Here is a 57,671-nt window from a genome sequence, read left to right on the forward strand (position 1 = left end):
TTGTGGTAGGTCTCGTGGGCTCGGTTTTGTGTATACGAGACCGGGGGGTGGGCGGGGCGGTGAGCACCTGGGTGTTACATGTTGAGGTGGCTTTTGGGCAGGAACAGCAAAGGGCGCATGGTCGTTCGGATCATTCTTGAGGTCGTACTGCCAAGCCAGAAGCGGTGGGCTCGCGAATGACTAAAAGCGCCCATGACCAGCAGATCGATATTGTGCTCGGTCTGATAGGCCTGTAGGGCGAGATCCACTTTTCCGTCGCAGATAGCTGTCCGAACATCACGCCCGGCTGCCTTCAGAATGGCTCCCGCTGAATCGAGTTGCTCTAGGTTCTTAGGCGTTTTGGCCGCAACCATGACGAGATGTGCCGCCAGATTTGTGAGTACTGGACTGGTGGCCAGCATTTCCACTCCCATGTGCGTGACTTCGCTCGCGTCATACGCGAGCATCAGGCTTCGCGGAGCCTTGAAGGTGGTTGGGGTGACCAGAATAGGTTTGTGCAAAGCATGGATGATCTTTTCGAGCTGGTTGAGGAGCGGGTAAAGCGAGCTATGCTTTCCCATCACTAACCAGCGCATGTCATTTTCCATCTCTAGCAACCGGCACAAGAGCTCTCCGTTTTTTTGGTGCAGCTCCGGCTTCATCACGCCATCAGCAATCGCGCGTTCCTGTGCGTTTTGCAGCATCAGGTAGCCTTGTTTGAGTGCCCGCTCATGGCGCCGTTCGTCCAGCGTCATGCTGTCCAGCATGTGCGCTAGGCTACCGGGTTGAGTTTCCATACAAGGGGGGTGATTTACAACATTCAGGAGGGTCAGCGGAAGGCCGAAGTTGAGACTGGCCCACGCGGCGTAGTCGCAGACGGCCGGGGACGCGTTCGTGTTATCGATACAGGCTAATATGCGGGTCATTCATGGCCTCTTCTCAGCGAACTTGAAGAGCCTGTCAAGATCACGTGGGCTATAAACGAAAGTGCTTGTCTCGGAAGGGATCGCTTTCCACCCGGCTCGTCACGTTGGTATAGATAAACTTGATCAAGTGCCAGTATAGCAACGTCTGAAGAACTTCTTAGCAGGCCAGTCTAATCAAGAGGTGATGCCGGTCATGTGTGAGGTGTACTGATGCACCGCCAGGAACCCGCTGGCGTTGAGTGCCCCGCGACGAAGGCTAAGGCAAAACCACGATGCCCGGTTTGCGTCTGTTGTCCGTCGTCGGCCAGTGAGGCTTCTCGCATATTTGATAGGTATTCATTCACCAATGTATCAAGAGCGTGAAGCGCAATATGGCCAACCGATAAGGCTTGTCTGGCATCAAGCTCTCCTCGCGAGATTGATCTTGCTGCTCATTGATCCTTTGAGCTGTTCGCGAGTGCGTTGGCTGCAAACCTCGCAGGAGGTCACGCAGCCTCGGCTTTATTGTGTCAGTTCAAAGCGGGTAGTGCTTCGGATAGGGCAGTTGTGCAACGCCGGTGTCGACAGCGGCCTTGGCTACTGCACCGGCTATTGCTCCGAGTAGGCGAGCATCGAGGGCCTTGGGGAGGATGTAGTCGCGTCCGAACTCAAGTTTGTCGATATTGAACGCTTTCAACACTTCCACCGGGGCCGGCTCTTTGGCCAATTGGCGCAGCGCTTCAACCGCCGCGATCTTCATCGCTTCGTTGATCTGCTTCGCGCGAACATCCAGGGTTCCACGGAAAATGAATGGGAAGCCCAGGACATTGTTGACTTGGTTCGGATAGTCGGAGCGCCCGGTCGCCATGATCAAGTCGTCGCGTGTCGCCATGGCCAGCTCGTAATTGATTTCAGGATCCGGGTTCGAGCAGGCAAACACGACTGGATTGGGGGCCATCGCTATCAGTGCTTCCACCGGCAGAAGGTTGGCCCCGGACAGTCCTATAAATACATCGGCACCTTGGATGGCGTCCATCAGCGTACGAGGGCCACCGTCGTTCACAAATTGTTTTTTGTACTGATTGAGGTCTTCACGTGCAGAGTGGATAACACCGACGCGGTCAACCATGTACAGGTTGCTTTGTTGGGCGCCGAGGCTGAGTAGCAGGCGCATGCAAGCCGTGGCCGCAGCTCCGGCACCGAGGCAGACGATTCTCGCGTTCTCTAGGGTTTTGCCCTGAATCTCCAGTGCGTTCAGCATGCCGGCGGCAGTGACGATAGCGGTGCCATGCTGGTCGTCATGGAACACCGGGATGTTGCATTGTTCGATCAGCGCTTCTTCGATCTCGAAGCACTCAGGGGCTTTGATGTCTTCCAAGTTAATGCCGCCAAAGGTATCGGCGATGCGCACGACGGTGTCGATAAAGGCTTGGGAGCTCTCGGCATTGACTTCGATGTCGATCGAATCGACTCCGGCAAAACGCTTGAACAACAGAGCCTTGCCTTCCATAACTGGCTTACTGGCCAGAGGGCCAAGATTACCCAGGCCCAGAATGGCGGTGCCGTTGGTAATGACTGCCACCAGATTGCCTTTGCCGGTGAAGCGGTAGGCGTTCTCTGGGTTCTTCGCGATTTCGCGCACAGGCTCGGCTACGCCCGGACTGTAGGCCAGTGCAAGTTGGACGGCAGTGTCTGCTGGCTTGGTCAGTACTATGCCTATTTTTCCTGGGGTTGGGAATTCGTGGTAATCCAGTGCGGCCTGCTTGAAGTCGATAGTCATGCGAACCTCTAATTAGACGTTGATTACAATCACATGCTAACATTATTATAACGCTTGGCAACCAGGGGCCTGAACTCCAGGGCAGGTTCCAAATTGCCGGCTTGAACGCTTCTGACGAATAGGTTGGTCAGCGAGTGGATCGGTTCTATTGGTGCCAAGACTTCAGGGCGGGCCTGTATTTCTGGGTCAATAGAACGCTTTATATTCTTGAACCCATCTTAGGCCACCTTGTGTGGCCTTTTTTTTGCGTACTCGAACGTCATGAATTTGGTGGTGGGAGGGGTGATGAGCTACTGACAGTCCCAAGCGGATGCCGTGCAGTGGTTCAATATGCTGGCGTGCGGAAGGGGGGGTAAGAAGGGAGGAGGCGACCTCGGTGACTACGATTGATTAATCGGGGTCGATTGCTGGTTCAGCGATTACTTCAGGCAAGGCATGCGGCGCTTCGATTCTTTCTTTGAGTGTGGCTGCATAATCCCTAGCCCTCTGCTCATCGCGAAACTGAATGTTACGGCCACCGAAGCAAACCGACCAAAGCTCTTCGCGTTGGTTAGACAACTGCTCAACCTTGACTGACATGATCAAACTCCAGAAGTGGGGCGATTAGAAGTGAACTTCGGCAGATTTGATGCCAATGTCCCGAAGCTCATGAATCACGTCATCCAGGTGCCGAAACGACTCGATTTCTTCGTTGTCATTGACCAGGAAATAACTTCTTCCCGCCTCTTTTTTAAAAAGGATGATCCACTCGTTCGTGTTGGCCGGGTTGGCGATCACGTGCGTGTCGAAGAGCATGCCTTCACCGTGTTTGGTTTTGACGTCTTCGCGTTTCATGCGGATCTCCGAGTGTGGACACATTCTGTCCACGAGTGTGATTGGGGGGCTTTCTGCGCTGAATTTTCAGCGCGCTCAGGGGCTGTGCCAAGGGTAGTTCAATGGCTTTACTGTTATCACTACATGTGAATATTATGCACATGCCAACCGACAGAGGCTAGTCATGATTGCGATACGAGAAGCGTGGAAGGCTGGTCTGTTAGCGCCCGAGCACTGGCTTCGAAATATCGTCTCTGGGGTTATCGTCGGCGTCGTGGCGTTGCCCTTGGCCATGGCGTTTGCTATCGCTTCAGGTGTCAAGCCTGAGCAAGGGATTTACACGGCCATTATCGGTGGCCTCTTGGTTTCTCTCTTTGGAGGGAGTCGTGTTCAGATCACTGGCCCGACAGGGGCATTCATCGTCATTCTGGCTGGCGTGACTGCTAAGTACGGTGTTGACGGCTTGCAAATAGCAACGATGATGGCCGGGGTGATCCTGTTGTTGCTCGGTATCACCAAGCTTGGAGCCATCATCAAGTTCATCCCCGACCCGGTGATTGTCGGATTCACCGCCGGTATCGGTGTGATCATTTGGGTGGGGCAATGGAAAGACTTTTTCGGTTTGCCGAAAATCAGCGGTGAGCATTTCCATGAGCGACTCTGGCACCTGCTCCAGGCGCTTCCCCATCTTCATGTGCCCACAACACTGTTGGCGCTTTTGAGTTTGCTGCTGGTCATTACGGCTCCCAGGATACCTGGCATAAAGCGAGTGCCGGGGCCACTGATCGCCATGGTCATTGTGACGGTCATTCAGTCTTGCTTTCAGTTTTCCGGCGTTGCGACGATTGGTAGTGCGTTTGGGGGGATTCCTCAAGGGCTGCCAACAATTGGTCTGCCTGAAATAACCATACCGCAGGTGATCGAGTTGATCGGCCCGGCGTTCGCGATTGCGATGTTGGGGGCTATCGAGTCATTGCTGTCTGCTGTTGTTGCAGACGGGATGGCGGGCACCAAGCACGACTCCAATCAGGAGCTGATCGGCCAAGGTATCGCGAACCTAGCCACTCCTTTGTTCGGTGGTTTTGCGGCGACAGGCGCGATCGCTCGAACGGCCACCAACATCCGCAATGGCGGAAACAGCCCGATTGCCGGGTTTGTCCATGCTTTCACATTGATTTTACTGATTTCTTTGCTGGCGCCTCTGGCCTCGGATATTCCGCTGTGCACTCTGGCTGCGATCCTGTTTGTCGTTGCTTACAACATGAGTGAGATGAAGCACTTCAAACGCATGGTCGAGCGTGCCCCAAAAGCCGACGTCGCGATACTTCTCATAACCTTCAGTCTGACCGTTTTGAGTGATTTAACGATTGCCGTGAACATCGGTGTCATTCTCGCCATGCTGCAGTTCATGCGTCGGATGGCGTCTTCAGTCGAGGTGCAGCAAATGGTCGAAAAAGAGCTTGAGGTTGAGTTACGGAGCAATGGGCATGTTCATCTTCCGCCTGGTGTTCTGGTTTACACCATCGAGGGGCCGCTCTTCTTTGGCGCAGCAGAAACCTTTGAGCGCGCTCTGGCTCAAACGCACACGGATCCAGGGACATTGATTATTCGTCTAAAGCGAGTGCCGTTCATGGATATAACGGGCTTACAAACGCTACTCGAAGTCATTGAGCACTTACGTAAGCGCAGCATCGTCGTAAAACTGTGCGAAGCCAACGAAAAAGTCCTTGGCAAACTGGACAGAGCAGGGATACTCCAAGTGCTTGGTTCAGAGCATTATCATGCCGACTTCAATGGTGCACTGAACAGTCATGTCGCGAGTGAGAAGCCGCCAGGCTATAGCTGAACTGGAATGCCGCAGGTAGAGCGATGAGGCTGACCCCTTTTCACGTCAGCCTATCCGCGAAAGCATTATTTAGCCGCAACTTTATTGTTTTTGGTCGAGTAGGACACGCCATGCGTCTCCAGGTAGTCTCGAATAAGCTGACGGACGACTTGTGAGGGCGTCAGATCCTGAGCTGCACAGAGCTCCTCAAGGGCTTTTTTCTTGACGGGATCAATGAGCACAGTCAGTCGTGCAGTCTTGTTTTCCATGGAGTTGCCAGAACCCTGATTTGATCAATGATAATCAAATTATAATCCCGAGGGTTTTGTTTGTCACCGTCTAGGTGTGTCAGGGCCAACTGGATTGACTGTGAACAATACTATCCGATTCAGCGCAGCCATAGTGCCCGACCACGCCCTGATAGACATACCGCAGCACATTCTCGGCGACGTAGGCAGGGCGCGCGGCTCAATCCAATTTGAGAGCTCCATAATGGCGGCCTCAAGGGCTAGCTGGTTGCTCATGGCACCTCCTAATGGGCCTCATTTTAAGGCTTGGAGGTGTCTACGAAACTAGGGGCGATTCAGTGTGCTTCCCTGTCCTCTAATTTAGCCCGGGATCGTGACTTTAAATTTCATATTGGCTTCCTCACGTACAGCGCGGTTATAACCACCTCCTCGGCTATGTCAGCCAAGAAGAGACACGCAGCAACCATGCTGAAATCACTTCTAGTTATCGCTATTGGTGCATCGCTTGGCTCCTGGTTGCGCTGACTTTTGGGCATGAAGCTTAACGTGCTGCTCTCGACTATTCCCCCTGGTGCTGTGGTGGCGATCGTGGTCGGTGGCTACATCATTGGCCTGGCAATCGCGTTCTTGGCCGCATCTCCCTCCCTAAGCCCTGAGTGGCGTCTGCTCATCATCACGAGTTTCTGTGGGTGACTTACCACCTTTTCTACGGTTTCAGCCGAAACAATTGCCCTGATTCAGGAGGGCAGACAGTTGTGAATATTACTGCAATCGACGTCCTGCTCGGTTATTGGCTTTCAGGTGACGTACCGGAACTGCTGGCAAAGCTTCCGCGCCTTGATTGGAATCTCATTGGGTTTTTTCGCGAACTGTCGTTCACCCGGCGCGAGGCCGGTATTGCCATTCGCCTCAACAGGCCTACCGCAGACGCTGCCCTGCGGATGCCCAAGATCGGGACGCTGGGTTTCACCGTGTACTGCACCAGGAACTATGCCGGTGCCACGCGCAAAGAGGGGGCGGCACTCCCCTGGCTGTCATTTCCGGACGAGTTCGGCAGGTTGATGGCAACACCGGAGACCGTGGCGTCCGGCTGTAGGCATTCCTGGACATTCTGAGTCGTGAAGAGCTTGGGGTAACAGTTTCGATGGCGCATGGGGATCCTGACATTAAGGGTCATTGCGTCCGCTAAAAATACGCGGACACCATCACCCTTAAAGCCGAGGTTCGAAGGATGTATGTCCGGAACGCTTTCGGTGATACGACTATCTCAACCGGTCGTCGAGATCGGCCGTTGTCCGTTGTGGGAGGGGTTACCATTTTTCAGAATATTGTTATGATCTGGATCAATAAAATTGTAGATATGGCAGAGCGCCACCGTTCAATTTTTTACGAAGCATTACAAATTGGGAGACCCTCATACGACTAGGGGTGACCTGATTGTATTTGGAGGGAGGCTGGGTGCTATCCGGAAAAGTGGAGCGGATAAATGCTCTGTGACACAACAAATAAACCGTCCCAGATCCATAGGAACTCAGATCGTTCTCTTCTGGCAGAGTTTCACTGGCCGCGACCGGCCGCTATAGGGTCAAACTGTGCGAAAGCATATGCACCGCTGTGTAGTGTGCGCTGCAACGTAAGATATTTCGGTGTTTGGTTAGCAGACCTTGAATTTACGTAGGAATGCGATTTTTGTTCAGATTCTGGCTTTCAAGCGTTTTCTAAAACGTTTTCACACAGCCAAGCTCGCTATTTGCCGGTCATAGTTACAAGGCGTGCTGGTCAAGTCCGATGCAAATAGATGGTCGAAAGGTATACCCGGTGATCGGGTTGCCTAGGTAAATCGACATGGGGTTTGTTGCAGTACGTGGGCTACGTTGTTGAGTTTGACTAAAGTTGTGTGATCAATCAAAAGGAGTAGTTCTTGAATTGCTTGATTTGTGGTGAGCCTGCAGCGCACTTCGATACTGTTGAATACTACAAAGAAATAGCCTGCCCAAAGTGCAGTCGCTATCGAATCGCCTGTTCGGCGGTTCCGCAGTTGAAGAAGTTTGGCTGGCCCTTCGACGTTGAACACACTAGGAAGTGGATCGAGGGACATCAGGGTACCGGAGCGACTCCAACCATCCATTCGCAGTCGTCAGATCGTGTAGCCGACGTTTAAGCGGTAGCACAGTTTTTCGCTGCCAGGTTAGTCATTGGTTCGCTGAGGGTAGATGCACTTCATACGGCGCACTCCTGCTGGTAAGTGTTCTCTGCGTCTTGGTCTGTGCTGGCGATGTACCATTTCAGCTTGCTATCTCCTCTTGATCCCTAACCGATCCGTCGTACTGGTAGCCCGGGAAGGTGGACTTGGTAACTTGGGTGAATCGCGGTCAGCCAATGTCGAATACTGTAAAGGTTAAGTCTGGCCGATCCATCAGCGCTTGGGCTTGGACACTTTGTAGTGGTCAACTAATCCCGGACGCGGCGTTAAGTTTTTTCTCGGCCTGAGCCGGGGCCAGCCCATTATTGAAGTGGTGCGGTCGAATTCAGTTGTACCGTGCATCAGGTAATGACTGATGTCTCGGTGCGCTTCTTGAGCCGTCATATAGCTCACGGTCGGTATCCATTCAGTTTTTAAACTGCGAACACGTGCTCCATCGGCGCATTATCCCAACAGTTTCGCTAACGGCTCATGCTTTAGCGCATGCGGTAATGCCAGAGCCGTTAGCGAAACTGACGACTGCCGTATTGCGAGCTCTGATCCGAGTGAAACAGCAGTCCTTGAGGCCTGTCACGCTGCTCATAAGCCATGTCCAACACCTTGATCACCAAGTCCGTGTTCGGTTTGCTCGACAGTGCCCAGCCCACAACTCGACGCGCGTAGAGATCCAGCACGACAGCGAGGTAAAGCCATTTCCCTTGAGCCCAGGTGTAGGTGATATCGCCACACCAGACCTGGTTGGGTATCGGTACTTCAAACTCTCGATTCAAGATGTTCGGAATATCCGGCCGCTCGACCGTCGCTTGTTTGTAGGCATGTGATCCACGTTGTTTGCTGACTAACGCCAGTTCCCGCATCATGCCACGCAACTTGAACCGTCCGATTTGCTCGCCATCTCCTGCATCATCGACACGATGCTACGGCTGCCGGCGGCGCTTCGACTCTGTGTAAACAGCTCATTGACTCGACTGCGTAACCGAAGTCGTTCAATGTCCGGAGTTCGACGTCTGCGTCCATGCAGCGACGCAGCACGTCATTGAACAACTAGCGAAACAGATCGCTGTTCCGGAAGCGTCTATGTCGATTTTTGGAAAAAGTAGAGTGATTGGGCACTCCATCTTCAAGGCTCAACCGGTAGAACCAGCGATAGGCCTGGTTCAGATGAGCTTCTTCGCACAATCTCCGCTCGGAGCGAATGCCACAGCAATCGCCCGCGATCAGCATGCGGATCATCAGTTCAGGATCAATCGACGGATGCCCAATCAGGCTGTAGAAATCAGCGAGGTTATGGCGCAGGTCGCTGAGGTCGAGGCGCCGATCAATGCCGCGCAAAAGGTGATTGGCGGGGATGTGGTCTTCAAGGTTGAACGAGTAAAACTGCCGCTCCTGCCCACTCGATAACTGTCCCATCATGCTGCGTGCTTCCCTGCTGGCCAATGCAGAGATTTTGCCGCAGGCCAGCAGGGGAGCTACTTTTTCAACAGAATCGACCTCTATCAGTCTTTACGGTACAAGGTGACGACGCAGGCGCCACCAATGCCGATGTTGTGTTGCAGGGCAATGCGCGCGCCCTCCACCTGGCGCTGCTCGGCGCGGCCACGCAGTTGCTGAACCAACTCGGTGCACTGCGCCAGGCCCGTCGCGCCAATGGGATGACCCTTCGATAGCAGTCCACCGGACGGGTTGACCACGTAGCGGCCGCCATAGGTGTTGTCGCCATCGTCGACAAACTTTTGTGCCCCACCCTCCGGGCACAGCCCCAGGGATTCGTAGGTCAACAGTTCGTTTTGGGCGAAGCAATCGTGCAACTCCACCACGTTCACTTCCTCGGCACCGATACCGGCCATTTCATATACTTGACGAGCCGCCGCCCGGGACATTGAGAAACCGGCTACGTCTCGCATGTCGCCTGACTTGAAGGTTTCCGCGCCATCGGTGGTCAGCGCCTGACCGGCAATCGACACGCTGCGATCCAGGCCATGCTTTCTGGCATAGGCCTCGCTGCACAGCACCACTGCAGCGGCACCGCAGGTCGGCGGGCAGGCCATCAGGCGGGTCAAGACGCCAGGCCACATCACCTGATCGGCCATAACCTCTTCGGTGGTGACCACTTTGCGGAACACCGCCTTCGGATTGTTCGCCGCGTGGCGGCTGGATTTGGCGCGAATCTTCGCAAAAGTTTCCAGAGGTGTGCCGAAGCGTTTCATGTGTTCAACCCCGGCGCTGCCGAAGATGCGCAGGGCCGCCGGGATCTGTGCAGCACCGGGGATCGCTGCGTCGCATTGATCTAGGAACAACTCCAGCGGGTTCGGACGATCCGGGAAGGCGCTGCCGATGGCACCGGGAACCATTTGTTCGAAACCGAAGGCCAGGACAATGTCCACCATGCCACTGGCGATGGCCTGGTTGGCCAGGTACAACGCCGACGAGCCGCTGGCGCAGTTGTTGTTGACGTTGATCACCGGGATGCCCGTCATGCCTACGTTATAGAGCACGCGCTGGCCGCAGGTGGAGTCACCGAAGACAAAGCTGGCATAAGCCTGCTGCACTGATTCGTAGCCGACGCCGGCATCCGTCAGGGCCAGCCGCACCGCCTGCTCGCCCATGACCGCATAGGTCTCGCTCTGCCCAGGCTTGACGAAGGGGATCATACCTACCCCCGCGATGACGACTTTCTGTCTCATGTCTTACTCCTCAGCGTTGGAAATCCTGCCGGCTCTCGGGAATTCTCCGGCAGGAAGTGCCGGGCGGCAGGCATAGAATTTCAAGGATAGGAATTGCCAAAGGCTTGTTGCCCCTCCCCATTTGGGGGGTTATGGAGGGCCTATACCCTCACTGATGGTGCGCTACGCATGTTGGTGGTGCTGCACTTCCATGCGTTGGGCTACGGTATCGTCCAGTCATTGGCGCCGAACATCACCGGAAAGAAACGCGGCCACGTCCCTGATGGGCGGGCTGCCTTCATTTGGGCGGGGTTGCTGGCGGGTTTGCCAGCGGCAATAGCCCTCGGTCTCTCGGCTGGTTGGTCGCCACACGTTGTGCTGCTGAGTGGGTTGATGATGCCATCGCACGGTGCTGTGCTTCACGAGATGGTTCTGTTGAGATCAAAAACAATCATGCTGAGTCCTTGGCTTGGAGGAGGGGGACTCGCATTAGCAGGCAAACCCGTGACAGAGTCTTTCGAGTTCTGCTTTCACGAGTTCGTATCCCGTTTTAGTGTGAGCCGCTTGCAACCGTGAGCGTTCATTAGTCCCTACGATGGGCTGATTCAGCCAATGATCGGCTTTCTCTTTGTTGCCAAAGACTCGCTCGGCTTGGTGCTGAACCAGCTCAACGTAATTCATTTTCGGGCTCCCGGGAGGCTCACCGACGTTCGTTTGGTATCAGCTGGCGGTCGACGTCGATGCTGGAGCCTTGGCGCAATATTCACGAAACACTTTGGTGCCACGTTTGATGATCAATATTGGTTTAATCATGTAGCGATAGCTGACGAACATATTGAGCGCGAGCCAACCCAGCTGGTAGGTCGAGCCGTGAAATCCTCCATGGTGTGTGCTGTTTTGTCAAAAGCCGTAGGCAACGAAAATAGTAAAAATGGCGACCGCCAGCCTGGGTGATAGATACGCCCCATTTGTACTGAAAGCGTCAATGCCCCGAACTTTGGCTGGCTCATTTCGGTCGATTGAACACGAGCTGTCTCTACGCAGCTGAGATAGTTGATGTGCGATAGCCGACGCTCAAGCACATGTTTTTCAGGCACAACTATAAAATGGTGACCGCGATGAATTGTCTGATCTGTGTCGGTGCTGGCAGACCAGGATGCTCTACGATGAAACCACCTATTTGAATGCCTTGAGGAGGCGCGGTTCACCGCTCCTGAAGAACCTCGATTTTGGTTGACTGAGTTCCTCAGGGCGTGAAGCTGCCGGTCAGTAGCGGCAGAGTTCGGCTATGGATTCGCCGGTCGATGAAAGTGACCCACATCAACGAGCGACCTGCAAACACCTTGAGCGAGTAGAGCAACGCTGCCTCGAGCTACGCCCCGGAGCCCCCATTGCGCATACAACCACTGTTTACCCAGCAGGAACGTGGCCGAGAATGTAAGGCCAAAACCGACGGCAATAACCATCCGATCGAACACCAGCGCATCCGCATCATCGCGGCGTTGTGAGCGGAAGGTTCGCGTAATCGACGACGCAATACCTCCACCAATCGCACCCGTCGAGCTCCTCTGCATCAGCATGATAAGCGGAACCCCCCGCGCCATCGCCGCCAAGCTTTCCGACAAAAGTTTCAATAAGGCGGGCAGAGGTCTGCACTACCAGCATATTGACGCGGCCAGTCGCAGCTTGGTTGGTTAGATAGGCGCTTCTAAAAATAGACGTATGCGCGGATCAGTCGCAGTCATAGTTGTCTCCTTGTACGTTGTTTAGATCTTACCTCCATTAGATAACTGGAAATGCAAAATTAAAATGCACCGTTTGAATATCATCTATTCACATTGTTAATGCATGTGTTCTGAATCTAAATTTAAGGTAGTAAATTTTCAGGGTTGGCTGATTTTTTTATTGTTTTTTTACTATAAAGTAGGGCGCCATATTCGATGTTGGGGCGCTTGCAGTAAACACCACCGGAGGTGAAAGTGATCAAGCATATAAACCTACTCCCGGCGAGTCATTAAAACGCTGGATATTGCACGCGAAACAGGGAAGTAATTCGGGAGATATCCAGGGCGGTGACTGAGGTCAACGAAAGAACTTGCTGATCGTTGCAGCTTCAGAAAAACAGGCTCAGGTCGCCCGACCCGTGGTTCAGAACCTGATAAGCATCAAGATTTGTCCTAAAAGTACATAGGTCATGATGTTATTTTTAGAGTAAAGTTGATTTTCGGCAGCTTTTAATTGTGTCACTGCTTGATGGAAGGTTCTCGGCGATTAGTAATTGCTCTATAGTTAATCTAAATCTCCGGTGAGGCTCGCTCCTTGAAATTTAAGTATATTGAAGCTGGTGTAATCGTGATCATGTTGGTGGCTCTAGCTGTATTGATTACGAACGAAATTCTTATAATAAAATCTCTTTCTGATATTGATCATCTCGAATGTGATCCTTTACAAGGATACGAGAAGGAACAGTGCATCAAACAGTTCGAGCGCAAGATCAGCGACATCGATGAGGTGCATTCCGATACTTCGCAATAGCGCAGAGAGCTAGGCTTCAGAGTTCCTCCGGCGTCATCAGCACCGCGAGCGTCATTTTGATGAACTCTTCATTGCGGTCAATTGCTTCTAGGGCGCCGCGCACGTTGTCGGCGACTTCAGCTGAGCCGCGCTGCTCGACCCAGTTCGTGAGCTCCATGATGGCGGCTTCCAGGGCGAGCTGGTTTTCGTTGATTTTGTATAGCAGGGAAGGGAGCAGGTCTGAGTTCGGCATCGAGAGTCCTCCATGGAAAGAAAAGCAGAGCTGCTTTAATACTTCACGGATCGGGTGGATTTTTGGTCTGGCTGGCAGTGATCGACCCATAGCGGAAAATTAGGTCTTGAGTAAGCGGACATTCAACCACAAGTTGTGCGTGTAGCTGCACCTCGGTGCTTACTTTCCTATGCGCCTAAACTGGAGACTTTCCGATACGAGTTGAATCAAGAAGGGTTTAATGCGCCGGCCGTCTTCGCTGAGCGACACAGCACCGCTTCCTTCGGGAGAGCAGGCATAGCCTACATATCCGTTTTTTCTCTCAAATAGTAAAATTTTTCTGTCAACGAGCGATGAGACTAGATTGGATTCACGTATCCGTCCGTCTATATAGCTCTTGGAAAGATGACCCCAAAGCGGACTGCTGCTTGGAGCAATCGGGCCGATACAAGCCCCGCTACTTTCAATTCCGTCCGGCCATTCGAGAAGAAACTTAACGTCGGAAGTGGTCAGGGAGGAAAGAAGCTTCGAGAGAGACTCATCGGGTGGCTGAATTTCCTTCGAGGCGCTAGGTGATAACCTTACTTCAAGGGTGCCAAGCTTCAACTCACTTATAGAAGCTCCTGAGTTGACCGTGTTACGCAGCAACCCGCTAATGGGAGTGTAGAAAGTCAGGACAAGAAATACGATAACGACGGGCCATATCGCTGCCTTGGCAAGGTCTATCCATCGCTTTGATTGTTCCGATTGCGGCTTCTCTGAGGTCATGGCAGAAGAGCTCGTAAGTATGTGGGCTAACCATATGTTCGAACAGCAATTCTGCTGTATAACTCCGGCCGCCGCTGGATACCACTTCGGCTCGAACCCCATGAAAAGTGGCGTCCTACCAGGGGCTGGAAGGATTTTATGCGGTTCTCACCCTACTAAATCTGGATAAAAAACAGCAGATCCCCAATAGCACCTAGCATACATGAGAAGGACGGGAACGGCTGCTTTTGGCACGTCTGACTGAACTGCCGCTCATGGCCGTTCGCTGCTTATCGTGAAGAGCTGCATCCGACCCTTAGCTGCCCTTCGCGTAAGACTGCGATCGGCGAAAACTTGCCCACCGCAGTTAGATTGGCTCTGATGCGACACTATTGCGCCCACTGAGCATCGTGAGCGCATGCCCCAGGTGCAACGTCGGTCCGCGTAAGCGCATGGAAACGGCCCAAATCGAATTGGTTCATGAGCATACTCGGTATAAATCACCTGATATCGGGGCAAATAACTGCTGTTCCGAACTTCAACCGATTTTGCGCAATGCACCTTGCCAGTATTTTTCGCGTACTTGCCGGCGTAGTACTTTGCCTACTGCTGAAGTAGGTAGTTCATCGACAAATACCAACGACTTGGGCGCTTTGTAGCCACCCAATCGCGCCCGTGTATGGGCAATCAAGGCCTCGGCGCTGACGGTCTCACCTTTGCGTAAAACCACTTCGGCATGAATGGCTTCACCCCATTCCGCGTGAGGAATACCGACTACGGCAGCCATCATTACAGAAGGATGCGCCGCTAGTGCCGCTTCGACCTCTACCGCGTACACATTGAAACCGCCGCTGATGATCATGTCCTTGAGGCGGTCGACGATGTACAGGTAGCCATCTGCATCAATGTAGCCCAAGTCCCCGGACTTCCATGCGCCGTCCTCGAACTCTGCCACTGTCGCTTCAGGATTCTCATAGTAACCCTTGATAATGGCTTTGCAGCGGATGCGAATTTCACCGGTTTCGCCATTGGGCAACGGGTTTCCCTGCGCGTCTGCAATGAAAACCTCGACCCCGGGCGTTGGACGCCCGGCGGATGACAAGTGTTGCAATGTTGTAGCGCTATCCGGTTGGTGGGCGGCCTTGTTGAGCGTGGTTATCAGCATCGGGGATTCGGTGGCGGCATAACCTTGAGTAAAGATTTGACCGAAGCACGCCACCAGTTCCCCGAGTTTGTCAGGGCTCATCGGCGCTGCGCCGTAGATCAGTGTGGTAAGCGAAGAGAAGTCTTTTGGATCGCTTCGCTGCAACTCCAGCAGTCGGTAGAGCACGGTGGGCACCAGGAACGAATGAGTGACCCGTTCATGCTCCACCGTCCGCCGCCAGCTTTCCATGTCCAGGTGATTGAGGGTGATGTTGGTACCCCCGGCGTAAACCGTCGGGATGAACTTCATCAGCGTCCCGTGGGATAACGGCGAGACGTGCAGCAATCGCGTCGTACTGGAGAACCCCAGGTCGGTATTGATGAACGCTGCATCGCGACACGCCATCCAGTTGTCGATGGAGTACATGGCGCATTTGCCCTTGCCGGTGGTACCGCCGGTGAAGCGCAACATGCAGATATGCTCGTCGGTATCGAGATTCACCTCGTTGTCGAGATCGCAAGCGGCCTCCACCAGCGGCCAGAAACTGTGCACGCCGGGAAGGGCGGCTTGTTCGGCGGTGGGCGGGTCCATCACGACCACCTCGCATCCGCGATGGCGCAGTATCTCGTAATAGCTGTCCAGAAGGCGGGTCTCGAGAAACACGATCCGCGGCTTGACCAGGTCGATCTGGCGCGCATGCTCGTCGAGCGCATCGCGCAGATTGGTCATGACCACCGTACCTTCCTGCTTGAAGGTGCTGGGAAACATCATCAGGCTGAGGTTGTCATTTTCCAGGATGAGCATGAAGCGCTCACCCGCGCGCACCTTCAATGTGGTGCGCAGCACATCGGCGATGCGATTGCTCAGCAGATGATATTGCGCATAGGTATAGCGTCGATTGCGCTCGATGTTGACGATTGCCTCGTGATCGCCATAACGCAACGCCAGCAAACGCATGATCCGGCAAAAATTCATTTTCATGGTTGATTGCTCTGATGGCTCAAGAAGGTCGCAGCGTGGTTTAGCGAGCGCGCATTCGCGTTGCGCCATCAAGGCGAATGGTTTCGCCGTTGATGTAGGCGTTCTCGATCAGGAAAGCGCAGCAATGAGCAAACTCGCGGGTGTCACCCAGGCGCTTGGGTGCTTCCATTTGTTCCTTTAGCGAGTCGAGGATCTTTTCCTCGAGCCCGGCGACCATGGTGGTGAGGAACAGCCCCGGAGCGATGGCGTTGACACGTACCCCGACGGCACCCAGTTCGCGCGCGGCCGGCATGTTCATACCGATCACGCCAGCTTTGGTCGCGGAGTAGGCGCATTGGCCAACCTGGCCTTCGTACGCGGCGCCTGACGATACGTTGATCACCACGCCGCGTTCTTCGCCGGCTTCGGCGTCATTGCGGGTCATGTATTCAACACACTTGGACATGACGTTGAACACGCCATTGAGATTGATCGCGGTGGCTTGGGCAAACCGCGCCAGCGGTGCGGCCTTGCCTTCCTTACCCAGTACTTTGAAACCGGTTGGCACGGCAGCGCCGTTGATGCACACGTGGATGGCACCAAACCGGGCCATGACCCTATCCACGGCATGTTGAACCGAGGCTTCGTCGCTGACGTCGGTCTGGACGAATATTGCCCGGTCCGCGCCAATTCTGGCGACAGCAGCCTCACCGGCTTCGACGTTGAGGTCGAAAATCGCGACGAACGCAGCTTTCTCCTCCACCAGATAATGAGCGGTTGCCAGGCCCAGGCCCGAAGCGCCACCGGTGATGACCACGACTTTGTCTTGAATACGCATGAAAGTGTCCTGTTCGTTGCCCGACCACCAAGAGGCCGGATTGTTATTGTTGGGTGTCGAACCTTGAGCCGATCAGAACGCGTTGATCCCGGTCAGGGCGCGGCCGATGATCAGTTGCTGGATTTGCGTGGTGCCTTCGGGGATGGGGACGACGATCGCCTCACGAGCCAGTTTTTCGACGAGGAAGTCGGTGGTGACACCGGCACCGCCATGGATTTGCACGGCTTGTCGGGCAATGGTGACCGCCGCCTCACACGCGAAGTATTTGGCCATCGCAGCTTCCATTTCGGCTGGAATCCCGGCCCCAATCATCTCGGCGGCGCGGTAAGTCAACAGCCGGGCCGCATCAACCCGGGTAGCCATTTCTGCGAGCATCGCCGAGATCAATTGATGCCCGGCGATCAGCTTGCCGTGCTGCTTGCGTTCCTTGGCATAACGCACAGCTTCTTCCAGGGCACGGCGGCCGATACCCAGGCCTTGCGCCGCGACGAACACCCGGGAGCGTTCGAACAGCGACAGGGTGTTTTTCAGCGCTTCGCCTTCGTTGCCGATGATGTTGCTGGCCGGCACCCGTACATCGTTGAGGAAAATTTGTGCAGTGGACTGGCTGTTCCAGGCAATCTTGTGAATGTTGCGCACTTCATACGGGTGCTCTTTGCGGTCCAGCAGGAAGTGGGTGAGCCCCTTGCGTGGATCGTCGCTCGTACGGCAGGTGCAGATCAGGAAGTCGGAGTAGGAGCCATTGCTGATCCAGGTCTTTTCACCATTGATGATGAAATCGTCGCCGTCACGTCGGGCCCGGGTTTTGATTTCCAGTACGTTGGAGCCGACGTCAGGCTCCGAAATGGCAATGCTGGCAAACAGGTCACCGCTGATCAGGCCGGGCAGGTAGCGGTCACGCAGATGGTCCGGCGCCAATTTTTCCAGTATCTGCGCGCCAAAGGAGTTGATCACCACTGGCGACGACAGGTCGACCGAGCACGCCGCCACTTCTTCGAACAGCATGATCAGGGTCGGCCAGTCCAGGCCCAGACCGCCGCGGGCTTCGCTGACCGCGCCGCTAATCATGCCGAACTCGGTGAGCTGGCGCATGATCTCGGCCATTTTCTCCCGGGGGATGAACTTGTCGCGGTACTCCTTGTTGAATACCGGGTCGATCTTATCGGCCAGGAAACGACGGAAGCTCTCGACCGCTTCCAATTGCTCCGGGGTGCGCATGACATGTCCCATGGGGGCTCCTTAAATGTTCTTGTTGGCGAGAATGTTGACGGCGACGACGGCTTCTTCGATGCCGAACAGACCGCCGCCGTTTTCCTGTATGGCAATGCGTGCGCCTTCGACCTGACGCTTGCCAGCTTCGCCGCGCAGTTGCGTGACCAGCTCATGAAGTTGCGCCAGGCCGGTGGCGCCAATCGGGTGCCCTTTGGATTCGAGGCCGCCGGAGGGGTTGATCGGCATGCGACCACCGACAGTGAAATCACCGCGCTCGGCCGCCGGACCGCCTTCGCCGAAAGGCACCAGCATCAACGATTCGGCATTGATGATTTCGCCAATGGCCGAGGCGTCGTGTACTTCGGCGACGTCGACATCGGCCGGAGCGATGCCGGCCTGGGCGTAGGCTTTTTTCGCCGCCAGGTGCGCAACGATTTTTTCCGGCTCGTCGAGGCCCCGACTGGTGCCGGTTTGCACCACACTGGCCAATACACGCACGGCGCGCTCGCCGGCATTTTTCAAGCGCTTGAGCCCATCGGCATTGCACAGCACGACAGCGGCGGCACCGTCGCTGATCGGCGAACACATCAAGGTGGTGAGCGGGTAGCAGATCGGCGGTGACGCCAGAACCTCGTCAATGCTGAAAGCCTGCTGGAACTGCGCGAGCGGGTTGTGCACCGAGTGCTGGTGATTCTTTGCCGCCACCGCGGCAATCTGCCGCTGAGTCGTGCCGTAGCGCATCATGTGATTGCGGCAGATCGCCGCGTACACGTCCATGAACACGCTGTAAGGGCGCTCGGACACTGTGCCCGGCGGCGGCACGATGCCTTCGCCCATGGCCAGCAAGGTACGTTTGTTCTGCTCGACGGTGGAGACGTCCCAGCCGCCATCGAACACCGCGAACATCCGGGCCTTATCGGCAATATTCATCTTCTCGGCACCCACCGCCAGGGCGATGTTGCACTGACCGGCGCGCAACGCCAGGATGGCGAGGTTGAAGGCAGACGAGCCGGACGCGCAGGCGTTTTCCACCGTGAACACCGGTACACCCTCGATGCCGAGACGGCGCATGGCAATCGGTCCGGGAATGGCGGTCTGCCCCTGCAAAATGCCGTTGGTCATGGTGCTGTAGTACACCGAACCCAAGTCGGCGGTGACGGCGCCGGCATCCTTCAGGGCCAGGCTGACAGCTTCGCCAACCAGGTCGTGGACGCTGCGTTCGAGCAAGCGACCGAAGGGGGTCATGCCAACGCCCACTACATAAATATCGTTCATGTCTGTTCCTGCGAAGTCGGAAAATAGGCGGCCTAGCGGCCCTTGAAGTTCGGTGCGCGTTTTTCGCCAAAGGCTTGCAAACCTTCCTGGAAATCGGCGGTGCGCAAGTGTTGGCGCAACATCACCTGTTCGTGCTGCAGGGCATCGTCGCGAGACTTGTCGGCAGAGGCGCGGGCCACCTCTTTCATGCGCCGCAGTGCGATCGGGCTCTTCTTGGCAATGTGCTGGGCCAATGTCAGTGCGGCGCTGGCTAATTCCGTATCGCTGTGGACTTCGCACACCAAGCCATAGACTTTCATTTCAGTGGCCGACAGGGATTTGCCAGTCAGCAGCAGGTACATCGCCATGTTCAGCGGGATCAGGCGTGGCAGGATCGCCGCGCCGCCCGCACCGGGATAGACGCCGAAGTTGGCATGGGCGTCGGCCAGGGTGGCCGATTGCGCTGCCACCACGATGTCGGCGCACATCGCCAGTTCGAGGCCACCGGCCATGGTCACGCCATTGAGGGCCGCAATCACTGGCTTTGGGAAATTGCGCAGTTGACTGAAGACCTGGTTGGCACGGTCGAGAAAATCAGCTTCACCGGCGGCCAGGCTCGCGCCGGCCAGCACTTCCTTCAAATCGGCTCCGGCGCAGAAGGCAGGGCCGTTGCCGGTGAGAATCACTACCCGCAACTCGTCATTGCGGGCAATGTCTTCGAGGCAGTGTTCCAGCTCGTCCAGCGTAGCCAGGTTCAAGGCGTTCATGGCCCGTGGCCGATTGAGCGTCAGGCGCGCTACCGGGCCGACGATTTCATACTGCAAAATTTCTTCACTCATGACAGCTCCCCGTTATTGTTGATCGCGCTGATGGCGTAGCGGATGAGCTGATACTAGGAATACCGTCGACACTGACGCAGGTCCTTGCAACGAAAGCGCTTGTCCGTTGAATGCGCTGAAGCACAGCAGCCAAGGCGCAGCGTTCGCCAAAGACCGGAAAAAGGGTTCAGATGACTGGCAGGGCGCGGAGGCGTTGCGCACCATCGGTGCGCATTACCATCAGACTCAAGGAATCCCATGGCCAGCAGTGAACACCTCGACACCCATGTGACCATCGCCCGAATGCAGGAGGTGCTGGCGCGCCAGCAAGCCGCGTTCATCGCCGAAGCGCCGCCATCGGCAGCGTTGCGCATTGATCGAATCGATCGCCTCATTGCTCTGTTACTGGACAACCGACAGGCATTTTGTGCAGCGCTGGCAACGGACTTTTCATGGCGATCCCACGACCAGTCATTGATGAGTGACGTGCTGTTGCCGGTCGCCGGGCTCAAATATGCGCGCAAGCATGTGCGGCGCTGGATGAAGCCTGAGCGGCGCAGCCCGGAAATGGGCGCCGGGTGGTTGGGCGCCAAGGCCGAAATCCATTTTCAGCCATTGGGCAGCATCGGCATCATGACGCCATGGAATTTTCCGCTGGCCATTTCGCTCGCGCCTTTGGCCGAAGCCTTTGCGGCGGGCAATCGCGCGATGATCACGCTGTCGGAGTTCACGCCCGCCACCGCAACCCTGCTGATTGACCTGCTGGCTCGACACTTCGATGACACCGAGGTGGCGGCATTCGTCGGGGGTGCCGACGTTGGCGCAGCCTTCAGTGCCTTGGCGCTGGACCACATCATTTTCACTGGCAGCCCCAGAGTAGGGCGCCTGGTAATGGCGGCCGCAGCGCAGAACCTGACGCCGCTGACCCTGGAGCTGGGCGGCAAGTCACCGACCATCATCGGTCGTGGCGCGGACCTTGACGATGCGGCACGGCGTATCTGGGGCGGCAAGGGCATCAATGCCGGACAGGCCTGTATCGCCCCGGATTACGTGCTGGTGCATGAAACGGAACTCGAGCGTCTGCTGACCAGCATGCAAGTGGAACTGGGCAAGATGTTCCCGACCCTGCGTGACAACCCCGACTACACCGCCATCGCCACACCCGGCCAGTACCAGCGCTTGCAAGCTTGTCTGGCGGACGCCAGGGCCAAGTGTGTGCGTTGCATCGAAGTCAATCCTGGTCAGGAGCCGCTCGCCGACGTACGCAAGATTGCGCCGACAATACTGGTGGAACCGCCCGAGGACACCCTGGTGATGCAGGAGGAGCTGTTCGGACCGCTTTTGCCGATCCGTGTCTACCAATCCATCGATGAAGCCATCGCCAACATCAACGAGCGGCCGAGGCCATTGGCGTTGTACTACTTCGGCAATGACCGTGCCGAATCGAAAAAGGTACTTGAACGCACGTCCTCGGGCGGGGCCTGTATCAATGAGGTCATGCAGCACATTTTTCAGAGCGATCTGCCCTTCGGTGGCTGCGGAAACTCAGGGTTCGGGCGCTATCGCGGCGGCGATGGTTTCAAGGCGTTCAGCTTGCAGCGCGCCATCTACACCCCCCCCTGCGTGGACGTCATGGGCCTGCTGCGACCTCCTTATGGCAGGCTGTTTCGACGGGTGATGAAGGCTGTGTTGAAACCTTGAATCGAGTGGTCCGCAAACTGGAGGCAGGCCTGTGAACGGTGATATCGATGAGTGGGGCCGACGGTTGATCCATCGGCGCACGGTGATCTGCAAAGGATTCTTGCGAGCCGACGGGTTGTGGGATATCGAAGGCCGGCTTGATGACAGCAAGTCTCATCCGATGACGCTGGTTCAGGGGCGAGTAGTGTCGGCGGGTGAGACTTACCATGGCATGTTGATCCGTCTGACCCTGGACGATGACTTCATCGTGCATGAAGTGCAGGTGTCCATGCCCCATGTACCTACCAGCGAATGTCGCGGTGTTGTGCAGGCTTATCAGTCATTGATCGGCGAGCGGATTGGTCCGGGATTCTCGCGCCGTATCAAGGAACTGTTTGGCGGTGTCGGTGGTTGCGTGCATTTGACGGAGTTGTTGTTGCCAATCGCTACCACCGCGTTTCAAACCATCCCGATGGCGCGGGCAACAGTGGCGCCACGTACGACGGCGGATGCCGAGGCTTTTGATAAAGCCGCCAATGGTTTGATCAACAGCTGCCACGCCTTGCGTGAAGATGGCCCTGTGGCCTTGATTCTTAAGAGTTGAAAGGCAGGCTCGCGCACGAGCCTGCCGTTTTTTATGCAATGTGACGAGACAGATTGGCATCCTGATCTTTCGGTGCTTGCAGGTCGGCGCCACCGCGACGATCTTCAGCGATCAGGTCCGAGGCTTTCTCACCGATCATCACCGTGGCCGCGGTGGTGCTGCAGCCGATGATGGTCGGCATGATGGACGCGTCCACTACACGCAATCCTTGCACACCGTAGACTTTCAAGCGCGGGTCCACCACAGCCATGTCATCTGTACCCATTTTGCACGTGCCCACCGGGTGATAGAGCGTGTCGGAGCGATTGCGCAGAACCTGTTCGATCTGCTCATCGGTGTCCATGGGCATTGCAATGACACTCCTGGGATTGTAGGCCTGGAAGGCCGGGGTGGCCATGACCTGCTGGATGACACGGAAACCTTTGACCAGCGTCTTGATGTCGTCGGGATGCGTCAGGAATGCCGGGTCGATCAGGGGCGGCTCCAACGGGTCGGCGCTGGCGAGCGTCAGGCGCCCGATGCTTTTGGGGTGCAGCAGGCACGCATGAACGCTCAAACCATGGCCGCTATACAAGGTGCGACCGTGATTGGCGAACATGGCGATGGTCAGCGCCAGCTCGATGTCGGCTTGAGGCAGTTCCGGTGAGGTCTTGATGAAGGCGCACGCCTCGGCAAAGTTGCTGGTCAGCGGGCCGCTGCGCCGCCGCCAGTAGCGGATGACGGCTTTGGCCATGTCCCACAATCCGGCAAACGAAAGGCCCATCAGGCGACGGGATTTGACACGGAAGGAATGCACGTAATCGATATGGTCTACGAGGTTTTGCCCGACACCCGGCAAGTCGTGGAGCACCGGGATATCCAGTTTCAACAGATCGTGCTTGGGACCGATTCCGGACAACAGCAACAGCTGCGCAGAGTTGAACGCACCGGAACTCACGATCACCTCATGGCGGGCACGCAGCGAACGTTTTACGCCGTTCTGCAGGAACTCAATGCCCGTCGCACGCTTGCCCTCGAAAATGATCCGGGTTGCGTGGGCGTGAGTTTCGATACGCAGGTTCTGCCGATCCGTATGGGGTGTCAGGTAGGCCCTTGCTGCGCTGCAACGTTGGCCATCCTTCTGCATCACCTGCACACGTCCGAATCCTTCCATGGTCGCGCCGTTCTGATCAGGGCAGGCGCGATAGCCTGCCTGCAGGCCAGCCTCGACAAACACTTCGCCGAACGGATTGGGGGAGGTATGGAAGCGCACGTTGAGCGGTCCATTCTGGCCATGCAAGGGGTCGGTGAAATGCTCGTTGTGCTCGGCGCGCTTGAACAGCGGCAGTACGTCTTGATAACTCCAGCCAGGATTGCCCAATGCCGCCCAACGATCGAAATCCTCAGGATGGCCACGGTGATAGGCCATGGCATTGATCGATGAACTTCCTCCCAGCGTCTTGCCCCTGGGCTGATAGCCGACCCGGCCGTTCAAGCCGGCCTGGGGCACGGTCTGGTACTGCCAGTTATTGATCGACGTCGGCACCATGGCGGCGATCCCCGCCGGCATGTGCACCAACGGGTGAGTATCAGGGCCGCCCGCTTCGAGCAAGCAGACGCAAATGTCCGGATCTTCCGACAAGCGACTGGCGACGACGCAGCCGGCAGCGCCTGCGCCAACTACGATGTAATCGAATACCGTGTTCTCGTTCATGCGTTCTTCTCTTTATCCGATGCACAACTTCACTGCATTGTCAGGAGAAGACCGCTTCGCCACCGGTCAATAGAACGAATTCGACGGTCAACGGCGCAGGTGACGATCGCGCCAAGCATCGGCACATCCGGCACAAGGCACAGCCCGGAGATTGACCGGCAAGCAGGCCGGAGCGAGTATCGACAATCGCATTTTCAGCAGGCAATCCCATGTCAGGTTCGACGACACAAAGGCCCGGCGATGCACCGGCCACAGGCGACGAAGCGCAGCAGCCCACCACCATTGGCAGCTACACCGTCGCCATCGCTCGGGCGCTGGAGGCCAGTGGGGTGGACAGCAAACGTATCCTTGCGTCTGTAGGCATTCCCCAGGGACTGTCCGCCGACCCAATGATTCGCCTGCCTGCCACGACCATGACCCGCTTGTTCCAGGCCTGCGTGGATGTGACCAATAACCCGTATTTTGGGCTGATCGTCTCCAGGCATCTGCATCTGACCCACCTCCATGCATTGGGCTATGCCTTGGCGGCCAGTGGCACCTTGATGGATTTTTGCCGACGTCTGGAGCGTTATTTCCGCTTGGCCTCTCAGGTAGCTACTATCAGCGTCAGCGAGAGCACCGATGAGGTGTCATTGCGCTTCGAGCATCGGGTGCCTCTGAGCAGTGAGACCGAAGACGCATTTTTCGGCTTTCTGGTGCGCACGATGCGCCTGATTGACACTCAGGCATTCAACCCCTTGCGCGTTGAAATGCGCCGGCCCATGCCGCACGAAGGTGCCGAGCCTTACGAGACGCTGTTTCGCTCACCGGTGGTCTTCAGTCAGGACTACGGGCTGCTGGTTTTCGACAAAGCCGATATGGTGCGCCAATTGAGCGGTTCGTGCCCGGAACTGGCACAAGTCAACGACAACATCATCATCAGCTACCTGGCGCGGCTGGACAAAAACGATGTCATCACCGGCGTCACGCAGAAGATCATCGAATTTCTCCCGGATGGCGATTGCACGCGGGACAAGGTGGCCAGCGCGTTGTGCATGAGCCCGACCAAGCTTCAGCTCAAGCTGTCCCAGCGCGGGACGAGTTTCCAGCAATTGCTCGATGACACACGCAAGGAACTGGCCTGCAGCTACTTGAGCCAGGCCTCGCGTCCCGTCACGGAGATCACCTTCCTGCTGGGCTTCAGTGATACCAGCAATTTTACCCGCGCCTTCAAGCGCTGGACCGGGTTGTCCCCGACGGATTACCGGCAGCAGGGCTGAGCCCATCGCAAAAAAAAGCCTCGCCGAAACTCTGTTCGGCGAGGCTTTCGTTTTATCGACGGCGATTATTGTGCCGGTGGATTGGGCAGCACAACTTCGAAATTCGGCGAGAACGTGTCCATGAGACCCAGCAGGGTGGCGAAGGCCTGGGCATTACCTTCGATTTTCAATTGCCCATCTTGCAGGGCCTGCTGCGGTGTCAGTTGCTGGCTCATGATCGCATTCAAGGTGTCGCGATCGAGCGTCAAGGTAGCGTCCGGATTGGGTGCCACCTGACCTACGGAGTAGGTCAACGCCGAGTTCTCCAGGTTGAGCGCGTATTGCTTGCCGCTGTCCGTGAAATTCCAGTTCATGACGATGTGCTTGCCCTCGGCCTTCGGCCCGTTGAGACGAACCCCGAGCAAGTCGAAAATGTTTTCGATGGACAGCGCGCGAATGGTGTCCGGGCTGGCGGTACGCAACGGTGACGGCACTTTTTTCCCGCCGCTGCGCAACTCCTGAGCGCCGGTCAGGTAGCTGTTGCGCTCTACCGCCGATTCGGCCTGGTAGCCGAGCTGCTCCAGGGCATCGGCAAACAGCTCCAGTGCGGGTTGATTGGTGGGTTCGGCATTCACCAGATGGTTCATGGCCTGGGACACCCAGCGATATTCGCCAGCTTGGAAATCTGTGCGTGCCCGGGCCAGCAAGGCGTCGGCACCGCCGGCGTAATCGACGAACTTGCGCCCGTAATCGATATTGCTCAAGGCATCCAGATTGGCCGGGTTGGCGTCGTACCAGCCCATGTATTGCTGATACACCGCCTTGGCGTTGCGCTGCACCGACCCGTAATAACCACGGGCAAACCACTCGCTGGCCAGACTGGATGGCACGTTCTGGCGCATGAACTCGCCGATCTCCACGGGTTTGTAGCCCTTATTCACCAGGCGTAGTGACTGGTCATGCATCCATTTATAAAGGTCACGTTGCTTGCTCAGGTAGGTGTTGACCTGTTCCTTGCCGAACACCGGCCAGGTGTGTTGGCCCACGAGGATGTCGGTATCGGCGCCAAAGCGCTGAAGTGCATCGTTGAGGTATTTGGCCCAAGCCTGGCTGTCGCGGATTTCCGCACCGCGCAGGGTCAGCAACTGGTGTTGCGCCTGAATGGCCAGCTCACCGGTGTCGAGCACTTTATGTTGTGGAAAGTAGTGAACCATCTCCGCCGGCGCTTCGGTGCCAGGTGTGAGCATGTTGATGATTTCCACGCCATCGATTTCCAGCGTCTCGATCGGCTTGGTGATTTCCCGGGTGGGCGGGATCAGCGTGATGGTGCCATTGGGCAACGCCTTTGCGCCGCCCAGGTCCAGTTGACCGCGATCGCCACGGGGCAGGGTGGTACCAAACTGGTATTCGGTGCGCCGACTCATGGCGTTGCCGGCCATGACGTTTTCGGCAATCGCGTGCTCCATGAATCCTGCGGGTGCGATGATTTGTACCTTGCCGGCCTTGACGTCGGCTTCATCGACGATGCCTTTGACGCCGCCGTAATGATCAACATGGCTGTGGTTGTAGATCACCGCCAGCACCGGTTTCTTCGGACGATGCGCATAGTAGAGATTGAGTGCGGTACGCGCAGTTTCAGCGGTCATCAAGGGGTCGATGATGATCAGTCCGGTCTTGCCTTCGATGATGGTCATGTTGGTCAAGTCGATGCCGCGCACCTGATAGAAACCTTCCGTGACCTTGTACAAACCGTTTGCCATGTTCTTGCGTGCCTGTAGCCACAGGCTGGGATTGACGGTGTTCGGCCCTTCTGCCGGTTTGAGGAATTCGTAACCCTTGAGGCTATAAATCACCTTGCCGTCCGCCGTCAGCGTTTCGGCATCCGGGATGCTGGCGATGAAACCGCGATGAATGTCGGCCTCGCTGCGGCTGTTCATGTTTTTCAGCATCTGACGTGTCGCGTCATTGGCCGACACGGTGGCGGGCTCGGCCGATTTCGGTTCAACGGCGGCCACGGTGGATTGGCTGATCAGGCTGGCCAGCAACGAAGGTAAAAGCAGAACAGGAAGGGTCTTTTTCATGAGGTCTGTTTTTCAGGTCAAGGGTTCTGGTCGGCGCAAGCGGACCGCTCGACATTTGTTCTACAGGCCCTGTTTCGTGCAGACCGGTCAATAGCGCCCATTCATCAGTCAATACAAAGCGCGGCGTGGGTTTGGTCGCCTGCGCGCTGTGCTGACCGATGATTTGGCCCAATTGACCGGCGTCTCCCTCACTGCTCGCGATACAACATTCTCGACCGATCCGGCCTGCGCTCCATAAGAGCAGGGCGTTTGGCTGACGGGCGTTTTTCCTGAATGACTTTTCGCGAATCCACAGTAAGGCGAGCACGCTAGATGAATAACAACAATAAGATCTGCCACTCCAATCTGCGGCGCGGGCTGCTGGCATCGGCGGTTCTCGCCGGGTTGGGAATCACGCCCGTGCAGGCGTTCGAGTTCGATACGGGCAATGAGGACGTTTCGGTTCGTTTCGACAACACCTTCAAGTTCAACTACGCCCAGCGGGTGGAAGCGCCGAACAGCAAGCTGGCCAACGCGTGGAACAACAACGACGGCAACCGTAATTTTTCCTCCGGCAGCCCGGTTTCGCAGCGTCTCGATGTGTTGTCGGAACTGGACGTGGTCTACAAAAAACAGCTGGGGTTTCGGGTCAGTGCCAATAGCTGGTACGACCATGCCTATGACGACGTCGGTAGCTTCAACCCATCGACCAACCAGCTGAACAATGGCAGGCCAGATTCCAATCATCTGAGTGGCTATGCCGAGCGTTATTACAATGGCCCGTCCTCGGAAATCCTTGATGCCTTTGTTTTCGGCAGCACCGAGTTCGGTGACGAATCGCTGTTGAGCGCCAAGGCGGGCCAGCACACCTTGTATTGGGGTGAAAGCGTGCTGGCCTTCGCCCACGGCAACAGTTATGGCCAGTCCGGACTGGACTTGTCCAAGGCGCTTGCGGTGCCAGGGACTGAAGCCAAAGAGCTGTTCATCCCGCGCAATCAATTGTCCACCAGCTTCACAGTCAACTCGGAGTTGACCCTGGCGGCGCAATACTTCCTTGATTGGGATGCTGCACGACTGCCGGAGTCGGGCACGTACCTGGGTTTCAACGACGGTATCCAGAACGGCGGCCACAACCTGTCGCTGATCGCTGCACGCAATCCCCGTTTCGGCACGCCAGGGCCCTTGGGCGCCAATGAGTTTCTACGCCTGACCAATGGCCACACCCATACCCCTGACAAGCGCGGTGACTTCGGTCTCATGGCCAAGTGGAGTCCGGCGTGGCTGGACGGCACCCTGGGTCTCTACTACCGCAAGACCTCCGACATCCTGCCCAACCTGGTGCTGCAACCGGTGGCGGTCGGCCCGGCGCAGTTGGCCTCGGGCAATGCCGGCAGCTACAACCAGTTCTACGTCGATGACATCGATGTCTATGGCTTGAGCCTTGCTAAAAACGTCGCCGGTGTGAGTGTCGGTTTCGATTTGAGCTATCGCCACAACATGGCGCTGTCCAGCGTTCCGGCCACCGTCAACCCGGCTTTGGGCGCAGCGAACGCGCCCGGTTTCATTGAAAGTTTCGATGGCGAGAACGGCGTGGCACGTGGCAACACCGTACACGCGGTGCTCAACGGATTAACCACCTTTGGCGACACCCCGCTGTGGGACTCCTCGACCTTGCTGGTTGAACTCGGCTACAGCCGCTGGCTGGACGTGACCGAGAACAAGCAACTGTTCAAGGGCGAGGATTGGTACCACGGCGTCGACAAGGTCACCAAGGACAACTTCATCCTTGGCTTGAACTTCAACCCGACCTGGTACCAGGTATTCCCCGGCGTCGATCTATCGCTGCCGGTCAGTTACAACGTCGGCCTCTCAGGCCAGTCCGCTGTGCAAATGGGCGGTAACAAAGGCACTGGCAGCTATTCGGTCGGCGTTGGCATGGACGTGCACAGCCAGTACCGCTTCGACCTCAAATACGTCGATAACTTCGGCGACTTCGACACCTGCGGCTCTGCCGGCAACGCCGCGGCACAGGGCGATGGCGCTGCACCCGGCGCCAACGGCCAGTACAACTGCGTTCCCGGCCAGACCACAGCCTTTGCGGGTACCCCGGCCCAGCTCAAGGATCGCGGCATGGTCACTTTCACCTTCAAAACCACCCTCTGATATTCGAGTTGTGCGTTAACAGGAGACACTTTATGAACCTTCTCAAATCACTATTGGCCCCTGCCCTGACCCTGGCCGTTGCAGGCTCCGCGCAAGCGGCCGTCAACGCCGACCAGGCCGCGAAACTGGGCACCACGCTGACCGCTGTCGGCGCGGACAAAGCCGCCAACGCCGATGGCAGCATTCCGGCCTACACCGGTGGCCTGACCACAGTCCCGGCCAATTTCAAAAATGGCGACTCGTACCGTCCTGATCCGTTTGGCGATGAAAAACCGCGTCTGGTGATCACTGCCAAGAACCTCGCCGAACAGAAAGACAAACTCACCGCGACAACCCAGGCATTGCTCACGCGTTACCCCAGCTATCGCCTCGACGTATACCCGACTCACCGTAGCGTCGCGCTGCCCAGGACGGTTCTCGAGAACACCGCGAAAAATGCCGTGACCGCCAAGACCACCGATGGAGGCTTGTCGCTGGAAAACGTACTACCGGGCGTACCTTTCCCGATTCCGGCGGATGGCAACGAGGCGATGTGGAACCATTTGCTGCGCTATCAGGGCGTGGCCATGACCAACAAGTACGATTCGTGGAACGTCGACTCGTCTGGCACCGCGTCCTTGAGCTCCACGGGCGTGTTCAATATCGAGTACCCGCTCTATGCGCCGTCCCGGGCTGTGGGGGCTGTCGCTGCCGATGAGTCCTTCTACAAGATCAAGCTGACTTACACAGGCCCGGCCCGGCGCGCCGGTGAAGCACTGTTGCTCATGGACTCGGTGAACCCGCTGAAACAGCCCCGTCGCGCCTGGCAGTACCTGCCGGGGCAACGTCGGGTGAAACTGGCGCCGGACCTGGCCTACGACACGCCAAACCCGGGCACAGTCGGTGCGGCAACCTACGACGATGCGTTCTTGTTCAACGGCGCGATGGACCGTTACGACTTCAAGTTGGTGGGCAAGAAAGAACTCTACGTGCCGTACAACACCTACAAGCTGAGCTATCACAAGGACGCGCGCGATGTGACCACCGCCAACCACGTCAACCCGGACCTGCTTCGTTGGGAGCTGCATCGGGTGTGGGTGGTCGAAGCCACGCTCAAGCCCGGCAAGCGTCACATCTACAGCAAACGTACCTTCTACCTCGACGAGGACAGTTGGATTGCCCTGGCGTCCGACGCGTATGACGCTCGTGGCCAGCTCTACCGTGGCGGCTTCTCGCACCTGACCTACAGCTACGACGTGCAGGCCCCGGACACCATCAACCACATGCTCTATGACCTGGTTTCCGGTGCCTACAACATGAATGGTTTCTACGGGCCTTACGGCGGCCTCAAATACATCGACCCGCTGTCCAAGGCGCAGTGGTCGGCCGAGTCCCTGGCCGGCACCGGCATCCGTTAAACCCACGATCGTGCAGGAGCGGGCGGCGATACGACTTGCCCGCGCCTGCAGAGGTCTGTGACGTGCACCCGAGATAACAATAATGACAATGATCAAATGGACCCTGCTCGCCGCGCTCGCATCAGCGATGGCAGTGCCGTTTACCCGCCCGGTAATTGCCGACGGGTTTGCCGATGTGCTCGACACCCCCGCGCTGCAAAGTGAATACGCCATGCATTCGACCTACACCGGGCTGACCCAGGCCGGTGAGCGGTTGATCGCCGTCGGCCAGCGCGGTCATATCCTTTACTCCGATGATGCAGGCAAGCACTGGAAGCAGGCACAGGTTCCGGTCAGTTCCGACCTGGTTGCAGTCACCTTTCCCACGCCGCAGTCGGGCTGGGCCGTCGGACACGACGGTGTGGTCCTGCACAGCCGCGACGCGGGGCAGACCTGGAGCCGGCAACTGGACGGGCGTCGGATCGGGCAGCTGCTGCTCGACCACTATCAACCCCGACTCGCCGAGCAGCCGGACGATGCCGATTTGCAACAGCGTGTCAGTGATGCGCAGCGAATGCTCGACGAGGGCGCCGACAAGGCCTTTCTGGATGTCTGGTTCGAGAGTGCCCGGGTTGGCTACATCGTCGGCGCGTTCAATCTGATTTTTCGTACAGACAATGGGGGCCTTGACTGGACGCCGCTGCTGGAGCGTACCGACAACCCCTCGGCGTTGAATCTCTATGCATTGCGCCCCGTGGGCAATGATCTGTATGTCGCCGGTGAGCAGGGCCTGGTGCTGAAGCTGGACCGTGCCAGCGGCCGATTCAATGCCATGCCGACGCCTTATAACGGCAGCTTTTTCGGCATTACCGGTAAGCCGGGTGCGGCGCTGGTTTTCGGCTTGCGCGGTAACGTCTTTCGCAGCACCGATGACGGCGCGAGCTGGAGCAAGGTCGAACTCGCTCTTCCCCTCAGTATCACCGCCAGTTCCGTGGCCGCCGACGGCCGGATCGTACTCGTCAGCCAGGCCGGTCATGTGCTGGTCAGCACCGACGACGGTGCCAGTTTTCATCCCCGACAGAACACCGTGACGTCCCCGGTAGCCGCTGCGCAAGTGACGTTCGATGGTGCGTTGGTACTCGCGGGTACCCAGGGCCTGCGGCGACTGGCCCACGACTGAGCCCGGTATTACATAGAGAACAACATCATGGGTCACTACGAACTCGAAACAATGCCGGTCATCCGCGAACTCAAGGGTTTCGATGCCTGCTCTGGTAATGGCCTCGAACGGCTGATTTTCAACAATCGCCTGTGGGTGGTGCTGGCTTGTCTGATGGTGACGATAGCGCTGAGCTACCTGGCAACCACGCGACTGACACTCAACGCCAGCTTCGAAAAAATGCTCCCGCAGAGCCAGCCCTTCATCAAAAATTATCTGGAAAATCGCCCGGCTTTACGGGGGTTGGGCAATGCGGTGCGGGTGGTGGTGGAGAGCACTGATGGCGATATCTTCGACCCGCATTATCTGAACGCGCTGAAAGAGATCAACGATGAACTCTTCGTCACTCCGGGCGTCGACCGCGCCTGGATGAAATCGCTGTGGACGCCGGCAGTGCGATGGACCGAAGTCACCGAACAGGGCTTCCAGGGTGGCCCGGTAATGCCCGATTCCTACGACGGGTCTGCGCAAATTGTTCAGCAATTGCGCCAGAACATTGCCCGATCTGGCATTGTCGGCAGCCTGATCGGCAACAACTTCAAGTCGAGCATGGTGTTCGTGCCGCTGCTGGAGAAAGACCCGGTCACCGGCCAGGCCATCGACTATCACCAATTCTCCAGAACCATCGAAGAGAAGCTGCGTGAAAAGTACGAGTTCGATGGGGTCGTACGGGTGGCGAGCGAGGAGGGCAAGGGCCCGATCAAGATTCGCGTGATCGGCTTCGCCAAACTGGTGGGCGACCTGATCGATGGGTTGATGCAGGTGATGCTGTATTTCGGTGCTGCCGCGCTGATAGCCACGGCGATTATCTTCTACTTCACCCGGTGTGTGCGCAGCACGGCGTTGGTCATCCTGTGTTCGGTGATCGCAGTGATCTGGCAGCTGGGATTGGTGGCGCTGTTTGGCTTCGCGCTGGACCCGTTTTCAATTCTGGTGCCGTTCCTGGTGTTTGCCATTGGCGTATCCCATGGCGCGCAAAAGATGAACGGCATCATGCAGGACGTCGGACGCGGCACCCATCAGTTGATTGCCGCGCGTTATACCTTTCGCCGGCTGTTTCTCGCCGGCCTCACCGCATTGCTGGCCGACGCCGTGGGGTTCGCGGTATTGATGCTGATCGACATTCCGGTGATCCAGGACCTGGCGGTCACCGCCAGCATTGGCGTTGCCGTGTTGATTTTCACCAACCTGGTGCTGCTGCCGGTGCTGCTGTCGTATTGGGGTGTCAGTCGAAAGGCTGCCGAGCGCAGCTTGCGCGCGGAAAAAAAGGAGCTGCGAGGCAGCGGCATGGGCGCGCTGTGGTGTTTTCTCGACAAATTCACCGAGCGCCGCTGGGCGACCATCGCCGTCAGTGTGGCGGGGCTGCTGGCGGTGGGCGGCTTCATGGTCAGCACCCAGTTGAAGGTCGGTGATCTGGACCCCGGTGCGCCCGAGCTGCGTGCCGATTCGCGCTACAACCGCGACAACGCCTACATCACCGCCAACTATTCTCTGTCCAGCGATCAGTTCGCGGTGATGCTCAAGACACCCAGCGAAGGCTGTCTGAAATATGAAAGCCTGGTAGAAGCCGATCGCCTAGGTTGGTTGTTGCAGCAACAAGCGGGCGTGCAGACAACGGTGTCGCTGGTGAACGCGGTACGGCAGATCACCGCGGGTTCCTATGAAGGCAACCCAAAAATGCTGACCATCGCGCGTAATCAGGATGTGCTCAACTACGGAGCACAGCAGGCATCTGTGAGCAATCCGGACCTGTTCAACAACGATTGCTCGATGATGCCGATCATCGCGTATCTGGCGGACCACAAGGCCGAAACCCTGGATCGGGTGGTGCGAGTGGCTGAAAGCTTCGCCCGTGAACACAGCAATGGCGAGCGTCAGTTCATGTTGGCGGCGGGCAGTGCCGGGATCGAAGCGGCGACCAACATCGTCGTGCGCGAGGCCAACCGCACCATGTTGTTTTATGTGTATGGCGCGGTGATCGTGCTGTGCTTCATCACCTTCCGTAGCTGGCGGGCGGTGGTGGTCGCGGTAGTGCCGCTGATGCTGACGTCGATCCTCTGCGAAGCGCTGATGGTCTGGTTGGGCATGGGCGTGAAAGTCGCGACATTGCCGGTGATCGCCCTCGGTGTCGGCATTGGCGTGGACTACGCGTTGTACCTGCTGAGTGTGCAATTGGCCCAGCAGCGCGCCGGGTTGTCGTTGACCGAGGCTTATCGCAACGCCGTGGCATTCACCGGCAAGGTGGTGGCGCTGGTCGGCATTACCCTGGCTGCCGGCGTGATCACCTGGGCCTGGTCGCCAATCAAGTTCCAGGCCGACATGGGCATCCTGCTGACCTTCATGTTCATCTGGAACATGGTTGGTGCGTTGGTGCTGATCCCGGCGCTGTCCCATTTCCTGTTGCAGAAAGTGAGTAGATCCAATCATGGCTGATTACAAAGCGCCCCTGCGCGATATGCGCTTCGTCCTCAATGAAGTCTTCGAGGTCGCCAAACTCTGGGCCGAGCTGCCAGCACTGGCCGATTCCATTGACGCTGAAACAGTCGAAGCCATTCTCGAAGAAGCCGGCAAGGTCACCAGCAAAAGCATCGCACCCCTGAGCCGTGCGGCTGACGAGGAAGGTTGTCACTGGGCGGATGGTGCTGTCACCACGCCGGCGGGCTTCCCACAGGCTTACCAGACCTACGCTGAAGGCGGTTGGGTCGGTGTCGGTGGCGACCCGGCTTACGGTGGCATGGGCATGCCCAAGGCCGTTTCGGCCCAGGTCGAAGAGATGGTCAACTCGGCCAGCCTGGCATTCGGCCTGTACCCGATGCTGACCGCGGGTGCCTGCCTGTCGATCAACGCCCACGCCAGTGAAGAACTCAAGGCTGCCTACCTGCCAAACATGTACGCCGGGGTCTGGGCCGGTTCCATGTGCCTGACCGAGCCGCATGCCGGCACCGACCTCGGGATCATCCGCACCAAGGCCGAGCCTCAGGCCGACGGTTCCTACAAGGTCAGCGGCACCAAGATCTTCATCACCGGCGGCGAACACGACCTGACCGAAAACATCATCCACCTGGTGCTGGCCAAACTGCCAGACGCACCGGCCGGTCCGAAGGGCATTTCGCTGTTCCTGGTGCCGAAGTTCATGGTCAACGCCGATGGCAGCCTGGGTGCGCGTAACCCGGCGAACTGCGGCTCGATCGAGCACAAGATGGGCATCCAGGCCTCTGCGACTTGCGTGATGAACTTCGACGAAGCCGTGGGTTACCTGGTGGGCGAGCCGAACAAGGGCCTGGCGGCGATGTTCACCATGATGAACTACGAGCGCCTGGGCGTTGGCATCCAGGGCCTGGCCACCGGCGAGCGCTCTTACCAGAATGCCGTCGAATACGCCCGTGACCGTCTGCAGAGCCGTTCGCCGACCGGCGCGCAGAATAAAGACAAAGTTGCTGACCCGATCATCGTCCACCCGGACGTGCGTCGCATGTTGCTGACCATGAAAACCTCGAACGAAGGCGGTCGCGCCTTCTCGACCTACGTGGCGATGCAACTGGACACCGCCAAGTTCAGCGAAGACGCCACCACCCGCAAGCGCGCAGAAGACCTGGTGGCCTTGCTGACCCCGGTGGCCAAGGCGTTCCTCACCGATCTGGGCCTGGAAACCACGGTTCACGGCCAGCAGGTGTTCGGCGGTCACGGCTACATCCGCGAGTGGGGCCAGGAGCAACTGGTGCGCGACGTGCGCATCACCCAGATCTACGAAGGCACCAACGGTATCCAGGCGCTGGACCTGGTAGGGCGCAAGATCGTCGGCAGCGGCGGGGCGTTCTACAACCTGTTTGCCGACGAGATTCGTCACTTCACCGCAACGGCCAGCGCTGACCTGGCGGAGTTCACCAAGCCGCTCAACGATGCGGTGACGACTCTTGACGAGCTGACTGCGTGGCTGCTGGACCGGGCGAAAAACAACCTGAATGAAATCGGCGCGGCGTCGGTCGAGTACCTGCAGGTATTTGGCTACGTGGCCTATGCCTACATGTGGGCGTTGATGGCCAAGGCCGCTTTCGGCAAAGAAACCCAAGACGATTTCTACGCCAGCAAACTGGGCACCGCACGCTTCTATTTCGCCCGCTTGCTGCCGCGTATTCACTCGTTGAGCGCGTCGGTGAAAGCCGGTAGCGAATCGTTGTTCCTGCTGGATTTCGGACAGTTCTGATCGGGGAGCCAGCGACAGAAAACCCCGCATTCGCGGGGTTCTTGGTGAGACTGAGCCTTCCAAAAACCGTACTACAGCGAGCGACCGCTTTTGGCCGTTAGGTGCCTACCGCGAAGGTCAGCTATTGGCCAAAAGTGGTTTATCGAGAAGGTCAGGAGTCGACCCATAGCTGGCGGCAGTAGCGGGAAATTTCGGTTAGCCAGCAATGATGTTCGCGCCCAATTGCCTACGCGATAGAGCTAGAGGTGCAAATACACTTGGAAGATGGGTTTTTTACTGTCCACTCATCTGCTCAGTCGCACACTTTTCGCCTGCCGACTTCAAACTGTTACGGCCCAGAAAATTTGGACCTCATTGGTGAGGTGGGTATGTCTAACGATTCGAGTTTTCAAGACGAAACGCAAGATTTTGTTCCGTCCAGGCCTCAGCAAGGCTCAGATGAACCGACGCTGGATCCAGACGATCCTGACAAATACGATCCGTTGAAAAGCCCAAGCGGTGATCGTCCAGAAGACTGGAAGGATCATGGTGAGAGGACTACACCAGAGGCGGATGAACAGTCACCGCTTTCGGACGACAGGAGATAAGAGAGAAAGCCCGGCCAGTGAGCCGGGGTTTTTTCTGTCCGCTCGTCCCTTACGCTGCACTAGCACACACCTTTCCTAGACGGCTGATGAGCGTACACCAATTGCTTCGCCCCTAAGAGGGTCTGGCTCGTCTGAGGGGATTGGGAACTGTTGATTGATCAAGTTGAGATGATCCAGCGCTTCACGAAACAGGGCATCTGCTTTCCCTCGAAGTTGTAGATATTGAAGGAACATTTCACCATCAAGATCTGGTCGGTCCAGCAAGTTAATTGCAAATCGATTGAGAGCATTGGCTTCTTCGAAAAGCTTTTCATTCTGTTCAATCGCTAAACTCCGACAAGCCATGAGGTGGGTGGTGGTGTGCTGGGCGTACATGGTCGCCTCCGAATTCAAACGTTGCCGAACCTCGGTTGAGGCAAGTCAGCCGAGGTTTGTTGATCTCGTGATAAAAGTGAGACCACCTGTCCGTGAATGAATATCAAAGGATTATTGTTTAAAAATTTGATTGTTTGGGAGGTTCTGCTGGCTCGAAAAATCCATTTTTTTAAAGTGTTTGACTCAGGTGTCAAACGAGAGATCGCAACGGCGGTCTACAAGCTATCAGTCGCAAAGAACAGTCACAGCGATGTGGGCAAGGAATGCCATTGGGCAAGTGGATTTCCAGAACAACGGCACCGCAGTGGCAGCTGGCTCGGTGCCGGGTTTGAGCCCGTATATTTCCGATCTGCTTTAACAAGTGGGCGATGTTTAATGTTCATGAGCGATCGAGTACTCGATTGCTGGTTGGTTCTCAGGGGAGGGATGGTGCCGAATGTTCATAGAGTTATGTTCATGAGGGGGACTTCGACCTACCTCTAAAGCAATCCCTGATGCCCAAGCGGACGCACATCAAACTCAACGAGCTAGGGCTGATTGACTTGGAAACCAGGATGATTGAATCCACCGAAAATATAAGGGAGGTTAGACGCGGATGTTTCGTTGTATTTTCGTTGAATCCAGGCCTGCATGATACCGGTTACTCGCTCTTGGAAATAAGCACGAAGGTTGATGGTCGAGGGGGCGTGCATAGATCGCCTAGAACATAGCGATAACTAATTTCTCAATTTCTTCTAAAAAAAAGAATCGTAGGTTTGCCGCAATACGTTCACAGCTTACCTGTCATTTGACTCACCCAACGAAGAAGTGCCCGCGATTAGGTGCTGACATCGGCATACCCCTTCAGTGGCGCCACTTGCTTCAGGCTAATAGTCGGCACATGCAGGCAATTGCGCACTAACTGCTGGCGTGTCTCATCCAGCAATAGCTGACGTTGCAAGATCTTCGGGTTTAACGCCTGCTGTCATCACTATCTGATCCAGTATCAGGCATCGATCGAGTTGGATGATGATGGCTACATCGCTCGGTTCAGCAACAGGTTCATGTGCCACGAAGCTACGTTACCATTGCCGAGTCTCGACGCGGCGGAGGCTCGATTGGCGGTACGCCGAGGAGGTGAGGGGGTGTGAACCACGACAAGCCTAGGTGGATCCCGGCGATTGCGTCCCTGTGCAATCGGGTTTTCGGTGTAGGCTTGAGACGATTGATGGTGGGAAAAATGTCGTCGGCAACCATCAACCTTAGCGCGGCTGCTACGGAGACTGTTCTTGAGAGGCGGACACCATGACAATGCCGAGCGCGCGCGCTGATTCAGACGCGAGAGCTGCTGGTCGAGCTTGTGCAAGATCCCACGCTGTCCGAGTCCATTCGCCGTCATGCCCGCCGGCTGTTACGGCATTATCCCCATACTGCAGGCAGGGCAGCTCGAAGAGCGAAGGGTCGACCGGCGGACCGAACCTTTACTGAGCTCCAGTATCGATTAACCGCCTTGGTGATTCATCTGCGTGAGGACAGCACTTCAACGTCTGCTATTGCCCCCTCCGTCGTCGTGCAATCGTATGAACAGTGAATGCTTCCCGAATTTTGAAGACCCCTCTCTAGGCGGGAGGGCGCTGGCGCCGGCTGGAAGTAATAAAATGGCCGCCCGAGGGCCCCAGCAAGAATTTCTTCAGAGTGTGTGTTTTCGGACTAACCCAGACGGATTCTGATTAGAGCTGAAAGCCGAGTAACGTTTGGACGGTTAAATGAGGGCTTGACGCCTAATGTACTTTGCCTCGAGAAAGAAGTTCCCCAACTGCGAAAACTAATCGAAGGAGAGAGAGATGCTACGAACATCCAGAACGATTTTATTGGCGCTGCTGCTTGGGATTGCTGCACTGTTGAGTACAGCTACTCCGGCTGTGCTTGCCCAGACAGAGGCGGCGTCAGTGCAGGCAATAACTGCCCCTCCGGGTCCGGACGCGAATACCCGGATTACCGAGTCATACGCTCGGTTAGTCGCGCGCGACGCCTGGTTTTGGGCCTGGCCTATGGTCAACGTCTACAACCGTCGTCTGGTGAGCGCAAAAGCGCCTGATCAGGGGCTCGTCGGTGGTGTGCTGCCGATGGCGCCATATAATCGCGTGACCATGCTGAGCGATTACATCAAACCAGAGCAGCGGGCCATTGCTTGTCCCAATCAGGATGTCGTGTATGGCGCCGGTTACTTGGCGCTCGACGTAAGCCCGGTAGTCATCCAAGTACCAGACTTCGGAAAGCGCTTCTGGGTCTATCAATTCTCTGACCTGCGTACTGACGGCATCACCGGCCTTGGCGCGATGTACGACACCAAACCTGGCTTCTATCTGATCGTCGGACCAAACTGGCAAGGCGAAGTGCCGAAGGGCATCACCCAAATAATCCGGACGAAATCCAATGCCGCCTTCGTCGGACCTCGCGTATTTCAAGACGACTCCCCGGAGGACAGGCAAGCGGTGCAAGAGGTGATCCAAGGTATCAACGTCTACCCACTCGCTGAATACGACGGCACCATGAAGCTCCGCGATTGGCGTAAGCTGCCAATCTTCCCTAAGCGGGACGACGGAAAGGACGAAACCCGATGGGTGCGCCCTGAGACCTTTTTTGATCAGTTGCCGCTGGTGCTGGACCTGGCACCAGCGCAGGCCGGAGAGGAGGCGCGTTACTCGCAAGTACTCGCGGTGATCGCCGCTGCACAGAAAGATCCCGCGCTGAAGCAGGCGATGATCGACGAGGCGGAAAAAGCGGACAGGGAGCTGGTCGATCCGTTGTTACAGTTCCGCAACTGGGGCCTTCCGTTGCAGCATCATTGGACCACCATCACCAATGGGGCGCGCTTCGGCACCGACTATTTCACGCGCACTGCGGTGGCAAGGTCGAACATCCTGGTCAATGCATCGAACGAAACACGGTATTTCTATCAAGACCTAGATGCTGCCGGGGTGCGACTCAACGGTGGGAATGCTTACACTATTACCTTCGAAAAGGGGAAGCTTCCGCCAGTGAAGGGCTTCTGGTCGCTGACTGTGTATGACGCTGCGCACTTTTTCGTGCCCAACCCGCTCAACCGTTACTCGCTCGGCACCAAGAACAAGGATCTGAAGACCAACGCTGACGGTTCGCTGACGTTCTACGTACAGGCCGAGTCACCCGGCGCGGACAAGGAAAGTAACTGGCTTCCGGCGCCGAAGGCTGCGGACTTCTCTCTCTTCCTGCGAGCCTATTGGCCGGATGAAGCCATCACTCAAGGCCGCTGGACGCCCCCAGCCGTCGACAAAAGCGTTATGGCTTCTAACAACTGACCGAGATGTCCATTTTTGTCGGCGAGCGGTGGTGATATCCGTTCGCCGTCAAAACTCTTTTATTAAGACGTGACAGTGACCACTGCGCATTTTACGGTGCCTGCGAGCGAAAGACCCCGACGTCCCCCGCGCACCCCAACCGAAAATACCAATAGACCGAATTACAAAACTACAAACCAAAATCTCGGTTGCCATGACAAGCCATTGTCACTTCAATGTGAATGACGGCTTCTGGCCGATTCTGTTGAAAAAGTCGGATTTTCAGATCGCCTGAACTCAGGCACGACCACCTCTGGAGAACCTACTCACCACATTGAATGGTTTTTCGGCCCTTCGTTGAGCTTTGCAGCTCCGTTATTGGGTTGGTTTGAGGGTTTTGGCTTCGTGCAGACGCACCTATCCCGTGATCAGTGGCCCTTGGAGAGGTAAATTTGGCCAGCCGTCGCAGATTCTGCACCGCAGCGGCCAGCGTGAACTCATCGGTCGCGCCACTCATGCCACGTAGCCGCAGGCGGTCCAATTTCAGGATACACTTGAGGTGGGCAAACAACATTTCGACCTTTTTATGTTCATGACGAAAGCGTACGTACGCAGGTGTCGCCGCGATTCGCCGAGCCACATCGCGCGCGGCTTCATGGACGCTGCGAGCGATCTTGCGAAACGCAGTGTTCGGGCAGCACTTGGCTTTCATCGGACAGACAGCGCAGTCGGTCTGCCGGGATCGGAAGATGATTGTGTTGGCGTTGGTGACGTGCGAACGCTCGTTCTAGAAGGCTCGCCATTCGCTACGTAATGCGTTGCCGACCGGGCAGCGGTATTCCTCAGCCGCTTCATTCCAGTGGAAATCGTTGCTCGAAAAACTGTCGTTCTTGCGCTCGGTTTTGTCCCACACCGGCACGTGCGGCTCGATGTCTTTTTCTTCCACGATCCAGGCCAGCATTGGTGCGGTGCCGTAAGTGGTGTCGCCAATAAGGCGTTCCGGCTTGATGTCAAACTGCGCCTCGATCCGCTCGATCATGATCTTGGTGCTCTCGACCCTCGGCCGTGTGATGAGCCGGAGTGGGTTCCACATCCACGATGACACCGTGCTCGGTATCGATCAGATAACTCGTGGAGAAAGCGTAGAACGCGGGGCCACCTGGAGCAGCGGTCCAGCGAGCCTGAGGATCTGTCAGTGATAAACGCTTCGGTAGCGTTTCGGCCAAAGCCTCCTCATCGAGTGCTTCAAGGTACTCACGCACGGCGCGGCTGCTCAGCGCTGGATCGCTCCAGTTGACCGGTTCATCACCCGGTACGCCACGCTGCCGACTCGCATCCGCTTTGATGATTCTGGCGTCCACGGCAAAGCCTTCGCCTTTAACCAGGCCTGCGTCCATGCAGCGACGCAGCACTTCATTGAACAACCAGCGAAACAGATCACTGTCTCGAAAACGGCCGTGCCGGTTCTTGGAAAAAGTCGAGTGATTATGCGCGCGCACGGCGCCACCGTCGACGTCGGCCCCTTGCTGGCCGGGCCGCAACGCACTTAGCCGTGACGCGACACACGACAGCCGATGTGATGAAGACTGATGTGAACATGCCTCGGCTCAATGGTTTTCAGTTGACACAACAGCTAAGGGGGAAAGGATCACCGTTTCCATTGTCGGCGTTACTACCAATACACAGGCTGAAGGTATCGGCGCTGCCGGCGTGTGGGTATGGACGGCACTTGGCCAAGCCGGTTTCCCTCGTGGCGTTAAGGCGGGTGTCGTCTGGAAATGTTCATGTGGGAAATCGCAAGCGTAAAGCCGGATATATTGCTATATATGGCGTGAGTCAGTGGAAACGAACTTGTCAGGCTCATCAGGGGTAGCGCGGTGGATAGACAGCAATTTCAGCTATCTAAAAGATGGATTGATTGCGCTACTGCTTTGGCGGCGCTGGTGTTGTGTACAGCCCTTTGTTTTCATCTATACAGTGCTTTTCTGAGCGCCGTCAGTCGCTATGACAGTTTGAGTCGTGAACATTCCCGCGCATTATTTTTACGCACGGAGGCGGAGGTTTTATTCATCAACAGTTCTTCCAGCATAGTCCAGTCTACGGTCAACATGGAAAGTGAAGATCATGCTGCGAAGTTTTCCAAACTGGGAGAAATGCCTGCGCTGTCAGTGAATGAGATCGATGGAGTAAATGGTTTTGGACACGGAGTTTTTGTCCGTGGAAAAGACACCTTGAGCTCAGACGACGAATACATTTTTTTCAGCCAGGCCAAGTATCTTTCGAATATCGAAAATACGGTCTGGCAAGACACCTATAAAAACAGCCGTCGATTCCTGGTGGCTTCAGCGGCGGACGAGCTTTTCGGTCTGTCGAACCCCACAAACGACTGGAAAAACTGGGCTCAATATACCCCGGCCGAACTGACGGACTATTTGACTAAAGTGCGTGAGCCGATACGGCATGACTATTCTGCGTATCTTGGCAAAAGCAAAGGGCCTGAATGGACGGAGCCTCATGTCAGCCCAGTGCACGAAGAGACGGTGATCACTTGCTACGAACCTGTCTTCAATAATCAAGGTGCACTTTTATCGTTTTTGGCAAGTGAGATACCGGTGTCGGATCTCGTGGACCGGAAATGGCTGCAGAAACATGCGATGAGCGTGGCCATTTTTGATTCGCGGCAAAGACTGGTGGTGGCCGATACGGGCTTCGAAGCTGTAGACATGTTGCGAAAAAATGCTCATGCGGTCAGCGGCATTTCCAATCTGGACTATGAGGTTGATGGGGGTTGGTTGTTGATTTATGTCGTAGTCCCGCAATCCCAATGGCAAATGGTGTATGGCGTCCCGTTAGCTACCGTTTTAGCCGACAACGCCGTGGCACTTGGTTTTACATTAGCAACCCTGATTATAGGGCTTGTGGGTGTTTTTCTGACGGCAAGGGGCCTACGCAATTACTTGCTGGCTCCCGTGCAAAGAAACGGCATAAATTTCGCCGAGGGGCAAGAGCTGATTCGGGTATTGATGGATCATTCGCCGGTCGGCTTATGTTTGATTCGGCGCTCGGATGGCGTCGTCCTGATTCAGAACGAACAATCTGACCAATTGCTGAAACTGGTCGTTAGGGAGGGTGGGCAGCTCTGTTTGCTTCAGGAGTACCTCTTGAAGGTGCCGGCTAATACATTGCCGGATGCCTCCAGGGCCGAAGTCGAGGTACAAGCGAGCGACAGTGACAAGCAAGTGCACATTTTAGCGACCCTGAAGGATTTTCAGTTCTACGACGAGCCGGTTCTTTTTTGCGCCGTTGTGGATTACAGCGAACGCAACTATGCACAGTTGTTGTTGACCACCGCCAAAAAGGCGGCTGATGAGGCCAATGCTGCTAAATCTGCGTTTCTAGCCATGATGAGCCACGAGATTCGCACACCGATGTACGGTGTACTCGGTACACTCGAACTATTGGCCAGCACTGGGTTACAGCCTCAACAACTAGACTATTTGAACACCATCGAACTTTCGTCCAGCAACCTGCTGCAAATCATCAATGACATCCTCGACTTTTCCAAGGTTGAGGCCAATCAGCTCACATTGGAGTTCGCCACGTTAGACCTGATCGACCTGGTTGAAAGTGTTGCTCGCGGGTTTCTGCCTATCGCGTGGAAGAAATGCGTTGAACTGTACGCTTGCCTGCAACCGGATATGCCGTTGCTGACGGGTGATCGCAACCGCTTGCAGCAGATCTTGAATAACTTGCTGAGCAACGCGGTGAAATTCACGGACAGTGGGAAAATCGTCGTTCGTCTGTCGGGGATTGAAATCGAACCAGGGCAGTTCGACGTGAAGTTGCAGATCACTGACTCAGGTATTGGTATTGCCAAAGCGGCTCAGATGAAGTTGTTCGAGCCTTTTATCCAGGCCGACAACTCGACCGCACGACGGTTTGGCGGGACGGGCCTGGGGTTATCAATTTGTCGTCGGCTGGTGCAATTGATGGGGGGCGAGATCGAGCTGGTCAGCGAGCTGGGGTTGGGTAGCAGTTTCACTGTTTCGCTGCGACTGCCCATCGCCGGGAAGGCACCTTCTCTGCGCCTGAATGACTTTCCCACGATCCATGTTCTGGCGAATGCGAGCGATCTGCGCGAAAACCTGCAAGCACAGATCCAGTTCGCTGGTGGGCAAGCACAAGCCTTCGGATCAAAACGATCGTCGTACGCGATGACCGACTACCTCGTGGTGGCCTGGCCCCACGGCCCCGAGACTGAAACCGGCGACAACTTTGCCGCGGTTGTCTGGCTGGAACCTGACGGTGTAACGACTCCGCAATGGCGTGAAGACGGCTGGCATGTGAGCTGTCTTAGTCAGCATGGGTTGCTGGAGGCTTTGCAGTTGGCGAACGGAAAAGCACCGATGGTCTCAAGCCCGACCAGTGACCCGTCGCCCGAAAGACTTTATGCACTGCGCATACTGGCGGTGGAAGATCATCCGATCAACCAATTGGTTCTCACCGAGCAACTTGAGCGACTGGGGTGTCAGGTGACGATGGCGTCTGACGGTCTTGAGGCCCTGCATCTCTGGCAGCGTGGCGAAACGTTCGACGTAATGCTAACTGACGTGAACATGCCGCGGCTGGACGGTTACGAGTTAACCCGGCAGTTGAGGGCCGACGGGATTGACGTCCTGATTGTAGGTGTCACCGCAAATGCCCATGCCGAGGAGGAGGAACTTTGTCTCCAGGCAGGAATGAATGCGCATCTGGCGAAACCGGTTTCGCTGACAAGTTTGCGCCAGACGCTGAGCGCATTGGGGGCCGTGGTTAAAGAACCTGCAAAAAAACCGTCCAAGGCGAGTATCTTGTTATCGATGATTGAAAAAGATCCCGCCATGCGCGAGCTTTTGGTTTCAACCATTAGTAGTGATTGGCTTGCCATAATGGCAGCAAACTCGGAAGGGAATGCAGTACTCGTCAGTCAGTCTGCGCATCGGCTCAAAGGCGCATTGGCCACTGTCGGACTAACGGACGCCGCTGAAATTTGCTCGTGCATTGAAACCTTGGCCGTTGCAGATCAGCTGACTCAAATTGACGAGCTTTTGCAGCGTCTGAAACAGAGTTTGAATTTCATATGGGAGGCTCCTCCATGAACCTGAAGGTGATACTGGCGGATGACCATCCTATCGTGCTGTTCGGGGTTCGCATGGCGCTTGTGCAGGATCCGGGAATCGAGATCTGTGGCGAGGCAGCTGATTCGACGGAACTCATCGAACTGCTGGACCGATTGAATCCCGATGTTTTGATCAGCGATTTTTACATGCCTGGAGGCGCTCATGGCGACGGCCTGACGCTCGTCACGTTCGTCAAGCGTCGTTATCCGCAAGTCAAACTGATCATCCTGACGATGATGACCAATCCGTCGATCCTGGAGAGCATTATCCGCGCCGGCACGGAAGGAATTCTGCTGAAAAGTGCCGTGCAGGATGATGTTCTCGACGCGATTCGACAGGTTGCTTCGGGTCACAAATACGTAGCGGAAGCGGTCAAGAAGCTACTCGAGGAGTTCAGGCTAGAGCACTTGAACTCACGGGGCGATGCCAGTCACAAGGAACTCTCGAAAAAAGAGTCCGAAGTGCTGAGGTTGTTCGTCAGTGGGCATACTGTTTCGGAAATAGCCACTTTGCTCAACCGGAGTGTCAAAACCATAAGTCATCAAAAAATTTCGGCGCAGCAGAAGTTAGGTATTGCCAACGACAAACAACTGTACGAATACGCTGTGCGTAGTGGCCTGATGTAAAAGATTGGGTCACCGAGCCGCCGCATCCCCCACCCGGAGTCTCAGGAGGGTCGAAGTACCTCTACTGATACGAAAGCGTGAAGGTGGCCATTCCGTTGGCGATTCCACTGCTGATGGTGGCGCTCGTTTGCACATAGCTAGCTGTGAAAGGGATCGTCATCGTTCCCATGGTCGATTGACCCAATGCCATCTGATTCAGTGTACCGGGCAGGTACGAGTCAGGCCCATAAGTCACTATCGCACCGCCGCCAGTTCGGATACGGATCCCTACACCGTGAGCTACTTGAGCGTCGTTGGTCAGGGAAAGCGCGTTACTTCTGTTGCCGGGATAGTTGCCATCCGTGAAGGTGGCAAACAGATTGACCCCGGCACTGCAATTTTCCAGCACGATGTTAAAGTTGGCGCTACCAGCAGTGGAACCTACCCCGCTGAATTGGCTTGTCTTGACCAGTCCCAGGGGAACGGTAACGTTTTTTGAGCTGGCGCTGACGGCACAGGTCAAAGCGTTGATGGCGGTGCCGTCTGCCACTGTCCAGGTAGCGCTGGGGGCATTGCTGCAACCACCCGTGAAGCTGACCGTCATCGAGGGCAAGGACATCAAAATGCCCGACTGGATCGGGCCAACGACGACCAACTGGGCCTGGACATAATGGACGCTACCTCCTGCGGTCGACTTGCTGAAGGTATTAGTGAATGGCGCGTCGGAAAAGCCTCCATTATAACCGGTGGTGACTTGGAATTTTATACCTATGCCACTCAGATTGGTTTTGTAGACATTAGTGAACCCTGGAACGGGTATGCCGTTGACCGAGGCCGTTTCAACAATGTTGTCCGCAGTTGATGTGATGGCGAGTCCTGGTTGCAAAGCGACACTTTGCAATACAGTATTAAGTGATCTGCTGCCGGCAGTGGTTATGGGGGCGGTAAAAACCAGCACATTTGAAACTGCGGTGTTTGGATAAACGCAGGTCGATGTAGCCGCCTGTGCCGCATTTGCGAAGAAGTACCCGAGCAGTAGCACGGAACACGGGAATAATCGGCGCAGTCCGCGCAACAAATTCAAGTAGCTGTCCATTTGCGATCCTCATAGATAGTGAAGGGATTTCGGTTGATCACCGCAGCCGATGAAACGTACCTACGCAATCAAGGTAAGTGCCTGGGGTGGGTTGTGTCTCTCAACCCTTGCAAGTCAAATCGACCGTTTCCAGCTTCGATGCAGCTTCGCCTTTTGCCTTCGGGGCCAGTTGGTAAGGCAGGTTGCATTGGCTGAAGTCCTTGCCATTGGCGCCGATGCGCAACGTGCCTTGATCGCCATTTACCCGGGCAAAGATCTGTCCACCCTGGCCAACCGCCCCCACGTCCTTCCCTTGTTCATCGTAGACGCCGGCACCGAAAGGCAACGGCTTGCCGTTGGTTTGATGGGCGTTGATCAGCAATGCCCGGCCAGAAACAGTATTGAATTTGGCCATGATCACCGAGCCACTGCGCGGTACCACTTCCTGGCTGGTGTTCTGCAGTTCGACGTCATCGGAAATACCTTTCGGGTCCAGTTCCAGCGTGTTGACCCGGTAAGGGTTCAGGTAAGGCACCACGGCCTGACCGCTACGGTCAAGTTTTACACCCGTTGCATTGGTGAGCGTTGCACCAGCGGCATCAGGCGCAACGACAATCGCAATGGAGTCACCCAGTGGCTGGCCAAAAGTGATGCCTGCCGGGTGAACCACCACTGAACCGCTCGCGCCCAAGGAGGCTTGCTGGTACTCGGTACCCTTGCTGACGGATGCGCTCAGGTTGGCCGCGGACGTACGGTATTGCCCGTTGCCACCAACGTTGGTGGTGTTGTCGCTGCTTCCAGAACGGCTGTTGCTGGTGGTAAGTCCATAGCTGAGTGACTGGTCGTCACCGCTGGTGCCACTCAGGGTGGTTTGCATGTTGGCACTGCCATCGCTACTGGTGGTGGCGCTGGCACTCAGGTAAGGCCGATTGCGAGTAGTGGACGAACCCAACGGAATGGACACGTTGACCATGTATTGAGTGGTGTCGTTGCCCAAAATGTCCTGGGTGCGCGAAGCACTTACACCGGCGTTACCCCAACTGTAGTTTTGGTTGAAACCGGCCTGATACTGTGTGTTGGTACCCGCACTGTTCCAGTAGTTCTGTACGGAGCTGTTGATGTAAACGTAAGAACTGCTGCCGATGTTCTGGCTGACGTTGAGTTGTGCCTTACTGCGGGCGTGCTGGATCGAGTCCACACCCCCCTGGCTGTCGCCGAGTGCGTCCAACTGATCGCGGGCATTGAGCGCATCGTTGATGCCGAAATAGCCTGCGGTGGAGTAACGGTAAGCAGCCACGGTGAAGTTGGTGCCGGAGCTTTGCAGAATCTTGTTGTAGGTCACACGCGCCGATTGACCGGTGAAGGTCTTGCCTTCCAGTTCAGTTTTCGACGCAGTGATATCGGCACCGAACGCGCCGTATTCGCTGTTCAGCACCCCGCCGAGGATCACCGAGTCGTAACCTTCGGCGGTGGAAAAGCCGGTGTAGCCCGTGACGAGGTTGCTCAGGCCACGTTGGTAGGTGCCCTGTGCAACCATCGGCTTGCTGCCATAAGTCAGTTCGCGAGCCTGGCCGACTGTCGCTGTGTAGCGAGAGGTACCTTCGCGAAGGGAGCGGCTCACCGACGAAAACGGCACGGTGAAATGTTGTTCCTGGCCGTCGGCTTCGGTCACTGTGACGTCAAGGTCACCACTGGTGCTTGCGGGGTTGAGGTCGCTGATCTCGAAGGCACCCGGCGCGACGGTGGTTTCCTGAATGATGAAGCCATTTTGACGGATCGTTACGCGGGCGTTGGTCGAGGCCACGCCTCGGATGATGGGGGCATAACCGCGCTGCGAGTCTGGCAGCATTCGATCGTCGGTTGCCATATGCACGCCTCGGGTCGCCACGGTGTCGAATAGCTCGCCATCGCTAAAGCTGTCACCCAGGGTCAGTTGCGAACTCATGGCGTCGATGTCCCGTTGCACATAGCTGTCGACGGCTTGATAGTCTTTGCCCGTTTGTTTATCCCAGTTCAATGTCGAACGCTGGCGCAGGCGCCAGTCGCCCAGGTTTACGCCTGCGCTGAAGTTCGCATAGGCGGAGTTGCTCTTGGTTCCATGGCTGGTGTTCTGGTAGGTATTGACGTTGTAATCGACGAACGCCGCGTCGACCCCTCGATCCCAACGCGTAGGGCTGACATAACCGCGTGGACGATTGAGCAAGGCTGCCTGCGGGATGCTTAGCTCCAGCCGCTGTTCTGCAGTGTTGTAGCGGTAAGTGGCATCTGGAATGAGACTGAACAGGTCCTGAGCCGGCGCGCTGTTACCTGTACTGTCTTGCAATTTGTCGGTATCGACGCCGATTTTTTCCAGCATCTCGACGGTCAGCTCTGGCTTGGCGTGGTCAGCAGTAGCACCGGGAACGAAGGTGATATCAAAGCGCCCGGCAGGAGTGCCATTGACACTGACGTCCACGCCGTAGGTGCCGGGCTCAACCGGGTTGCCTTCGCTATAACGGTTGACATCCATTGACTGCGCGCCTGCGCCCCAGAGCATGCTGTTATCGAAACTGGCGAGTTCCTTAGAGACGTCGCCATTTTCCGAGGCACTGATGGTGGTCGTCAGGCCGACACCGGCAAACATGATGGCGACCGCGAGCGGTTTCAGGCAAAAGCGCGCATGCGACAAAGCGCTGATGACAGAGAGACCGAAATCCTGATGCTTGATCATGTTTGAAGTCCTGCAAATAGGATTCAATAGCTACGCTACTGTTTCCGGTGCCGTTTTCTGGGCGGTCGGAGAACGTCACGAGAACTGCCAGGTTCATGAATTGAATAGCGGTTTTCGAGACGCTTGCGTTGCCCGCTGACTATTGAGGGCAACGTACCGTGAATTAACTTTTCAGGATTTAAGAATAGGGGAGAGGCCAGGACGAGAACATAAGAATATTCGCAAAGCGCTGATTGAAAACAAACGTACGCTCCTCACAAATTTAAAGGATGAGGTTCAATAAGATTTATCTTAAAAACATTCGTGGAGCAGCGTGTGTTATTTTTCCGTTTAGATTTGCAGGCACAATATTTGGATAAGTATCGGTGATGGACGAAATAGGCGCGATCAGCCCTGCACAAATCCAAGTGATAAGGGTGCAAGTGTTCTTCCTGTTTACGGTGTCAAGGCTTGAGTCACTGTCTGAATTCCGCCGTAGTCATTAATTGCAGAAAAATCAATTTGCTTGGTGTCCGCCAAGTCCATCGCGCCCTTGATGGGGAATGTTTTATGTTCACCAGGTCCGAACATACTATTTGTTAGATCAAGTTCTATATTGGCGCGACCTACTTTTACAGCACTCAAATTTAAGTAATATGGGGTTGGGTTAGTACCTTCGAGCACCCATGAGCCTGTATTTTTGATTAGTCGCCATTGCATTTGCTGAGCGACCTGCAAGGTGTCGAGTTTTAACGCTGTCGGGCGATAAAAGAATTTGACCCGACTGCGGAAGGCAATCTTGAGTTTATTCTGGCCATCATCGGTGGAGGGGGGCACTTCTAGCACGTTCAACCAGAAAATCGATTCTTTGTCCTGTGGCAGGCTCTTCTGACCCGTGAATCTCACCCGTAAGGTTTGCCCTTCGTGCTTATCGATTCGGGCAATGGGTGGTGTCAGAACAAAGGGTGCTTTGGAGTTATCAGGGGTGGAATGAGCATCACCTTCGTCGATCCAGGACTGGACGAGAAGGGGAGCTTCGCCGTTGTTATCCAGTTTAACGCTGATTTCCTTTTGATCAGAGGGGTAAATTACCCGCGTGCCATTAATCACAATGGCTGCTTGGGCTTGAGATGTGAGCAGGCTGCCAACCAGGATCAACCCGGAAAGCAAACACTTAGAGAAGGTCAACGATTTCATGGCGCCTCATCCTGGATGACAGGTTGCTTACGGCTTGCGGATCGCCAAAGCGATCCGCAAGCATGGGGTTTAGAAATACACGACAGAGTAAACAACGCTCGAAGTTACCGTACCAGCGCTAGGAGTTGCGCTGGTCGCATAGTACTTGACAGTGTAAGGCATTGAGACGGAACCGTTCGGTGTAGTGCCGTTCATGGTTTTGTACGCGGCGACCGGCGCAACACCCAGGTTCAGCGGACTGGCAGCGTTGGCCTGATACAGAGCCAAATCTACACCGGTGGCCAGGCCATTATTGATCAGACGACCGTTGGCGTTAACATTCTGCCCAGGTTCAAAGTGGACAGCAACGCCGCTGCCTGCAACGTCAGTACCTGAGCAGTTGCTCAGATCGATGTTGAAATTGGTGTCACCTGCGGTAGCGCCAACAGTGGTCAATGCGTTTTTGGAAATGGTCGGTAGAGTCACGGTCGAAATACCGCTTGTGCCGGCGGCCTTAACAGTACAAGTAACGTCTTTGATTGTGCCGACGAAGTTAATAGTACCATCAGAAGCTTGAGCGGGCATAGCAAGTACAGCAGCCAGGCCAGCGGCGACGGAAGTGGTCAAAAGCGTCTTGAACATGGAGCTCTCCAGGTATCGATATGGGTAATTCAATGTGAGTAGGTTTTTATGAGGTATCAATTAATTTAAAACGGTTGTTCGCTTGCTACAGGGAGTACGTTACTAGGGTAGGTCAAGCGTCTATATAAGAATTATCTTAAATTTCGACGGGTTTGAATTTGCGATTTAATTAGCTTTAATTGCCGGGGTGTAAATAAGAAAGATCTTAAATTGGAGGTGTTTCTCGCTAGTTTACATCTGCATATTTTGTGTCACAAAGAGGGCAGGAAGCCACGTTCTATTTGCAGCGGAAGTCGCATTCGATGTTCGACAAACCTTACTGATAGCGGGTTACTACAATGCTGAATCGGACACCAGTAGCAATGTCTGAGTGTTGTAACGCCCGGCCAAGTCACCTACCTGATCCCAATCATAAGGAATAATGTCCACGTTCGCTGACCACTTGCCGTTGTGCCGGCAGAAGAGGATCTTTGGTCGAGCCGGGCTTATGATCGCCCGCTCGTCACTGACGCAGTGGGGCGGGCAAACAGGCGTGCTGCTACAGCCTTTGTACGATGCGCTGCGAGAAACGGTGCTGACCAAGGGCGAGATCCACACGGATGAGACCCCGGTTCAAATGCTCGCACCCGGCGAGAAGAAAACCCGAAGAGCTTACGTCTGGGTCTACAGCACCAACCCATTCTCGGGGCAAGGCCTCAGTTTATGACTTCAGCCCGAGCTGGGCGGGCAAGCATTTGCGCAACCTCTTCCGCCTGTGGAGCGGCAAGCGGTGTGTCACGAATTGGCTGGCTACAAAGCCAGTTTCGAGAAAGCATCACCGAAATTGGCTGCATGGCCCAAGCTCGTCGCAAGTATTATTTCGATTTGTACGTGGCGAACAAAAGCCAGTAGGCCGGACAGGTACTGCACTCGATTGGTGGTTTGTAAGAAGTCGAACGGCAAGCGCAGGACATGAGTGATGAGGAGCGTTGGCGAGCATGGCAGGAAAAGATTGGGTCGGTAATTGAAACGACGCATCAGTGGATGCAGGCTCAGCGTGATCTTGTACCTAACGGTTCGGCCATGGCCAAGGCCATAGGTTACAGCCTTAAACGCTGAGTAGCACTAACGTGCTACCTGGAAGATGGAGCCGTGCCCATCGACAACAGCCCATGCAAAACGGCGGTTGGCGCTGTGCCACAGTGAGAAAAACTCACGCCGTGTCCGAGTTCTGGTGAGGTGCCCTCGCTCCCGTCAGGCCTTGATTACGGATAGGTCAAAGTGACCAAGTACATCCCAGAATTAATCGGTTTGTTGGCGGCATCCAGCATCCCATACTGACGACCGAATTTTCCTGGACCTTCTTCGCTTTCAGCAATCAATTTGACATGGGGTTCCGGTTGATAGAGCAAAGTGATTGAATGTACCGGTTCCACGTTTCTAATGCTGATGCCATAGATACGAGCCATGGCAGGGCAGTCTTGCAACGCCAAGTCGTCTCCTGCAATAGACGCATTGCAAGGAGTTTCTACAATGCTTCCTTGGAAAGAAATCCGCCATTCAGCCTGCGTCGATGCGAAACATGCCCAACTCAGGCCAACAAGCAGCCCCAAACCAATCGATATACGTTTGCGATTCATTGCGACACCTCTGGTGTTAAGGCAGATGACCTGTCTAGGATGTCGGCAGGAATTCTTTTTTTTTAGACTAATTTGATGTTTTTTTTACAATATTCTAGGTTTCATCTCAAAAAAAACCTTGCCCTGCGGTTAGCTTTCGCCCGGTACCGCTGGGCAGAATTGGTAAAAGAGCTCATTGCCCATCACGTGCTCAAGGGGAGGGAGTCGGTGGGGCTTGATACATCTGTCACCAGAACACTGCTGCTAAGCCTAGCCGCTTTCATTGCCCAGATTGGCCACGAGTCGGGGCAACTGCGCTATGTGCGTGAGATTTGGGGACCCGCTGCGCAGCAGGCAGGCTATGAAGGCCGAAAAGACCTGGGCAATACGATGGGCCGGGGACGGCAGGAAAATACTGTGGGCGCGGTCTGATTCAGATCTCCGGTCGGGCCAACTACAAAGAATGCGGCGAAGCTATTGGCGTTGACCTGGTTGGCCAGCCTGAGTTGCTGGAACAATCGCAGTACACCAGCCTTTAGGCGGCGTGGTTCTGGGCGACCAAAGGGCTCAACACCCTCGCCGACGCCGGTGATTTCGACAATATCAGTCGCCGAATTAGCGGTGGCCAGAATGGTGCGGTTGAGCGCAAGGCGCTGTATGCGCAAGCGCTGAGGGTGCTGGCGTGAATACAACTGCTTCTAACAGGACGTGGCGAGTGTGCAGGTTATGTTCATCACTGGTTCGCTGAGGGACGGTCATGAGTTACTCAATCGTTGCCCGCACAATCCTTTTCGCCTGTACCTCATCCGCATAAGCCGCCAGCCGATCTTCCGTTTCCTGAAATCCCAGAGCGATCTTCATCAACTCGTTGGCGCCTACTTCATCCCCAACGGCTATAAAGCGCTGAGCAATCGTGAACAAATCCACCCCCGACCATTTGAGGAGGGCAGCAGCCTGCCTGAGGTCACGCCGCAGGTTTAGATTGGGTTTCGTTAGGTTCATGGAACTCCTACAGATTAAGCGTAAGTTCAATCGAGTACGAGTAAAAATCAATATGGAGCGTAGCCTTCCATAAGGCATAACTGATTTTCTGTATCGCCCGAGCTGGCCATCAAAGATCGACGGACCGACAGCATATCCATCCAGTGACAGCCATTAGTGATATACAGCAATAGAAGAGTGAGGTTTGTTGACAAACTATAGAAACTTTAAGCGACGGATGGCCGGTAGGTCGCCGTACGGGGAATGAAGCTGGTATTTACTTTTGCCAAGAGAAAAGTATGCCTCTTGCCCTTCAGTAACTGGCGCTAAAGGCCGAGTTTTTGTTCCTGTGTTCAACACCTCCATGCAGCTCTACTAGATCGTCGGGGCCGAACACATTGCTGCGATCATTGCCCAGATCGGCCATGGCTCAGGCCAGCGGTTTTATCTCCGAGAAATTTGGGGACCAATGGCCGCCCAAGCCAAGTATGAGGGGCAGCAGTGCTTGCTACTCCTCTTCATACTCCAGTTTTTCTGCATGTTTTGCCACATAGCTTGCATATTCGTAGAACACCCAGACATCCTGCTCCGTCACAGCTTCCGAACCCTCGAGGTTTTCAAGGCAGCGCTTGAGAGCGTGCTCGATCAAGCCGTTTCTCATGACAACACAGGCGATCTCTTGGCTTTCCTTCAGGATGATCAAAGCCTCGAGCTGTTGCACAGCGGCGATCTTTTCTCGGAGTGTACGTATAGCCAACGCATCGCGCTCGATGATCTTTTCCCACAAGTGATCCGCTAGTTTCGCCGGCATTGCCATCTCCCCGCCCCGTTAGTTTGCAGGGCAGTATCAAATACCACCGTAAAGCGAAGGTCAGTATTCAGCATAGGCGAAATGCTATTGATCTGCTCAGTCGGTAGACCGCCGGATAGAAGCCAAAAAGGGGGGGGGTTTTTCGGGGGGCGCTAGGCTAAAGTAATCAGAGGGAAATACTATTCTCGTAAAGACGAAAAAATGAACTTAATATGCAGGCGCCATCATAAAATCGAACGATTGCCCTACAGTAAAATTCCAAGTTTTTGTTGTTTCAAAATAGCGCGGTATTCGCTGGGCGATCTCGACTTTTTAAGATTTGACTGATATCCAAGTTTTACTTTGTTAGTTAGGGTGCGTGCGCTGTTAGCTCTGCCTTAAATCGAACGAGAGCTACCAAAACTAAAAACTGATCGCACCGGGTGGTAAAATGTTAATGAGACGCATTAGGCTAAGTGCCCGTGCAACTATTTGCTTTGGCATTATAACCCTTTTGCTCATGTGTATGGGCGGGTTGTCTGTATGGAAAATGTCACAAATCGGCGCTGAAACGAAAAGACTGGAAGTGGATTGGCTACCAAGCATACAGGGCTCTGCCGCAATAAAGTCGACCGCCTATAATCTTCGCCTCGCTCTACTTTATTATGTAATGCAAGGGTCCACGGACAAAGATGCGTCACAAGCCAAAGTAGCCGACCTGGACAAACAACTCGAAGAGGTTTCCCGAGGTTATGAGTCCAATGTTTCTTCTCAGGCTGAACGAGTCAAATATGAGAAGGTCCTGGAGTTGGTAAAAAGCTACCACAATAAAGTACAAGCTCTGTTGGGGTCCGCTGACAAGCTATCCCAAGCCGAAACCTTTTCATATGTCCGGACGGTGACGGCGCCCGCAGCTGATGAACTGATGGCCAGTATTGATCAGTTGGCTGCCGTTAATACAAATGGTGCGGCAAACTCGGGAGTGGGCGCGCGTGAAGCGTTTGATAGCGGACTTGAATGGGTCGTTACGATCATTGTTGCGGGCTTGATACTCACGGTGACCATCGCCATTTTTTTCACGCGAAGCATCGTATTGCCAATGCAATCATTGCTGCATATTAACCAGAAAATTGCCGAAGGGGATTTGAGGAGCAATGTGGAAGTGTCGGGCGCTGATGAACTTACGGACCTGCAAAAATCGGCTGCGGCGATGCTGACGAAACTTAAGGGTACGATCAACCATATTTCCGACTCTTCTTCATTGTTGGCATCGGCAGCTGAAGAAATGAGTGCCATTACTCACGAGGCGATGACGGGTATACAACGCCAGAGCCTCGAAACTGAACAAGCCGCCACCGCCGTCAATGAGATGACTGCGGCGGTCGAAGATGTCGCACGCAATGCGGTTTCCGCATCTCATTCCACCCAGCAGTCCGGTACAGCTGCGCAAGCAGGTCTGGATCGGGTAATTCAGACCATTTCGTCAATCGAAAAGCTGGCAAGTTCCGTAGGGCAGACGAGTAATGACCTTGAGTTGTTGGCGCAGCAGACCCAGAGCATCAGAAAAGTCCTTGACGTTATTCGAGCCATTGCCGAGCAGACCAACTTGCTTGCCTTGAATGCCGCCATCGAAGCAGCACGTGCGGGCGAACAAGGGCGCGGTTTTGCCGTGGTGGCCGACGAAGTCAGGGCCTTGGCTCATCGCACCCAGCAGTCGACACAAGAAATTGAGCAAATGATGAGCGGCATCATCTCGGGATCCGACAGGTCCGTTGTTTCTATGCAGCAAAGCACTGCTGAAGCGATAAAAACACTTGAGATCGCGCGTGAGGCAGGGGAGGCGATCAAGGAAATATCCAGGGCAGTAACAGATATCAACGAAAGAAACCTCCTGATTGCGACGGCTTCCGAGCAACAGGCTCAGGTCGCCCGATCCGTGGATCAGAACTTGATGAGTATCAGGGATCTGTCCATTCAGAGTACGTCGGCCGCCGATCAGACCTCCGAAGCAAGCACTGAGTTGTCTAGGTTGGCCATTGGTTTGAGCAAGGTAGTGGCCCAGTTTACGGTTTGAGCCATCTAAAAATAAGCGGTTTTAAGCTTGTCTGCGCGGGCTTCATGTATATCAATCTCCCTTGGTAAGTCGCACAGACTTACCCTTGGGTAGTTGTTCATGAAATGTAAGTAATTAGTCGCTAAAATTTTGCTATTGGTTAATGCTTTGCTAGTGCATCGCCCTCGAGTCAGATTTGTAATCTCCCAGAGTAGCTGTTTCGAGGGCCTAACTTGTTTTTGTACGTCTATAATGGTGTCGCTGTGCTGC

42 protein-coding genes and 7 pseudogenes are annotated in these 57,671 nt (G+C 55.7%); 21 read left to right on the forward strand and 28 right to left on the reverse strand.

What is annotated here, in order from left to right; genetic code table 11:
- Positions 1 to 74: 74 nt before the first annotated feature.
- The 4 genes from HNQ83_RS22360 to HNQ83_RS22375 all read right to left on the reverse strand — a co-directional run bounded on the left by HNQ83_RS22360 (position 75) and on the right by HNQ83_RS22375 (position 3,498).
- Positions 75 to 905 (reverse strand): universal stress protein, encoded by an 831-nt coding sequence (locus tag HNQ83_RS22360; RefSeq protein ID WP_175390945.1) that lies wholly within the window; start codon positions 903 to 905, stop codon positions 75 to 77.
- 514 nt (positions 906 to 1,419) lie between these two features.
- A complete protein-coding gene (locus tag HNQ83_RS22365) occupies positions 1,420 to 2,664 on the reverse strand; it encodes a malic enzyme-like NAD(P)-binding protein (RefSeq protein ID WP_175390946.1) in 1,245 nt (414 codons plus the stop codon).
- Between the two features lie 390 nt (positions 2,665 to 3,054).
- The gene (locus HNQ83_RS22370) at positions 3,055 to 3,243 is read right to left on the reverse strand and encodes a hypothetical protein (protein ID WP_175390947.1); all 189 of its coding nucleotides are present in this window, start codon (positions 3,241 to 3,243) and stop codon (positions 3,055 to 3,057) included.
- Between the two features lie 24 nt (positions 3,244 to 3,267).
- Positions 3,268 to 3,498, reverse strand: a complete 231-nt coding sequence (locus HNQ83_RS22375) for a hypothetical protein (RefSeq protein ID WP_175390948.1) — start codon at positions 3,496 to 3,498, stop codon at positions 3,268 to 3,270.
- Positions 3,499 to 3,661: 163 nt separating this feature from the next.
- Between HNQ83_RS22375 and HNQ83_RS22380 the strand changes: the two genes are divergently transcribed.
- Entirely contained in the window at positions 3,662 to 5,323 is a 1,662-nt protein-coding gene (locus tag HNQ83_RS22380) for a SulP family inorganic anion transporter (protein WP_175390949.1), read from the forward strand.
- A 65-nt stretch (positions 5,324 to 5,388) separates the two neighbouring features.
- Here HNQ83_RS22380 and HNQ83_RS22385 read toward each other — a convergent pair whose 3' ends face one another.
- Positions 5,389 to 5,571 (reverse strand): ribbon-helix-helix protein, CopG family, encoded by a 183-nt coding sequence (locus tag HNQ83_RS22385; protein WP_175390950.1) that lies wholly within the window; start codon positions 5,569 to 5,571, stop codon positions 5,389 to 5,391.
- Between the two features lie 444 nt (positions 5,572 to 6,015).
- Here HNQ83_RS22385 and HNQ83_RS31290 point away from each other — a divergent pair.
- Both HNQ83_RS31290 and HNQ83_RS22390 read left to right on the forward strand, forming a co-directional pair.
- Positions 6,016 to 6,306: pseudogene (locus HNQ83_RS31290) on the forward strand (fluoride efflux transporter CrcB); the annotation flags it as partial.
- Positions 6,306 to 6,665 carry a hypothetical protein gene (locus HNQ83_RS22390; protein ID WP_175390951.1) on the forward strand — a complete coding sequence of 120 codons (360 nt, stop codon included), beginning with the start codon at positions 6,306 to 6,308 and terminating at the stop codon, positions 6,663 to 6,665. The pseudogene HNQ83_RS31290 and the gene HNQ83_RS22390, both read left to right, overlap by 1 nt.
- Before the next feature lie 1,332 nt (positions 6,666 to 7,997).
- Here HNQ83_RS22390 and HNQ83_RS22395 read toward each other — a convergent pair.
- The 3 genes and pseudogenes from HNQ83_RS22395 to HNQ83_RS22405 form a co-directional block, all read right to left on the reverse strand.
- A pseudogene (locus HNQ83_RS22395) lies at positions 7,998 to 8,771 on the reverse strand (IS3 family transposase); the annotation flags it as partial.
- Positions 8,714 to 9,166, reverse strand: a pseudogene (locus HNQ83_RS22400) (transposase); the annotation flags it as partial. The pseudogenes HNQ83_RS22400 and HNQ83_RS22395, both read right to left, overlap by 58 nt.
- 83 nt (positions 9,167 to 9,249) lie before the next feature.
- Positions 9,250 to 10,437 carry a lipid-transfer protein gene (locus HNQ83_RS22405; protein WP_175390952.1) on the reverse strand — a complete coding sequence of 396 codons (1,188 nt, stop codon included), beginning with the start codon at positions 10,435 to 10,437 and terminating at the stop codon, positions 9,250 to 9,252.
- Positions 10,438 to 10,632: 195 nt separating this feature from the next.
- Between HNQ83_RS22405 and HNQ83_RS22410 the strand changes: the two are divergent.
- A pseudogene (locus HNQ83_RS22410) lies at positions 10,633 to 10,815 on the forward strand (MFS transporter); the annotation flags it as partial.
- A 90-nt stretch (positions 10,816 to 10,905) separates the two neighbouring features.
- Here the strand turns inward: HNQ83_RS22410 and HNQ83_RS22415 are convergent.
- On the reverse strand, positions 10,906 to 11,097 hold the full coding sequence (locus HNQ83_RS22415) for an MbcA/ParS/Xre antitoxin family protein (protein ID WP_175390953.1): 192 nt from the start codon (positions 11,095 to 11,097) through the stop codon (positions 10,906 to 10,908).
- On the opposite strand from HNQ83_RS22415, the gene HNQ83_RS22420 reads away from it, so the two are divergent.
- The gene (locus tag HNQ83_RS22420) at positions 11,029 to 11,370 is read left to right on the forward strand and encodes a hypothetical protein (protein WP_175390944.1); all 342 of its coding nucleotides are present in this window, start codon (positions 11,029 to 11,031) and stop codon (positions 11,368 to 11,370) included. The two genes, HNQ83_RS22415 and HNQ83_RS22420, sit on opposite strands and share 69 nt — an antisense overlap.
- Positions 11,371 to 12,967: 1,597 nt before the next feature.
- Here the strand turns inward: HNQ83_RS22420 and HNQ83_RS22425 are convergent.
- The 7 genes from HNQ83_RS22425 to HNQ83_RS22455 all read right to left on the reverse strand — a co-directional run bounded on the left by HNQ83_RS22425 (position 12,968) and on the right by HNQ83_RS22455 (position 20,156).
- Positions 12,968 to 13,183, reverse strand: a complete 216-nt coding sequence (locus HNQ83_RS22425; protein ID WP_175390954.1) for a hypothetical protein — start codon at positions 13,181 to 13,183, stop codon at positions 12,968 to 12,970.
- 159 nt (positions 13,184 to 13,342) lie between these two features.
- Positions 13,343 to 13,930, reverse strand: coding sequence for a hypothetical protein (locus tag HNQ83_RS22430; RefSeq protein WP_175390955.1), 588 nt, complete (start codon positions 13,928 to 13,930; stop codon positions 13,343 to 13,345).
- A 517-nt stretch (positions 13,931 to 14,447) separates the two neighbouring features.
- Positions 14,448 to 16,103: a class I adenylate-forming enzyme family protein gene (locus HNQ83_RS22435; RefSeq protein WP_256669125.1), complete on the reverse strand. Its 1,656-nt coding sequence runs from the start codon at positions 16,101 to 16,103 to the stop codon at positions 14,448 to 14,450.
- Positions 16,075 to 16,851 (reverse strand): SDR family NAD(P)-dependent oxidoreductase, encoded by a 777-nt coding sequence (locus HNQ83_RS22440; protein WP_175390956.1) that lies wholly within the window; start codon positions 16,849 to 16,851, stop codon positions 16,075 to 16,077. The genes HNQ83_RS22435 and HNQ83_RS22440 overlap by 29 nt, the downstream gene beginning before the upstream one ends.
- A 72-nt stretch (positions 16,852 to 16,923) precedes the next feature.
- A complete protein-coding gene (locus HNQ83_RS22445) occupies positions 16,924 to 18,081 on the reverse strand; it encodes an acyl-CoA dehydrogenase family protein (RefSeq protein ID WP_175390957.1) in 1,158 nt (385 codons plus the stop codon).
- A 9-nt stretch (positions 18,082 to 18,090) separates the two neighbouring features.
- A complete protein-coding gene (locus HNQ83_RS22450) occupies positions 18,091 to 19,338 on the reverse strand; it encodes a thiolase family protein (RefSeq protein ID WP_175390958.1) in 1,248 nt (415 codons plus the stop codon).
- Between the two features lie 32 nt (positions 19,339 to 19,370).
- Positions 19,371 to 20,156, reverse strand: a complete 786-nt coding sequence (locus HNQ83_RS22455; RefSeq protein WP_175390959.1) for an enoyl-CoA hydratase/isomerase family protein — start codon at positions 20,154 to 20,156, stop codon at positions 19,371 to 19,373.
- Positions 20,157 to 20,393: 237 nt separating this feature from the next.
- Here HNQ83_RS22455 and HNQ83_RS22460 point away from each other — a divergent pair, with 237 nt between their 5' ends.
- Both HNQ83_RS22460 and HNQ83_RS22465 read left to right on the forward strand, forming a co-directional pair.
- Positions 20,394 to 21,836, forward strand: a complete 1,443-nt coding sequence (locus tag HNQ83_RS22460) for a coniferyl aldehyde dehydrogenase (protein ID WP_175390960.1) — start codon at positions 20,394 to 20,396, stop codon at positions 21,834 to 21,836.
- A 31-nt stretch (positions 21,837 to 21,867) separates the two neighbouring features.
- On the forward strand, positions 21,868 to 22,419 hold the full coding sequence (locus HNQ83_RS22465) for a DUF2889 domain-containing protein (protein ID WP_175390961.1): 552 nt from the start codon (positions 21,868 to 21,870) through the stop codon (positions 22,417 to 22,419).
- Positions 22,420 to 22,450: 31 nt separating this feature from the next.
- On the opposite strand, the gene HNQ83_RS22470 is transcribed toward HNQ83_RS22465, so the two are convergent.
- Positions 22,451 to 24,112: a GMC family oxidoreductase gene (locus tag HNQ83_RS22470; RefSeq protein WP_175390962.1), complete on the reverse strand. Its 1,662-nt coding sequence runs from the start codon at positions 24,110 to 24,112 to the stop codon at positions 22,451 to 22,453.
- Between the two features lie 209 nt (positions 24,113 to 24,321).
- Between HNQ83_RS22470 and HNQ83_RS22475 the strand changes: the two genes are divergently transcribed.
- Positions 24,322 to 25,371 (forward strand): AraC family transcriptional regulator, encoded by a 1,050-nt coding sequence (locus HNQ83_RS22475; RefSeq protein ID WP_175390963.1) that lies wholly within the window; start codon positions 24,322 to 24,324, stop codon positions 25,369 to 25,371.
- 65 nt (positions 25,372 to 25,436) lie between these two features.
- On the opposite strand, the gene HNQ83_RS22480 is transcribed toward HNQ83_RS22475, so the two are convergent.
- Positions 25,437 to 27,431, reverse strand: coding sequence for an alkyl/aryl-sulfatase (locus HNQ83_RS22480; protein WP_175390964.1), 1,995 nt, complete (start codon positions 27,429 to 27,431; stop codon positions 25,437 to 25,439).
- A gap of 312 nt (positions 27,432 to 27,743) precedes the next feature.
- On the opposite strand from HNQ83_RS22480, the gene HNQ83_RS22485 reads away from it, so the two are divergent.
- The 6 genes from HNQ83_RS22485 (at position 27,744) to HNQ83_RS22510 (ending at position 36,959) form a co-directional block, all read left to right on the forward strand.
- The gene (locus tag HNQ83_RS22485) at positions 27,744 to 29,573 is read left to right on the forward strand and encodes a DUF1302 domain-containing protein (RefSeq protein ID WP_175390965.1); all 1,830 of its coding nucleotides are present in this window, start codon (positions 27,744 to 27,746) and stop codon (positions 29,571 to 29,573) included.
- Positions 29,574 to 29,605: 32 nt separating this feature from the next.
- Complete coding sequence (locus tag HNQ83_RS22490) at positions 29,606 to 30,970, forward strand: DUF1329 domain-containing protein (RefSeq protein ID WP_175390966.1); 1,365 nt, start codon at positions 29,606 to 29,608, stop codon at positions 30,968 to 30,970.
- A gap of 82 nt (positions 30,971 to 31,052) precedes the next feature.
- On the forward strand, positions 31,053 to 32,129 hold the full coding sequence (locus HNQ83_RS22495; protein ID WP_175390967.1) for a YCF48-related protein: 1,077 nt from the start codon (positions 31,053 to 31,055) through the stop codon (positions 32,127 to 32,129).
- A 27-nt stretch (positions 32,130 to 32,156) separates the two neighbouring features.
- On the forward strand, positions 32,157 to 34,601 hold the full coding sequence (locus HNQ83_RS22500) for an RND family transporter (protein ID WP_175390968.1): 2,445 nt from the start codon (positions 32,157 to 32,159) through the stop codon (positions 34,599 to 34,601).
- Complete coding sequence (locus HNQ83_RS22505) at positions 34,594 to 36,372, forward strand: acyl-CoA dehydrogenase C-terminal domain-containing protein (RefSeq protein ID WP_175390969.1); 1,779 nt, start codon at positions 34,594 to 34,596, stop codon at positions 36,370 to 36,372. The genes HNQ83_RS22500 and HNQ83_RS22505 overlap by 8 nt, the downstream gene beginning before the upstream one ends.
- 257 nt (positions 36,373 to 36,629) lie before the next feature.
- A complete protein-coding gene (locus HNQ83_RS22510) occupies positions 36,630 to 36,959 on the forward strand; it encodes a hypothetical protein (RefSeq protein WP_256669126.1) in 330 nt (109 codons plus the stop codon).
- A gap of 75 nt (positions 36,960 to 37,034) precedes the next feature.
- On the opposite strand, the gene HNQ83_RS22515 is transcribed toward HNQ83_RS22510, so the two are convergent.
- Together HNQ83_RS22515 and HNQ83_RS31295 are read right to left on the reverse strand one after the other, a co-directional pair.
- The gene (locus HNQ83_RS22515; protein WP_175390970.1) at positions 37,035 to 37,334 is read right to left on the reverse strand and encodes a hypothetical protein; all 300 of its coding nucleotides are present in this window, start codon (positions 37,332 to 37,334) and stop codon (positions 37,035 to 37,037) included.
- 817 nt (positions 37,335 to 38,151) lie between these two features.
- A complete protein-coding gene (locus tag HNQ83_RS31295) occupies positions 38,152 to 38,274 on the reverse strand; it encodes a hypothetical protein (RefSeq protein ID WP_256669127.1) in 123 nt (40 codons plus the stop codon).
- A gap of 399 nt (positions 38,275 to 38,673) precedes the next feature.
- On the opposite strand from HNQ83_RS31295, the gene HNQ83_RS31485 reads away from it, so the two are divergent.
- Both HNQ83_RS31485 and HNQ83_RS22520 read left to right on the forward strand, forming a co-directional pair.
- Positions 38,674 to 38,904, forward strand: coding sequence for a hypothetical protein (locus HNQ83_RS31485; RefSeq protein ID WP_372241925.1), 231 nt, complete (start codon positions 38,674 to 38,676; stop codon positions 38,902 to 38,904).
- A 253-nt stretch (positions 38,905 to 39,157) separates the two neighbouring features.
- A complete protein-coding gene (locus tag HNQ83_RS22520) occupies positions 39,158 to 40,654 on the forward strand; it encodes a DUF1254 domain-containing protein (RefSeq protein ID WP_175390971.1) in 1,497 nt (498 codons plus the stop codon).
- A gap of 396 nt (positions 40,655 to 41,050) precedes the next feature.
- Here HNQ83_RS22520 and HNQ83_RS22525 read toward each other — a convergent pair.
- A pseudogene (locus HNQ83_RS22525) lies at positions 41,051 to 42,120 on the reverse strand (transposase); the annotation flags it as partial.
- Between the two features lie 390 nt (positions 42,121 to 42,510).
- Between HNQ83_RS22525 and HNQ83_RS31715 the strand changes: the two are divergent.
- Both HNQ83_RS31715 and HNQ83_RS22535 read left to right on the forward strand, forming a co-directional pair.
- Positions 42,511 to 45,771, forward strand: a complete 3,261-nt coding sequence (locus HNQ83_RS31715; RefSeq protein ID WP_175390972.1) for a hybrid sensor histidine kinase/response regulator — start codon at positions 42,511 to 42,513, stop codon at positions 45,769 to 45,771.
- Entirely contained in the window at positions 45,768 to 46,418 is a 651-nt protein-coding gene (locus HNQ83_RS22535) for a response regulator (RefSeq protein ID WP_175390973.1), read from the forward strand. Before HNQ83_RS31715 ends, HNQ83_RS22535 begins: the two co-directional genes overlap by 4 nt.
- 61 nt (positions 46,419 to 46,479) lie before the next feature.
- On the opposite strand, the gene HNQ83_RS22540 is transcribed toward HNQ83_RS22535, so the two are convergent.
- The 4 genes from HNQ83_RS22540 to HNQ83_RS22555 all read right to left on the reverse strand — a co-directional run bounded on the left by HNQ83_RS22540 (position 46,480) and on the right by HNQ83_RS22555 (position 51,979).
- On the reverse strand, positions 46,480 to 47,493 hold the full coding sequence (locus HNQ83_RS22540; protein WP_175390974.1) for a fimbrial protein: 1,014 nt from the start codon (positions 47,491 to 47,493) through the stop codon (positions 46,480 to 46,482).
- Positions 47,494 to 47,593: 100 nt separating this feature from the next.
- Positions 47,594 to 50,182 carry a fimbria/pilus outer membrane usher protein gene (locus tag HNQ83_RS22545; protein WP_175390975.1) on the reverse strand — a complete coding sequence of 863 codons (2,589 nt, stop codon included), beginning with the start codon at positions 50,180 to 50,182 and terminating at the stop codon, positions 47,594 to 47,596.
- Positions 50,183 to 50,617: 435 nt separating this feature from the next.
- Positions 50,618 to 51,358, reverse strand: a complete 741-nt coding sequence (locus HNQ83_RS22550; protein WP_175390976.1) for a molecular chaperone — start codon at positions 51,356 to 51,358, stop codon at positions 50,618 to 50,620.
- 69 nt (positions 51,359 to 51,427) lie between these two features.
- Entirely contained in the window at positions 51,428 to 51,979 is a 552-nt protein-coding gene (locus HNQ83_RS22555) for a fimbrial protein (RefSeq protein WP_218585551.1), read from the reverse strand.
- Between the two features lie 418 nt (positions 51,980 to 52,397).
- Here HNQ83_RS22555 and HNQ83_RS22560 point away from each other — a divergent pair.
- Positions 52,398 to 53,146 (forward strand): annotated as a pseudogene (locus tag HNQ83_RS22560) (IS66 family transposase); the annotation flags it as partial.
- 77 nt (positions 53,147 to 53,223) lie between these two features.
- Here HNQ83_RS22560 and HNQ83_RS22565 read toward each other — a convergent pair.
- Positions 53,224 to 53,598 carry a type 1 fimbrial protein gene (locus tag HNQ83_RS22565; protein WP_175390977.1) on the reverse strand — a complete coding sequence of 125 codons (375 nt, stop codon included), beginning with the start codon at positions 53,596 to 53,598 and terminating at the stop codon, positions 53,224 to 53,226.
- 243 nt (positions 53,599 to 53,841) lie between these two features.
- On the opposite strand from HNQ83_RS22565, the pseudogene HNQ83_RS22570 reads away from it, so the two are divergent.
- A pseudogene (locus HNQ83_RS22570) lies at positions 53,842 to 54,263 on the forward strand (glycoside hydrolase family 19 protein); the annotation flags it as partial.
- 76 nt (positions 54,264 to 54,339) lie between these two features.
- On the opposite strand, the gene HNQ83_RS22575 reads toward HNQ83_RS22570, so the two are convergent.
- The gene (locus tag HNQ83_RS22575) at positions 54,340 to 54,579 is read right to left on the reverse strand and encodes a hypothetical protein (protein ID WP_175390978.1); all 240 of its coding nucleotides are present in this window, start codon (positions 54,577 to 54,579) and stop codon (positions 54,340 to 54,342) included.
- Between the two features lie 487 nt (positions 54,580 to 55,066).
- Positions 55,067 to 55,369: a hypothetical protein gene (locus HNQ83_RS22580; protein ID WP_175390979.1), complete on the reverse strand. Its 303-nt coding sequence runs from the start codon at positions 55,367 to 55,369 to the stop codon at positions 55,067 to 55,069.
- A gap of 430 nt (positions 55,370 to 55,799) precedes the next feature.
- On the opposite strand from HNQ83_RS22580, the gene HNQ83_RS22585 reads away from it, so the two are divergent.
- Positions 55,800 to 57,422, forward strand: coding sequence for a methyl-accepting chemotaxis protein (locus tag HNQ83_RS22585; protein ID WP_175390980.1), 1,623 nt, complete (start codon positions 55,800 to 55,802; stop codon positions 57,420 to 57,422).
- The last annotated feature ends 249 nt before the right edge of the window (positions 57,423 to 57,671 follow it).

The organism is Pseudomonas sp. C2B4 (assembly GCF_013359695.1).
Classification (GTDB): Bacteria; Pseudomonadota; Gammaproteobacteria; order Pseudomonadales; family Pseudomonadaceae; genus Aquipseudomonas.

Bases quoted from the DNA above. Each gene is read 5' to 3' on its own strand.
- HNQ83_RS22405 (WP_175390952.1), bottom strand. From the start codon at position 10,437: ATGAGACAGAAAGTCGTCATCGCGGGGGTAGGTATGATCCCCTTCGTC.
- HNQ83_RS22370 (WP_175390947.1), bottom strand. From the start codon at position 3,243: ATGTCAGTCAAGGTTGAGCAGTTGTCTAACCAACGCGAAGAGCTTTGG.
- HNQ83_RS22375 (WP_175390948.1), bottom strand. From the start codon at position 3,498: ATGAAACGCGAAGACGTCAAAACCAAACACGGTGAAGGCATGCTCTTC.
- HNQ83_RS22470 (WP_175390962.1), bottom strand. From the start codon at position 24,112: ATGAACGAGAACACGGTATTCGATTACATCGTAGTTGGCGCAGGCGCT.
- HNQ83_RS22515 (WP_175390970.1), bottom strand. From the start codon at position 37,334: ATGTACGCCCAGCACACCACCACCCACCTCATGGCTTGTCGGAGTTTA.
- HNQ83_RS22550 (WP_175390976.1), bottom strand. From the start codon at position 51,358: ATGAAATCGTTGACCTTCTCTAAGTGTTTGCTTTCCGGGTTGATCCTG.
- HNQ83_RS22380 (WP_175390949.1), top strand. From the start codon at position 3,662: ATGATTGCGATACGAGAAGCGTGGAAGGCTGGTCTGTTAGCGCCCGAG.
- HNQ83_RS22365 (WP_175390946.1), bottom strand. From the start codon at position 2,664: ATGACTATCGACTTCAAGCAGGCCGCACTGGATTACCACGAATTCCCA.
- HNQ83_RS22480 (WP_175390964.1), bottom strand. From the start codon at position 27,431: ATGAAAAAGACCCTTCCTGTTCTGCTTTTACCTTCGTTGCTGGCCAGC.
- HNQ83_RS22415 (WP_175390953.1), bottom strand. From the start codon at position 11,097: ATGAATTACGTTGAGCTGGTTCAGCACCAAGCCGAGCGAGTCTTTGGC.
- HNQ83_RS22520 (WP_175390971.1), top strand. From the start codon at position 39,158: ATGCTACGAACATCCAGAACGATTTTATTGGCGCTGCTGCTTGGGATT.
- HNQ83_RS22425 (WP_175390954.1), bottom strand. From the start codon at position 13,183: ATGCCGAACTCAGACCTGCTCCCTTCCCTGCTATACAAAATCAACGAA.
- HNQ83_RS22440 (WP_175390956.1), bottom strand. From the start codon at position 16,851: ATGCGTATTCAAGACAAAGTCGTGGTCATCACCGGTGGCGCTTCGGGC.
- HNQ83_RS22385 (WP_175390950.1), bottom strand. From the start codon at position 5,571: ATGGAAAACAAGACTGCACGACTGACTGTGCTCATTGATCCCGTCAAG.
- HNQ83_RS22460 (WP_175390960.1), top strand. From the start codon at position 20,394: ATGGCCAGCAGTGAACACCTCGACACCCATGTGACCATCGCCCGAATG.
- HNQ83_RS22585 (WP_175390980.1), top strand. From the start codon at position 55,800: ATGTTAATGAGACGCATTAGGCTAAGTGCCCGTGCAACTATTTGCTTT.
- HNQ83_RS22535 (WP_175390973.1), top strand. From the start codon at position 45,768: ATGAACCTGAAGGTGATACTGGCGGATGACCATCCTATCGTGCTGTTC.
- HNQ83_RS22500 (WP_175390968.1), top strand. From the start codon at position 32,157: ATGGGTCACTACGAACTCGAAACAATGCCGGTCATCCGCGAACTCAAG.
- HNQ83_RS22455 (WP_175390959.1), bottom strand. From the start codon at position 20,156: ATGAGTGAAGAAATTTTGCAGTATGAAATCGTCGGCCCGGTAGCGCGC.
- HNQ83_RS22505 (WP_175390969.1), top strand. From the start codon at position 34,594: ATGGCTGATTACAAAGCGCCCCTGCGCGATATGCGCTTCGTCCTCAAT.
- HNQ83_RS22420 (WP_175390944.1), top strand. From the start codon at position 11,029: ATGATCGGCTTTCTCTTTGTTGCCAAAGACTCGCTCGGCTTGGTGCTG.
- HNQ83_RS22475 (WP_175390963.1), top strand. From the start codon at position 24,322: ATGTCAGGTTCGACGACACAAAGGCCCGGCGATGCACCGGCCACAGGC.
- HNQ83_RS22495 (WP_175390967.1), top strand. From the start codon at position 31,053: ATGACAATGATCAAATGGACCCTGCTCGCCGCGCTCGCATCAGCGATG.
- HNQ83_RS22565 (WP_175390977.1), bottom strand. From the start codon at position 53,598: ATGAATCGCAAACGTATATCGATTGGTTTGGGGCTGCTTGTTGGCCTG.
- HNQ83_RS22445 (WP_175390957.1), bottom strand. From the start codon at position 18,081: ATGGGACATGTCATGCGCACCCCGGAGCAATTGGAAGCGGTCGAGAGC.
- HNQ83_RS22360 (WP_175390945.1), bottom strand. From the start codon at position 905: ATGACCCGCATATTAGCCTGTATCGATAACACGAACGCGTCCCCGGCC.
- HNQ83_RS22490 (WP_175390966.1), top strand. From the start codon at position 29,606: ATGAACCTTCTCAAATCACTATTGGCCCCTGCCCTGACCCTGGCCGTT.
- HNQ83_RS22540 (WP_175390974.1), bottom strand. From the start codon at position 47,493: ATGGACAGCTACTTGAATTTGTTGCGCGGACTGCGCCGATTATTCCCG.
- HNQ83_RS22430 (WP_175390955.1), bottom strand. From the start codon at position 13,930: ATGACCTCAGAGAAGCCGCAATCGGAACAATCAAAGCGATGGATAGAC.
- HNQ83_RS22435 (WP_256669125.1), bottom strand. From the start codon at position 16,103: ATGGCGCAACGCGAATGCGCGCTCGCTAAACCACGCTGCGACCTTCTT.
- HNQ83_RS22555 (WP_218585551.1), bottom strand. From the start codon at position 51,979: ATGTTCAAGACGCTTTTGACCACTTCCGTCGCCGCTGGCCTGGCTGCT.
- HNQ83_RS22485 (WP_175390965.1), top strand. From the start codon at position 27,744: ATGAATAACAACAATAAGATCTGCCACTCCAATCTGCGGCGCGGGCTG.
- HNQ83_RS22450 (WP_175390958.1), bottom strand. From the start codon at position 19,338: ATGAACGATATTTATGTAGTGGGCGTTGGCATGACCCCCTTCGGTCGC.
- HNQ83_RS22580 (WP_175390979.1), bottom strand. From the start codon at position 55,369: ATGCCGGCGAAACTAGCGGATCACTTGTGGGAAAAGATCATCGAGCGC.
- HNQ83_RS22575 (WP_175390978.1), bottom strand. From the start codon at position 54,579: ATGAACCTAACGAAACCCAATCTAAACCTGCGGCGTGACCTCAGGCAG.
- HNQ83_RS22545 (WP_175390975.1), bottom strand. From the start codon at position 50,182: ATGATCAAGCATCAGGATTTCGGTCTCTCTGTCATCAGCGCTTTGTCG.